The sequence below is a fragment of the Streptomyces sp. HD genome, assembly GCF_028369295.1.
Lineage (GTDB): Bacteria > Actinomycetota > Actinomycetes > Streptomycetales > Streptomycetaceae > Streptomyces.
The window spans coordinates 56130-113800 of sequence record NZ_JAQMYP010000021.1 but is presented as its reverse complement, the minus strand read 5'-3'; the positions used below and the strand labels follow the sequence as shown (position 1 = coordinate 113800).

The following is a 57671-nucleotide window of genomic DNA, read 5'->3' as shown; positions in this document are numbered from 1 at the left end:
GCCTCGCCCCGACAGGAGCCCCGTGTCCCGCCCCGCCCGTACCGCCGTCCTCCGACCGCACCTCCCGCCCTGGCTCGCCCACACCCTCCGCACCCAGCGCGGCCCGGTCCCCTGGAGCGCGGTCACGCGCGGGGCGTTGGCCGCCGGGCCGCTTCTGGTCGTCGCTGTCCTTGCCGACCGCACGTCCCTCGGTGTCGTGGCCGCCATCGCCGCCATGCTCGCCGGTATCAACGACCGCCCCGGCAGCCGCCGTGCCTCCGTCAAGCGGCTCGGGGTGCCCGCGCTGGCGGGCGCCGGCGGGCTGTTGACCGGGACGTATGCCGGGGACCAGGTCGGGGCCGTTCCACTGACCCTGCTGCTCACCGGTCTCGGGCTCGTCGCCGGCGGTATCAGTGCCGTCGGACCGGTGGCCTCCGGTGCTGGTACGCAGGTTCTCGTCGCCGCTGCCATCGGGGCCGGGATGCCGTTGCCGGAGAGCGGGTGGCAGCGGGCGATCGCCTATCTCGCCGGGGCCGTCTGGCTGCTGGCGTTGCGGCTGGCGCTTCCCACGCCCGGTTCCCTCGCCGGGGACTTCCGGTTCGACGGGGAGCGGGACGCGGTGGCGGAGGTGTACGACGCCATCGCCGAGTTGCTCGACGCCGTGGGGACCGACGGCGCCACCGCCCGCCGCGCCGCGCTCACCGCAGCCCTCGACCATGCCCAGGACGCGCTCACCGGGCCCCGGCTGCGGCGCTACGCCTCCTCGTCCGCCGAGCGGCGGTTGCACGCGCAGTACGCCGCCGCTCTTCCCCTCGGCGAGGCCGCCACCGCGCTCGCCTGGGCGGCGGAACCCGTGCCGGGCCGGGCCGCCGAAGGGCCGCGCCGCCTCGCCGCCGCCGTTCGCGACAACACGCACACCGGCCCGCTGCCCGCGCCCTCCCGTTCCGCACCCGCCCTGCGCGCCCTCGACGACGCCCTGCTGCATGCCGCCGAGGCCTTCGACCGGGGCAGGGGTGCCGGCGACCTGCACACCCGGCGTCGTACGGCGAAGGATCTCGCCCGGTCCGTGGTCGGGGCCGGCGGGCGGGAGTACGGCCTGCGCGTCGCCCTCTGCTTCGGGGCCAGCGCCGGTATCGCCCAGGCGCTGCACCACACCCAGTGGTACGGGCAGCACGAGCACTGGTACTGGCTCCCGGCCACCGCCGTCTTCCTCGTCAAGCCCGATCTCGGGCCGCTCGCCTCCCGGGTGCTGTGCCGGGCCGCGGGCACCGTACTGGGCGCCCTCCTCTTCGCCGGGTTCGCGGCTGTGCTGCCCCGGCCGGAAGGGCTCATCGCGCTCGTGGCGCTCAGCGGCGCCCTCATTCCCGTGGCCACCAGGCACTTCGCCGCCCAGACCGCCGTGGTGACCGTCCTCGTGCTCGCCCTGGTGATGGTGGGCGGCGAACCGCAGGCCTCCCTCAGCCGGATCGGGGAAACGCTGCTGGCCTGCGCGATCGTGCTCGTCGTGGGGCATCTGCCGATGCCGGGCCAGCGGGGCGGGGGCGTACGGGCCCGGCTGGCCGCCGCCAACCGGGCCGCACACGCCTATCTCGCCCATGTGCTGAACGAGTCCGGCGCCCGTCACCTCGGCCTCGCCGACGCCGACGCCGACGCCGACGCCAGAGCATGGGCCGCCCCCGACGCCGGTGCAGGTGCCGATGCCGGCGCCGGTCAACATGTCGATACGGCTGCCGACCAGGCCCCTCCCGTCCACCTGTCCCGCTCCGCCGACCGCTCCCTCCGCGTCGACGCCGGTACACGTGCCCATACGGCTGCCGACCACGCCTCCCACGTCCCCCCGCCCCGCTCCGCCGACCCCGCCCCCCACGAGCACCCGCCCCGCCCCACCGACCGCACCCTCCGCTGGACCCTCCGCCGTGAGGCCTACCGCGCTCTGGCCGAGGCGCGTACCGCCATCGCCCTCGCCTCCGCCGAACTGCCCGCGCTCGCCCGGCACGTGGAGGGGGCGGACGAGCTCGCCGACGCCCTGGAACGGCTCGTGGACACCACCACCGCGTGCGCAGTCCACCTGGACGACACCGGTCGGCTCACGCCCCGCCACACCCGCCGCCTCGCCGAGCTCCTGGACGAACTGGCGACGGGACGACGCCGATTGGGCCTGCGCGAACCCGGGATGCCCCTCGCGGTGTGAGGCACCGACCGCCACCTCGGCGGCCCGCGGTCACCCTCCCCACCACCCTCTCCGTCACCCCGACCAACCGGCCCGTCAGGCGCTCCGGGAGCGGCGTCACGGCTCGGCTCTCTCAGTCCCCGACCCGTACCCAGACAGGCGCGTGGTCCGACCCCGCCGCGCCCCGCCGTTCCTGGGGATCGGCCCCCACCGACGGCAGTTCCGGCGAACCGGCCCCCGGCCGCCCCGTCCCCGCCCCGGTCGCCCGGTGGACCAGGCGGTGGCTGCACAGGATGTGGTCGATCAGCTCACGCCGCCCGGAGTTCACCCGCGAGAAGCGCTGCTCGGCGGGTATCAGCGGCGCCACGTTCCACAGGCGGCGCGCGTCGCCCCTGTCGTTCACCTGGAAGCCGGGGGTGCCGATCTCCGAGCCGGGCGGGCCCAGCAGGATCTGGGTGGTCGCCGCCTGGACCTCGTCGTTCAGGTCGCCGACGACCGCCACGTCGTGGTCGCGTCCGTCACCGGCCAGCAGCATGTCCGCCAGTGCGCGCAGCGCCGTGGCCTCCGCGGCCCGCCGGTAGAGGGCGTAGGCGCCGTAGCGGGCCCGTTCGCCCTCGTCCCGCGGGTTGAAACGGTCGCCGGGGTACGACAGCAGCTTCGACTTGAGGTGGGCGACCGCCACCCGCAGCGGCCCGGCCGCCGTGTCCGTCTCCACCGCCAGGAAACCCCGGCCGCTCTTGGACGCGGTGCCGCCCTCGTCGTCCGACTGCACCGCGGCCAGCTCGGCCGGGAACGCGTTCGTGTCGTGCAGCACCCGTAGTTCCGTACGGCTGAGGAAGCCGACCCGGATGCCCCGGCCGTCCCTGTGCTCGGAGAGCGCGACATGCCAGTCGCCGGGCAGCATCCCCACCAGATCCCGCAGGGCCTCCGGCTCCCCGACCTCCTGCACGCCGAGCAGCGTCGGGTCGAGCTCGGTGACCACCCCGGCCAGCGCGGCGAGCTTCGTCTCGTACGCGGCCTTGTCCCTGGGGCCGAACTTGCCGCCGGGCCGGTAGAGGTTCTCCAGGTTCCAGGTGCCGAGGAGCATGCCGGGGTCCCTTCCGCGAGCCGTGGTGGTGAGGCCAGGGTGCTCGTCCGGCCCGTCTCGCGACAGGGCGGTGACGGGATGCGCGGTTCGGCTCACGCGGCGCGACTACATCGTCGTACGTTGGCGTGATGAGTGACTCCCGCGCCGATCTCATCATCACCGGATGCACCGTCCTCCTGCACGACGATCAGGAACGCGTCGGCTTCCAGGAGAACGCCACGATCGTCGTACGAGACGGAGTCATCGAGTCCGTCACCACCGCCCCGGCGGAAGCCGAAGCCCATGCCCAAGCCCAGGTTCGGGCCGGAGCCGGGCAACTCATTGATGCGCGCGGGCAAGTGGCCCTCCCGGGGCTCGTCAACTGCCACACCCACGCGCCCATGGTCGCCCTGCGCGGTGTCGCCGAGGACCTGCCCATCGAGGAGTGGTTCAACGACGTCGTGTGGCCGATCGAGTCCAACCTCACGGAGGAGGACGTGGCGTTGGGGGCGCGGCTGGCCTGTGCCGAGATGATCCGCGGCGGCGTCACCTGCTTCGCCGACCACTACTTCTTGATGGACGCCGTCGCCGCCGTGGTCGAGGAGTGCGGGATCCGGGCGCATCTCGGCGAGACCTACTTCTCCTCCCAGGGACCCCAAGGGCGGGAGCGGTCACTGGAGTTCGCGCTGCGGCAGCGCGGCGCCGCCGACGGACGTATCACCACCGCCCTTGCCCCGCACGCTCCCTACACCGTGGACGACGCCGATCTGGCCGCCACCGCCGAACTCGCCCGTGAGCACGGCCTCCCCGTCCACCTGCACGCCTCCGAGAACCGCGACCAGGCCGACACCAGCCTCGCCCGCCACGGCGTCACCCCCGTCGAGGTCCTCAGGCGCACCGGAATCCTCGACACCGACGTCCTCATCGCCCACGGCACCGGCATCCTCGACCGCGACCTGCCGGCCCTGCGGGACGCCTCCGGCCGCATCGCCGTCGCCACCGCGCCCCGCGGCTACCTCAGGTTCGCCTGGCCCACCACCACACCGGTACGCGCCCTGCGCGACATCGGCATCCCCGTCGGCCTCGCCACGGACGGCGCCGCCTCCAACAACTCCCTGGACGTCTGGGAGGCGATGACCCTCACCGCCCTCATCCAGAAGTCGACCACCGGCGACCCCCGCTGGCTGACGTCCCGCCAAGCCCTGCACCACGCCACCCTGCAGAGCGCCCGCGCCGTCGGACTGGAGGACTCCATCGGCGCCATCGCGCCCGGCCGCCGCGCCGACATCATCCTGGTCGACCTCACCGGCCCGCACACCCAGCCCGTCCACGACCTCGCCGCCACCCTCGTGCACAGCGCCCGCTCCTCCGACGTCCGCACGACGATCGTCGACGGCCGGGTCCTGATGCGCGACCGGGAGCTGCTGACGATCGATGTGCCCGACGTCGTCAGGGAGTTGGGGGAGCGGCTGCCCGCGCTCATGGACCGCAGTCACGGCAAGCGCATCCAGGACTACGACGCCCAGGACAGGTCCTAGGCTCATCCGCATGGATCTTGCCGACGGCCTCATCGACCACCCGTACGACGTGTACAGGCGCCTGCGCGACACCGCGCCGGTCCACCGCATCGCCGGTCCCGACGGCAGCCCCGCCTGGCTCGTCACGCGGTACGACGACGTACGGGAGGCCCTCGCGGACCCGAGGCTGTCCCTGGACAAACGGCACGCGGCGCCCGGCACCTACCGAGGCCTCGCGCTGCCGCCCGCGCTCGACGCCAACCTCCTCAACATGGACCCGCCCGACCACACCCGCATCCGCCGCCTGGTCGGCCGAGCCTTCACCCCGCGCCGCGTCGACCGACTCCGCGCTCCCGTACGGCGGACCGCCGACCGTCTCCTCGACGCCATCGGCCCGCACGGCACCACCGACCTGATCGCCTCCTACGCCGCGCCCCTCCCCATCACCGTCATCTGCGACCTCCTCGGCGTCCCGGACGAGCACCGGCGCGACTTCCGGGAGTGGACCGACACTCTGGTCGCCCCCGACCCGGCGCGACCGCAGGCCGCGAAGGAGGCGGTCGGGGCGATGCTCGGGTTCTTCAGGCAACTGCTCGCGGACAAGCGCGGGGAACCCGCCGACGATCTGCTCTCCGACCTCATCGCGGTACGCGACACGGACGGCGACGGCGACGGCGACCGGCTCAGCGAGGACGAGCTGATGTCCCTCGCCTTCCTCATCCTGTTCGCCGGGTACGAGAACACCGTGCAGCTCATCGGCAACGCCGTGCTCGCCCTGCTCCGGCATCCGGAGCAACTCGCCGCCCTGCGCGCGGACCCGTCGCGGATCCCGGCGGCCGTGGAGGAGCTGGCGCGCTACGACGGCCCCGCCCTGCTCGCCATCCGCCGCTTCCCGACCGAGGACGTGACCATCGGCGACGTCACCGTCCCGGCCGGCGACACCGTCCTGCTCTCCCTCTCCGCCGCCGACCGCGACCCCGCCCGCTTCCCCGACCCCGACCGCCTCGACCTCGGCCGCGACGCCTCCGGCCATCTCGCCCTCGGCCACGGCATCCACTACTGCCTCGGCGCGCCCCTGGCCCGCGCCGAGACCGAGATTGCCCTCGCCGCGCTACTGGAGCGGTACCCGGAAGTCACCCTGGCCGACGACACCGGTCCGCGGTGGCGCCGCTCACTACGCGCGCGCGGCCTGGTCTCGCTGCCGGTGGCGTACTCCGCGGCCGAAAAGAACTCCTGAAATTCCCCCGCCCGGCGATGAGTTCCGCCCCTGCCGCCGGTCACCACTCGGAACGGACCGTCGGACCGCCGTACAGGAGGGGCGTCCCATGTCGCTTCCGGAGATCGTCTCGCGCGAACAGTGGCGCGCGGCACGCGAGAAACTGCTGGTCAAGGAGAAGGCGGCCACGCGGGCGCGGGACGCGCTGGGCGCCGAGCGGCGCGGGCTGCCGATGGTCGAGGTCGGGGAGGAGTACGTCTTCGAGGGCGGCGACGGCAAGGCCACGCTGCTCGACCTCTTCGAGGGACGGCACCAACTCGTCGTCTACCACTTCATGTTCGCCCCCGAGTGGGACGCCGGCTGCCGCAGCTGCTCGGCGTTCCTCGACCAGATCGGTCACCTGGCCCACCTGAAGGCACGCGGCACGACATTCGTCGCCGTCTCCCGGGCGCCGTACCCGAGGATCCTGCCGTTCAAGGCGCGCATGGGCTGGACGGTGCCCTGGTACTCGTCGTACGGCAGCGACTTCAACCTCGACTTCGAGGTGACCCTGGAACATGAGGGCGAGCTGGTGGAACGGCCCGGCGTCAGCTGTTTCCTGCGGGACCGGGAGCGTGTCTTCCACACCTACTCGACATACGAGCGCGGCCTCGACGGGCTGGGCTCGACGACCAGCTTCCTGGACCTCACCGCGCTGGGCCGGCAGGAGGAGTGGGAGGAGCCCAAGGGGCGCGCGTCGACTCTTGGGGCGCCTGCCGGGAGTGAGCGCATCCGTTATCACGACGAGTACGAGGACTGACACGAAGCGTGGCCGTCGGCGATCGAGAGTGATCGGTCTTTCACACAGCGCGGTGAACGAGTGTCAACTACGTCTCAGTCCCGTCACCGGACGAGGCGATTCACCTCCGGCAGGCGTTAACTCCTACAAGTACGACGCTTATCGGAGGTCAGGATGGTGAACGGGCGAACAGTGCTCGAATGCTTTCCCGCGGGCGGGCCGCGAGGGTCGTGGCCGGCGGAGGAGTTCGCACACGCGCGGCGCATGGAAGGTCTGCCCGCGGAGGTCGTCATGGATCTGGCGACGGACGCGTTCCTGGTGATCGTCCGCGGTGACGGCGCGGTTGACGCCGCCGCGTGAGCCCTCGGCGGGGGAGGGCTCGGCGGGAGAGGACTTGGCGGGAGAGGACTTGGCGGTCAGCCCGCCTTCGGTGCGGGCACCCGTGCGGTGAACTGCTCGGCCTGGAGCGAGTACAGCTCGGCGTAGACACCGCCGGTGGCCAGTAGTTCGTCCGGTGTGCCGGACTCCACGAGCCGGCCCTGGTCGAGGACGTGCACCAGATCGGCGTGGCGTACGGACGCCAGCCGGTGGGTGATGAGGACGACCGTCTGGCCGGCCTTGGCGAGCGCGCGGATCTTTTCGAAGACCTCCAGCTCGGCCCGTGCGTCCAGGGCCGCCGTCGGCTCGTCCACGATGAGGATGCGGCCGCGCCGGTAGGCGGCCCGGGCGATGCCGAGCCGCTGCCACTGCCCGCCGGACAGCTCGTGGCCGCCGTTGAACTGGCGGGCCAGCAGGGTGTCCAGACCGCGCGGCAGATCGGCGACCACCTCCTCGGCTCCGGCCTCGGTGACCGAGGTGGCCAGGCGTTCCTCGGTGAGGGGCGCGGAGGAGCGGCCGACGGCGACATTGACCCGGGCGGTGAACGGCCAGCGCTTGAAGTCCTGGGCCAGCATCGCGACGCGCTCGGCGAGCTGGTGCCGGTCGGCGGTGGCCGCGTCGACGTCGTCCCAGAGGATGCGGCCCCGGTCCGGCGTGTAGAGGCCCGCCAGCAGCTTCACCAAGGTGGTCTTCCCGGAGCCGTTCTCGCCGACCAGGGCGACGATCCGGCCGAGGGGGAGGGCGAGCGTGACGTCGTCCAGGGCCGGACGGGAGGATTCGCCGGGGTAGGAGAAGGTGACGTTCTCGAACCGGATCTCCTGCGGATCCTCGGGCAACGGGGCTCCGCCGACCGGAATGGCCCGCTCGGCCGCCTCGACGTACAGCCGTTGCAGATCGCCCACGAAGAGGGCCTCCTCGTGGAGCGCGTTGACCTCCAGGACGAGGGTGTCGAGGCTCGACGAACCGGTGCGGATCGCGATGACGGCCGTACCGGCGACGGAGAGCGCCATGGCCCCGGCGAGCAGCAACCCCCCGAGCGTGGCGTACGTCGCGACGGTCGCGAGCCCCGTCCAGGCCGCCGCGATGAGCCCCGTCCGGGCGGCGAGCCTGGCCAGCCGTGCCTGCTCGGCCTCCGCCGTCTCCGACATCGCCCGGTAGTGGCGCAGGAGGAAGGGCCCCACGCCATGGACCCGGATCTCGGGCGCGGCGGCGGGCTCGGTGAGCAGCCCGCTGATCAGATGGCCGGCGCGGGCGTGCTGCACCCAGGTGTGGAAGGACTCGTAGCGCCGCCGCGCGTTGGTCAGCGCGCTCCAGGCGCTGGGCAGGGTCATGGTGGCGAGGAGGGGGAGCAGGGCGGGGTGCAGCACGGTGAGCACGCCGGCCGCGGCGATCAGCGAGATGGCCGCGTTCACGACGCGCGCGCTGTACGAGATCATGCGGCGGGCCGAGGCGGCGCCGTACTGCGCCGTGTCCAGCAGCTTGTGGAAGGCGTGGTCCTCGATGGCGGACAGCTCCACGGCGGCCGCCCGCTCCAGATACAGCTCGGTGGCCACGCGCTCCACCTTGGGCTCCAGTCGCCCGGTGGCGTACGTGGAGGCGGCCCGCAGCAGAGTCGACACGACCATGACGGCGGCCATGGCGACCAGCGCGGGAACGGCCCCACGCAACCGCTCCTCGATGGCCCCTCCCGCCATCAGCCGCCCCAGCACACTGTTGACGGCGAGGAGTGCGACCGCCTGAGCCAGCCCCCGCCCCACCTCGGCCACCTGCACGGTCCGCGCGGCCACCCGGTCCCCCTGCCAGGCAAGCCGGAAACTGGACCCGAGCAGGGACGGCAACCGCGTCACCATCGCCCGGAAACTCAGCTCCATAAAGGCGTCGTGGTGCTGGTTCCACCCCATGTCGTAACGCAGAGGCCCCCCGAACAGCAGCCGCTCCGACTCGGACACCTTGGCCTCACCGGACCCGGCCTTCTTCCCCACCACGCACCCTCCCCCGACGGTCCCTCGTGACGGAGGGCCACTATGACGGGGCGGGGGCGTCCGGGGGAGGGCGCGAGCGGGGGCGGGCCGTGCACGCGGGGCGCACGCCGCTTTCCGCCTTTCAGCCCGCCCGATTTCGGTTTCAGCCCGCCCGGCTTCAGGTATTCACCCCGTCCGGTGTCCGCTTTTCAGCCCGTCCGGCGTTTGAGGACAAGGCCCTCAGAGGCCGAAGCGGGGTCTGGGGCGGCAGCCCCAGCGGGGTCGAAGGGGCGGAGCCCCTGGTGATGGGACGGGTAGGGGCGGCGGGGGCGAGAAAAGCGCCCCGGGCGGAGCCTCAGGCGGTGAGCCGCCGGGACCAGGCAGGCGTGATCCCCATGACCCGGCACAGCGCCAGATACAACGGAATCGGCGGCGTATACGGCACCGTCCCGTCCGGCCGATGAATCAACTGAGGCGTGTCCAGAACAACCGCCCCCGTCGTATACCGCACAGACGCCGGCCACTCCAACGCGTAGTCGGAATCGGCCGGCACGATCCACCACCAGTGCGCCTCATCGGCGTAGACACACCCCACCCGAGGCAACCGAGGCAGAACAAGAGGCCCGAAGCGGGCCGGAACCGCGACCGCGTCGCAGCCAAGAGGAGCCGTCATCCCTTCAGGGACATGCAGCCGCCGAGGAACGGCAACGGTACGCCGGCCACGACGGAGCCGGACCAGCGTGTCCAGGTTCAGCACCTGACCCCCGCCGGACGCACCGCTCACAGCCATCCGGCCCCCGTCCCACCGCCGCCGTACCGGGCCTGGGCCTCGTCCTCGTCGCCCGACCCCCCGGCCGGCCCCGGCTTGGGCCGGGACCCCCAGCCGAGATCGCCACACGGCTCGATGCCCCTGCGGGAGTCACCGGGAGAGGTGCTGAGGGAGGCGACCGGGGCGGCACCCGGAAAGCCGACCCGGCGAGCCAGATCCGCCCAGACCACCAGCCCGGCCCCCTGTTCGTTGGCCCCCCACGCATGGCAGAGCGCGTCGACGAGAAGCAGTCCCCTCCCGTGCTCCTCCTCGGGCCGCGCCGCCAACGGATGCGGCTCACCCGGCGCACAACCCTCGTCACGCACGGCTATTCGCACCAGCTCGGCACCATCGTGCAGCTCGCACACGATGTGCTCGCTGGCGGTGTGCACGATCGCGTTGGTGACCAGCTCGGACACGACGAGCGCCGCCGTGTCGCAGGTGTCCTCGCACACCGCCCAGCCATTGAGCCGGGCCCTGGTCAGGCGTCTGGCCTGCGCGGGAGAACCCGGATGCGCGGCCAGTTCGAAACGGAACCGGCGCTCGGCGGCGGCACCCCGCTGGGGCCCGGCGACCGTGTCGACGCCGAGGCCGTGGGGGGCTGTGGCGGCGTCTGTTCCTAAGGGCGGGGACGGAATCACGCTTGCCACTATCGCCCCGCCGTGAACACTTGGCAAGTGTCACTCTGGAAATTGCAGAGTGCTGTGTGACTCTCTGGAAGGCCGTGGCACACTGCTCGCAACAGCATGTCGAACGGCGCCAGTTGGGATCACCGAAGATCCGTCGCGATCTTCGAATAGGTCTTCGAATGGCGCCGTCGGCCTGTCGAGATTGAGTCGGTCTGTAAGAATTTGTTCGCCCTGTAATTATTCAGGCGATCTGTCAGGATGCAGTCGGTCCATCGGAGTTGAGCCGGTTTCAGTCGGTCCCAGCGGATTCAGGGGATCCCAGGGATTCATTCGTGGAGGTGGAGCGTGAGCGAGCCGCGGTCCGCACCGACGGTCGGTCAGGTCGTTCTCGGGCGGCGCCTGCTGGACCTACGAGAACGCGCCGGACTCAAGCGCGAGGAGGCCGCCCGCATCCTCCGCGTCGCCCCCGCCACGGTCCGCCGTATGGAGATGGCCGAGGTCGCGCTCAAGATCCCGTACCTCCAGCTGCTCCTGAAGGCGTACGGCGTCTCCGAGGACGAGGCCGACGGCTTTGTGCAACTCGCCGAGGACGCCAACAAGCCGGGCTGGTGGCAGCGGTTCCACGACATCCTGCCCGGCTGGTTCTCGATGTACGTGAGCCTGGAGGGCGCGGCCAGTCTCATCCGGTCGTACGAGCCCCATTTCGTGCCCGGTCTGCTGCAGACCGAGGGCTATGCGCGCGGCGTGCTGAGGTCGGGCGCCATCGGCCAGACCAGGCCCGACGAGATCGAGCGCCATGTCGCCCTGCGCATGCAACGCCAGCAACTGCTCACCCGTGAGGACGCGCCCCGACTGTGGGTCGTGATGGACGAGACCGTGCTGCGCCGCCCCGTCGGCGGCCCGGAGGTGATGCGTGCCCAGATCGACAGACTGCTGGAGGTGACGAAGCTGCCCAACGTGACGTTGCAGGTGGCCCCGTTCGAGAACGGGCCGCACCCCGGCACGTACGGGCCCTTCGCGCTGTTCCGATTTGCCGTGTCAGAACTGCCGGACATGGTCTACAGCGAGTACCTGACCGGCGCCGTCTATCTCGACGCGCGCACCGAGGTGGCCACCCATCTTGAGGTCATGGACCGCATGGCGGCGCAGGCCGCTACGGCACATCGCACGAAGGGGATCCTCCGGGATCTCCGCAAGGAGCTGTGAATGGATCGCATCAAACCGCGCATACGCGTCTACAACGGCATGCCCGCGCGGGACTTGGGCAGCGAGGGCTGGCACAAGCCGTGGAGCGGCGGCAACGGCGGCAGCTGTCTGGAGGCGATGAAGCTCGCCGACGGCCGGGTCGCCGTCCGTCAGTCGACCGACCCGGACGGGCCGGCGCTGATCTACACGACGGACGAGATTACGGCGTTCATCGAGGGCGCCAAGGCGGGGGAGGCGGACTTTCTGCTGTCGTGACGTGATGGTCCGGCACTCGCTCAACTCCCCTGTACTGATACTGACTTGATTCTGGCGCTGACTTGATGGGTACTCGATTAATGGTTGAGATCGACACGAGCAAGCCGCATCCCGCGCGGATGTACGACTGGTATCTCGGCGGTAAGGACAACTACCCCGTCGACGAGGCCATGGGGCAGCAGATGCTCGCCCTCGACCCCCGCGTCCCGGTGATGGCGCGGGTCAACCGCGCGTTCATGCACCGCACCACCCGCTGGCTCGCCCAGCAGGGCGTACGCCAGTTCCTGGACATCGGCACGGGAATCCCGACCGAGCCGAACCTGCACCAGGTCGCCCAGCGGATCGCCCCCGACGCGCGCGTCGTCTACTGCGACAACGACCCCATCGTGCTGGCCCACGCGGCGGCCCTGCTGCGCGGCACGGACGAAGGCACCACCGAATACCTGCAGGCCGATGTGCGCAACCCCGACGCCATCGTCGAAGGCGCCCGGAAGGTCCTGGACTTCGACCGGCCGGTGGCCCTCTCCCTCATCGCCCTGCTGCACTTCGTCCCCGACGAGGACGGCGCGCACGAACTGGTCCGCCGGCTGCTGTCCGAACTCCCCTCCGGCAGCTACCTGGTGATCACGCACGCGACCGCCGACTTCACCCCCGAGGAGTCCAGGGCGGCCACCGAGAAGCTCAAGGCGGCCGGCGTCACCCTGGCCCTGCGCTCCAGCGAGGACTTCACCCGCTTCTTTGACGGCCTCGAACTCGTCGACCCCGGCGTGGCAGTACCCCACCACTGGCACCCCGAGCTGGGGGAGCCCGTACCCGGACAGGACGACGGGGTCATCCCCGGGTACGGGGCGGTGGGGCGAAAGCCGTAGCGGTGGTGCTGTGCCAGTGGCCCTGGCCGGCTCAGAAGTACGACATGGGCCGGCTCAGAAAATGGACCATGAACCGGATCAGAAGTAGGACATGATGCGCCGCGGCGCGTCCACCAGGCGGCTGAGGACCACCACCGGCAGCGGGGGCTGCTCCGCCTTGGCCGGGCTGAGGTTCAGCCCGTAGTAGATCTGCTCGATCGACGGCGGTCCGACCGCGAGGTTGCGCCGGACCGCTGTCGACGGCGACTCCTCACCGGTCTTCACGAGATACGCGGCGACCACCGCGCCCGTACGGCCGACGCCGGCGCCACAGTGCACGAACACCGGGCCGGACGACGACGAGACGACGTCGAGGAAGCGCTGCACCTGCTTGGGCGCCGGCGTCTGACCGTCACGGATCGGCAGGCGTACGACGTTCAGCCCGGCCTTGCCCGGTTCGGCCAGTTGGGCCGCGCTCATGTGCTCGGCGCGCAGGTCGACGACGGTGGTGATGCCCATGCCGGCCAGCGCCCGGTACCCGGCGGGGGACGGCGCGGAACCGCGCCACAGCCGGCCGTTGCCGTCCACGGACTGGAAGTGGTTCACGCCCTGGACGGTGCGGGTTCCGGCGGGCGCCGGGGTCTCCTCGCGGGCCCAGTAGGACAGGCCCAGGATGCTGCCGGCTCCGGCTGCCCACAGAACGAGGTAGCTGATGAGAAGGCCGATGAGGATCCGCAGGGCGCGCCGGGAAAGGGGGCGCTTGCGGAAGGCAGGGTAGGGCAGGGTTGCGGAGAGGACAGCCATGAGCGACCCGGGGGACTAGGGGACGAAGGGCGCCTTGGAAGAGTACCCCTGGGTCTGCGATCAATGGGTGATAAGTCCGTTTTTGTGCTAAACGTCTCACTTGTCATGCTCTGGCGTCCGTGGCGGGCCGTCGCGGTCAGTCGTCGCCCGACTCCGCGTCGCCGACGGCGACCACCGTCAGATGGGCGCGCTCCAGGGTCGCGTCCTCCAGGCAGCCGCGCAGTCGCATGAGGTCGTGGTCGGTGAGCGCGGGCCGTACGACCCCGGCGAACATGCCGTCCCCCAGGTCACCCAGCGTGGCATGTCGCAGCGGTGCGGACGTGGAGTGCCGGCAGCTCTCCCAGATCTGCTGTGCGGCCAGGGCCTTCCCCTCGGACGACACGTTCGCGCCCCGCAGATCGAGCTGGACGAGGACCGAGGTCGCCCGGTTCTCGTTCGCCTCCTCCCCCCGGGTCTGGGTCAGCTCCGCGAGCCCCACGATCAGCGCGCCGACCAGCGTGGCGCCGACGAGGGTGACGGCGGTCAGGCGTGCGGTACGGCCCCGGGAGGCCACGGCGCCCAACGGTGGCAGGTCGTCCAGGTCGCCGGGTGCCGCCGGATCTGGCGCGGCGAGCACGGCCAGCCGTCCGGCCAGCCGCCGCTCGGCGGGCCCGGCCGTGGCCGACGCGATCTTCTGCACCACCCAGGCCAGCCCCGACAGCACCACCCCGGCGACCATCAGGACCGGCACGAAGACATACGTCCGGTCAGCCGGGTCCTCCAGCCACCGGAACCGCCGCTCCTCCTGCGCCACGGCCGGCTCCCGCAGCCGCGTCAGTACGTCCTCCTGGCGGGCGTCCAGTTCCCGCTGCCGCCGGTCGGTGTCACGCAGCCGCTCCTCGATCCGGTTCAGCCGTCCCAGCGTCACCAGGCCGAACAGCATCACCTCTACCACCAGCAGCAACACCCCGCAGATCATCGCCCGTTGCCACTGCCACCGGTACAGATAGATGACGAGGTAGGTCCCCGCACCGGCCGCGGCCAGCGCTCCGAAGACGTACGCGATCCTTCTCATGGCGCGTCCCCCAGTCGTACGTCACCGGCGGTCCCGTCGACGGTGAGCCGGGAGCCGGGCGGGAAGCGGCGTACGGCATCGGTGGCGCCGACGACCGCGGGGAGCCCGAACTCCCGTGCCAGGACGGCCAGATGGGACAACGGGCTGCCGGTCTGGGCGACCAGGCCGGTGAGGCCGGGCAGCAGCGGGGCGAGCGCGGGGTCCAGGGTGCGCACCACCAGGACGGCGTCCGTGGGCCGGGGCCCCGTTCCGTCCCATACGGTCCCGACGACGCGCCCCGCGGACACGCCCCGCACGCCGTCGCCCCGGCGCGCGGCGCGCTCGGCGACGACGACCTGGCCGTCCGCCAGCCGGAAGGCGTCCGGCAGCGGGGGCGACTCGGGCTGCGGCACGCGCGCGTGGAGGTCGCCGGGCAGGGCACCGCCGTTCAGCACGGCGGCCAGCTCCGCCCACCGCAACAGGCCCACGCGCTCCACGTCGATCCCGAGCCGCCGCGCCACGTCCCGCACGAGGCGCACCTGCAGTTCCTGCACCCAGCGGATGCGGAGGCGGAGGGCTTCGCGGGGTGGGAGGGGGGTGAGGAGGGCGGGTCTGGGTGATGTGGCCGGAGGGCGCGAGGTGGTCTGTGCGAGGGCCGTTGCGTTCGGGGTTGAGGTGATTGGGGGAGCTGGAAGTGGTTGGAGTGTTTGGAGTGCCGGGGGTGCCGACAGTGTCGGGGGTGTCGGGGGTGTCGGGGGTGCCGACAGTGTCGAGAGTGCTGGGGGTGCCGGGGGTGCCGAGGGTGCCGAGGGTGCCGGGGGTGCTTGAGAGGTGGTTTTTGTGGAGGACGTGGCTTGAGTGGTCCCGGTGAGCTGGGTGGCGTGGACGGAGAAGGCCGCGCTGGTCGGGGTGCCTTGCCTGGCCGGTTCCAGGGCGGGGGGACGCGGTGCGGGCGGGAGGCTGTCGTTGGCCTTCCGAAGGCCGTCGGCTTGAAGCCCGGCGGTGTGAACCGCGTCGGCTTGAAGCCCGGCGGTGTGAACCGCGTCGGCTTGAAGCCCGGCGGTGTGAACCGCGTCGGCCTGAAGCCCGGCGGCTTGAATCGCGTCGACTTGAACTCCGTCGGCCTGGTCCGGTGCGGTCCGGTTCGGCGCGGCCGGGGCGTTCGGCAGTTCTCCGCGTCGGCGCAGGCTCGGGGCGGTGAGAGCCAGGACCACGGGGTCGGTCGCGATCACCTGGTCGTCGGGTATGCCCTGGGCGCGGGCCTCGGCCAGGGCGGCGAGTGCCGTGCCGGCCGCGGTGCGGGCCTTGGGCGGCTCGCTGAGGAGGGCGCCCGCGAGGGCCTCCTGGGAGTGCAGGGAGACCAGGACCCGGCGGGTCCAGCGCAGCTCGGCGGCCAGGGAGGAGCCGGAGAGGCCGCTGGGCGGCGGGATCTCGGCGAGGCGGCGGTCGACGTCGGCGGTGAGATCGGTCGCCAGCCCGGGCAGGGAGGACGCGAGGCGGCCCACCCGCCATGCCGCGGTGAGCCGGCGCGCTCCGGGAGCCGGGTTGAGCAGTGCGAGCCAGCGGTGCCGCGGGGGCACGGTGCCGAGCAGGCGCAGATCGGCGGCGGCGCGTCCGGCGACCGTCGTGACCACGGGCACCGACTTCAGCAGTCGGCGCGGCGCGGTGCCGCCGATGTCGAGCGCGGCGGCGAGCCCACGGGCCATCGGCGCCACCCACAGGTCCTCCTCCAGCGGCGCCAGCTGCCCCGGCAGCGTCTCCGCCACCGGACCGGGCCCGAGCAGCCGGGCTCCGCGCGCCGGCCGCGCCGCCATCGCCGTGATCGGACGGCTCTGGAACAGCCACAGCCGTCCGTCCGCGTCGAACCCGAACTCGACGTCCTGCGGCCCGCCGAAGACCCGCCGGACCTGCCGTGCGAGCCGCGCCAGCCGGAACAACTCGGCACGGGTGAGCGGCGAGCCGTGCCCCGTGGGCGTGGCTCGCGGGTTCGCCGAGGGCGCGTTCGCCAAGGGCGCGGGATCGGCTTGCGAATCCTTTGAGGGCCTCCTCCGCGGGCCCTGCGAGGACTCCGGCTGCCACGGCTTCTCCGGGGACGTCGGCCATGGCTTCTCCGAGGACGTTGGCCATGGCTTCTCCGAGGGCGTCGGCCGTGGCTTCGCCGAGGATGCGGACGCCGGGTCCCCCGGAGCTTCGGTCCGAGGGTCTCCTGGGGCCTCCGTCCGCAGCAGCCGTCCGCGTCCGCTCAGCCAGTAGTCCGTGCCGGCCCGCGCCCCGCTCACCAGGCTGTCCGGCCCGCCTCGGACCGCGCTGACCAGCATCCGATCGACCCGCCCCTCGACCGGGTCGGCGCCGAACATCACCCCGCCGACCCGCGCCGTGATCATGGGTTGCACCAGAACCGCCATCGGAGCCGCGGACCCGTCCGGCCGGTGCGCCGAGTCGAGCACGGTCTGTACGGCCGTACGGAAGGCCCGCCAGCCGCGCACGTCGAGTACTGAGGCGAACTGGCCCGCGAGGGAGGAGTCCTCGGTGTCCTCCTGCGGCGAGGAGGACCGGACGACGAGTGGGCGGGTGCCGCCGGCCGAGAGCTCGTCCCAGGCGCGCCGCAGGGCCACCATGTCGCCGCTCGCCCTGTGCGGGATCACGAAGCCGGGCAGCACGGGCAGCCCGGCGCGCGCCGCGCGGGCGAGGTTCGCGGCCTTGGACCCGATCAGCCGGGGGAGGGAATCGTCGGGCAGGTCCAGCGGGACGACGGCCGGGCCGCACTCCTCGACGACCTCGCCGAGGGCGACGCCGCCCCGGTGCTCTTCCCCGTCGCGGGCACCTTCTCCATGCCGTTCATCGAGCGTCGTCATCGAACACCCTCCAGGACCGACCGCCAACAGGGGGGACGCGCGGGGGTGGCCCTGCGCCTGACGACGGAACGAAGGATGGGGGCGAGCTGCTACCGGCCCGGTCGGGTGCGACTACAGCACGCCTCCTGCTCCGATGATCCCACTCCTGTTCGACTCCATGTAGCCCAGAAGCCACTTTTCGGACAGATAGGAGAACAAATCGAGACGCGGCAGTATGCCGGGCCGGGACGACTCCTCCAGCGGCGGGCCGGGCTCGCGCCTCAGACCGGCGGCAGCATCCCGCGCCTCGCCCCTCAGGCCGGCGGCAGCACCCCGCACAGCGCCTCCAGCGCTGCCCCGTACGCATGCTCCGAGGGCGTCGCACAGCCCACGACGAGCCCGTCACGGACCGGCATGTCCGCCACGGTCGCTTCCGGGTGCCGGAACTCGGCGAGGCCGTCCAGGGCGATGCCCTGCCAGGTGGCCGCCTTGACGGTGGAGCGCTCGGTGCCGGGCGGCAGCCGCAGCACCGCGTGCAGTCCGGCGGCGACACCGGTGACCTCGATGTGCGGCGCGTGCTCGGCGAGCGCCGTGACGAGACGGTCGCGGCGGTTCCGGTACCGCTGCCGCATACGCCGCACATGACGGTCGTACGCCCCGGAGGCGATGAAGTCGGCGAGGCTCAGCTGATCCAGGACGCTCGCCCATGCCTCGCGCTCGCCCTTGGCCGCGAGTACGTCGTCGACGTACCGCTCCGGCAGCACCATCCACCCCAGCCGCACCGCCGGCGACAGACTCTTGCTGACCGAGCCGATGAAGATCACCCGCTCGGGATCGAGGCCCTGGACGGCGCCGACGGGCTTGCGGTCGTAGCGGAACTCGCCGTCGTAGTCGTCCTCCAGCACCACGCCGCCACGCGCGCGTGCCCAGTCGATCACGGCGGCGCGGCGCTCGGGGTGCAACGGGCCGCCGGTCGGGAACTGGTGCGCGGGGGTGAGCAGCACGGCCCGCTCGCGCCCCAGCCGGTCCAGGCGCGCGCCGTCGTCGTCGAGGGGGAGCGGTACGGTCCGTACGCCAGCGGCGGCGAGGAGTTCCCGGTGGAAGCCGAGCCCGTACGCCTCCACGGCCAGCGGGCCGCGCAGCACACCGCCGCCTCTGTGCTGCGTGTTCTGCGAGAACAGCAGTCGCAGGGCATGCGCGAACCCGGAGCAGATCACTATCCGGCCCGGCTCGGTGCGCACGCCACGCGCGCGTGCCAGGTACTCGGTGAGTGCCTCCCGCAGTTCCAGGCGTCCGGCGGGATCACCGGGTCCGAAGGCCTCGTTCGGCGCCTGCTGGAGGGCCCGCCGATAGGAGGCCAGCCAGGCCGCGCGCGGGAACGCCGAGGCGTCCGGGGTGCCCTGCCGCAGGTCGTGCCGAGGCCCACGCGCGCGTGGCGGCGCCTTACGGGGTGCCCGCTCGACGCGCCCGAGGGGCTGGGCCCGGTCGGCCACCCTCGTCCCCGATCCCTGGCGGGCGGTTAGCCAGCCCTCCGCGACCAATTCGGCGTACGCGTCCGCCACCGTGTTGCGGGCGACGCCTAGGTCGGCGGCGAGCGAACGGTACGGCGGCAGCCGGGTGCCGGGCGCCAGCCGCCCACTGCGCACGGCCTCGCGCAACGCATGCGTCAGCGCGGCACGCCGCCCGCCGGCGCCCGACGACTCGGAGAGGTCCAGGTGCAGGTCGGCGCCGACCCGTTCCCCGTAATTGACCCATGATTTAGCCACAGAAATGCACCCTACAGTCGGTCTTTCAGGCCCGTAGGTTGATGCACATGACGACGAACATGACGGCGAACACGACGACGAACAAGACGGCGAACACGACGATGAACACGACGACGAGCACGGTCGCCACCGCCACCGCCACCGCCACCGACATCGCCGAGGCCATCACCGGGGCCGAGGCGGCCCGTACCCGCCTGGACTTCGCGAAGTCCACCCCGAAGGTCTTCCGGGCGATCGTCGGCTTCGACGCGGCCGCCCGTGAGGGCCTGGACCCGACCCTGGTCGAACTGATCCAGATCCGCGCCTCGCATCTGAACCACTGCGCCTACTGCCTGCACATGCACACCAACGACGCCCGCAAGGCCGGCGAGAGCGAGGACCGGCTGCACATGGTCGCCGTCTGGCGCGAGGCCCGCCACTTCTTCACCGAGCGTGAACAGGCGGCTCTGGCCCTCACGGAGGCGCTGACGCTGGTGGCCGACGGCGGGGTCCCCGACGAGGTCTACGCCCAGGCGGCGAGCCACTTCGACGACGGCGAACTGGCCCACGTACTGGCCCTGATCATGACGATCAACACCTGGAACAGGGTGGCGTTGGCTACGGGGAAGGTGGCGGGGACGGACGAGCGCCGCTAGGGCAGCACGCTTGCCACGACAGCACGTTTGCCAGGACAGCCGGCTCGGCCAGGACAGCCGGCTCGGCCAGGACAGCCGGCTCGGCCAGGACAGCCGGCTCGGCCAGGACAGTCGGCTCGGCCAGGGCGGCCCGCCCCCGCCGACCGGCAACCACCGCTCCGTCAGACGGTCATGGGCCGGTCGTACGGCGAGATCGGTGTCGGCAGCCGTGAACTCCCCGTCAGATGACGGTCGACGGCCGCCGCCACCGCCCGCCCCTCGGCGATCGCCCACACGATGAGCGACTGCCCCCGGGCGGCATCCCCGGCGACGAACACGCCCGGCACATTCGTCGCGAACCCGGCATCCCGCGTGAGGGTGCCGCGCGGCTCCATCTCCAGCCCCAGTTGCTCGATCAGCCCGTCCGTCCGGTCGGGCCCGGAGAAGCCGAGGGCGAGCAGGACGAGGTCGGCCGGCAGCGTCCGACCGGTGGCCGGCAGCGGGCGGCGCTGTGCGTCGACCTCGACCAGGTGCAGCGACCGTACGTGCCCGTCCGCGTCACCCTCGAAGCGGAGCGTGGACGCCGCGAACAGCCTGGCGTCCGCGTCCGCCGCGGGCGCGGTCTCCAGGTCGCGCGCCTCCTCGTGCGCGGCCGACAGCCGGTAGATCTTCGGGTACGTCGGCCAGGGCTCGGCGTCCTCGTCGCGCTCGGCACCGGGCTGTGCGTAGATGTCCAGCTGGGTCACGGACGCGGCACCCTGCCGTACGGCCGTCCCCAGGCAGTCGGCCCCGGTGTCCCCACCGCCGACGATGACGACGTGCTTCCCGGCGGCGGACATGGGGGAGCTCTCCAGATCTCCCTCGCACACCCGGTTGGCCAGCGGCAGATACTCCATCGCCTGCCGGATCCCGCTCAACTCCCGCCCGGGAACGTCCAGTTCACGCCAGGCCGTGGCCCCGGTCGCGATCACCACGGCGTCGTACCGAGACCGCAGCTCGGCCGCCCCGATGTCCCGCCCGACCGCCGTCGACGTACGGAACTTGGTCCCCTCGGCCCGCATCTGCTCGATCCGCCGTTCCAGATGGTGCTTCTCCATCTTGAACTCGGGGATCCCGTACCGCATCAGCCCGCCGATCCGGTCGTCCTTCTCGTACACGGCGACCGTGTGCCCCGCCCGCGTCAGCTGCTGCGCCGCGGCGAGCCCCGTGGGCCCCGACCCGATCACCGCGATCGTGCGCCCCGACAGCCGGTCCGGCGGCCGCGGCGGCGCGAATCCGTCCTCCCAGGCCCGGTCGGCGATGGCGCACTCGACGTTCTTGATGGTGACGGCCGGCTGATTGATCGCCAGCACGCACCCCGCCTCGCACGGTGCCGGGCACAACCGCCCGGTGAACTCGGGGAAGTTGTTGGTCGCGTGCAGCCGATCCGCCGCTGCCCGCCAGTCCTCCCGCGACACCAGGTCGTTCCACTCGGGGATCAGATTGCCCAGCGGACAGGCGTCGTGGCAGAACGGTATGCCGCAGTCCATACAGCGATCGGCCTGCTTGCTGATGATCGGCAGCAGTGCCCCGGGGACGTACACCTCGTCCCAGTCCTTCGCCCGCTCCTCGACGGGCCGCCGCGGCCAGTCCTGGCGGGGGGTGGTCATGAAACCCTTGGGATCGGCCATGGCCGTCTTCCTTGCGTGCGCGTGTGACGTGTTGGAGCCGTGCGTCATCGGGCGGCACTCTTCCCGCAACGATACGTCCCACCGGCCACGCGCGCAGAGTCTGGGGACAGCGCTTTCTCCCCGGTTTCCGCAGCCCCTCTCCCGCCACTGCTTGCCTGTGCGTGGCTGTGCGCGCCTGTGCGTGCCCCCGGCCCGGACCGGCCGGCCCGGCTCAGGCTCACACCCGGCTCACGCCCGGCCGGTCAGGTGAGCGCCAGGACGTACGCCATCGTCGCGGCGCCCGAGGCCACCATGCGCACGTGATTCCACGCCGTCCACTCGCGCACGTACGTCGGCCAGTAGGCGGCCGCCTCCGCAGTGCCCGGGTCGAGCTTGAGCAGCGCGTCATTGCGGGGCACGTTCGCCACCATGGTCACCCCGAACGAGCCGAACAGATACAGCCCGCTGCCCAGCAGCAGCTCCACCGTCCCCTCGTCCGGCCAGAGCACGAACGTCACCACGGCGATCACCGAGCACAGCACCGCCGAGCCCATGAACACCAACATGAACGCCGGCGTCAACGCCGTCACATTGATCGCCTGCATCGCAGCGACCCCCTGCGCCGGCGGCAGCGCGGCGAGCCCACGCATCACGAAGGTCGAGAAGGCGCAGAAAACCCCGGCCACCAGCCCGGTCCCGACCACGCCGATCACGACCAGCACGAAGTACGGCCCATCAATCATGAACGTCAACTCCCGCATCCAGCCGAGATCCTTCCCGGCCCGGCCCCATCCATCACCTCAAGTGAAAACCCGGGCAAAAACGGCCACCATCGCTGAACGACGCGGGCGCATACGCGAGCGTCCAGCTTGGGCTTGGGCTTGGGCTTGGGCTTGGGCTGGAGCAGGGAGCAGGGAGCAGGGAGCAGGGAGCAGGGAGCAGGGGACAGGGGGCAGGCTCCGCTCGGCGTGACGGCTCCGCTCGCCTCGACGGGGCCGTTCTCTCGACGGGGCCGGTTGGCGGGACGGGGCCGGTTGGCGCGACGGTGCCGGCCGTTGCCGCGCCGGCCCGGGCCGCCCGGGGCCTGGCTGCTGGGCGCCCCCGCGCCAAGCCATCTCAGCCGACCCCCGACGCCTCCGCCCGCCACGCCCGCAACGTCGACTCCACCACCGCCGTGATCCGGCGCCGAGCCTCGTGCCGTGCCACCCCGCTCATCAGCAACTGGTCGTACGGTGTGTCCAGATGCCGCACGGACGCCACGACCGCCGACGTCACCGCCCCCTCGGACAACGCCCTCCCCGCCGCACTCCGCCCCACCCGTCCACTTCCCCGCGCCGACGCATGCGCGGCGATGTCCCGCGCCCGGTCCTCCGGACACCCCGGGAACAGCCGCCGTATCTCCGCCGCGAACGCCTCCGCGAACCGCGCATCCTCCCGTTCCCTCCGCCGTGCGTCCCGTACCCGGCGCCGCCGCCGAGCCTCGGCGTCCACCAGACACCGCTGCTCGGCCCGGGCAAGTCCCGCCTCCTCGACGAGAACGCCCTGCCGCTCATAACGGCTCTGGCGCCGGTTGAACCGCACGACCACCGCCGACAGCGCGCTCTCCTCCCGCGACCGACGGGTCAACGCCGTATCGCCGCGCGGCAGGAACACCAGATGCCCGAGATCGGCACAGTCGAGACACCGCGGCGCCCCGTCCTCCAGCACGAGCATCTGCAACGGCCCCGCGCAACACTCCGCACAGCGCCGCCGCTTGAGAGGCTGGATCACCAGAAGGTCGGTACGGGGCGGGGGATTTGCGAGAGGTGCCATACCGGGTTCATTCCCCTGGTGGCGGGGCCGGGGAACAACTGGCGGCGGGTCCGGGGAACAACCCGGCCGGGTTCGCGAACCGCCTGATCGGGGGCGGGCGGTGAGCGGCTCGTTCGATCCAGTGAACGGAGCACTTCGAGCGGCCGCCAAACAATCCGGTCGAGCTCGAAGCCCCCCTCCCTACTCTTGACCGCTGACCGCTGACCGCTGACCGCTGACCGCTGACCGCTGACCGCTGACCGCTGACCGCTGACCGCTGACCGCTGACCGCTGACCGCGTCCGGGACCGCCCCCATCCCGGACGCGCCGCCGCACGGACGACCGCGACCAGAGCCCCCACCCCAACCACCCTTGTCGCATCATGGCCCTGTGCGACTCGAAGCGATCACCTGGGACCGGCTCGGCGACCTCCTCGCCGAGCGGCTGCTCGACGTGAAACCGGCCGATGGCAGCCCCTGGCCACGCATCGCCTTCGACGGCGCCCCGGCTGCCCGCCCGGGAGACCTCGCCGAGCGGGTGGGCGAGGCCCTGCGCATACGCGGCCGACCCTCGCTCACGGTAGGCACGGATGGCTTCCTGCGCCCCGCCTCCGTCCGACTGGAGTACGGCCACCAGGACGTGGACGCCTATTACGACGGCTGGTTCGACACCCGCGCCCTGTGGCGCGAGGTCTTCGGCCCTCTCGAACCCGGTGGCGACGGCCGTGTCCTGCCCGATCTGTGGGACCCGGTCACCGACCGGGCCACCCGTAGCCCCCGCGTCCAACTCCCGCCCGGCGGCTTCCTGTTGCTGCACGGCCCCCTCCTGCTGCGCCACTGGTTCCCGTTCGACCTGACCGTCCATGTCCTCCTCTCACCCGGTGCCCTGCGCCGCCGCACCCCCGAGGCCGACCTCTGGACCCTCCCCGCCTTCGAGCGCTACGACCGTGAGACCGACCCGGCCGGCGCCGCCGATGTCCTGGTGCGCGCCGACGACCCACGGCATCCGGCGTGGAGCGGTTGATCCTGATCCCGCAAACCGCTTTTATATGCGCGTGCATTTAATTACTCTGGTGCCATGACGACCTCCACGAGTGATCCGATCTCCTTCGACGACTCCGTCCGCTCCCTGCTGGACGGCAAGAACTTCGCCAGCGTGGCCACCCTCGGCCCCGACGGCGCCCCACAGAACTCGGTGGTCTGGATCAAACGCGAGGGCGACACAGTGCTCTTCTCCTCGGTCGACGCCCGCCAGAAGGTGCGCAACCTCCGCCGCGACCCCCGCATCAGCGTCTCCGTCTACGACCTCGCCAACCCCTACAGCTCGGTGGAGATCCGCGGCACCGCCGAGATACTCCCCGACGACGCGAAGCGGCTCCCGTTCGAGCTCGCGCACAAGTACCTCGGCATCGACCCGCCCGCCGAGAAGGACGACGAGACCCGCGTGATCATCCGTGTCGTCCCGCGGAAGATCGTGAGTTTCGCGGCCTGATACCCGCCCGTCGCCGGTGGCCCTTACCGCTCGGTTCCGGGTGCATCCGCCGGGTGGCACGGCGAGAATGAGGGCGCCGGGACTAGCGGTGCGTCCCCGCGCCGCGCCGGCCGTCCGGCATCGGGAGGTACTCCAATGACCACTGCCGGAGACATCATGCACCGTGGCGCCCAGTGGATCCCCGCCCACGAGACCCTGGACCGCGCCGCCCAGCTCATGCGTGAACTGGGTGTCGGAGCTCTGCCCATCAGCGACCAGAACGAGAGGCTCTGCGGCATCCTCACCGACCGCGACATCGTCATCGGCTGCGTGGCCATGGGCCACGACCCGAGCAAGGTCACCGCCGGCGAGCTGGCCCAGGGCACCCCGCGCTGGATCGACGCGAACGCCGACATCAGTGACGTGCTCCGGGAGATGAAGGAGCACCAGATCCGCCGGCTGCCGGTCATCGACAACAAGCGTCTGGTCGGCATGATCAGCGAGGCCGATCTGGCCCGGCACCTGTCCGAGGGCCAGATCGCCCACTGGGCCGAGAGCGTCTACGCCAGGACCGGGACGCCGATGACGCACTGACCCGCTGGACGCCCCACCCTCATCCGCTGTGCCGTCCTCGTCCGGCCGACCGTGCCGGGCGGGGACGTACCTGAGGCGGCAGCGGGAAGCGTCAGAGCCATCCGCTGCGTCGGAAACCGCGGTACAGCACCACGCACGCGACGGATATCACGGCCAGGACCAGCGGATAACCGAAGGTCCAACCCAACTCCGGCATGTACTTGAAGTTCATTCCGTACACCCCGCACACCATCGTCGGCACGGCGATGATCGCGGCCCAGGCCGTGATCTTCCGCATGTCCTCGTTCTGTGCGACGGTGACCTGCGCCAGGTGCGCCTGCAGGATCGAGTTCAGGAGCTCGTCGAAGGCGTAGATCTGCTCCTTGGCCCGCAGGAGATGGTCGGACACATCGCGGAAGTACGCCTGTATCTCCGGCTCGACCACCCGGATGGGCAGCGTGGCCAGGTTCTCCAGCGGGCGGCTGAGCGGAACCACGGCTCGCTTCAGCTCCAGCAGTTCCCGCTTGAGCTGGTAGATCCGCCCCGGGTCGGCCCGCGCGCCGTTCTCCGCGAACACGTCCGTCTCGACCTCGTCGATGTCCTCCTGCACCGAGTCGGTGACGCTCAGATAGTCGTCGACCACATGGTCCGCGATCGCGTGCAGCACCGCCGCCGGCCCCTTGGCGAGCTGCTCGGGGTCGGCCTCCAGCTCCTCGCGCAACGGTCCCAGCGAACCGTGCCGCCCGTGTCGCACCGTGATCACGAAGTCCCGGCCGACGAACACCATGATCTCGCCGGTGTTCACGACCTCGCTCGTTGCCGTGAGCTTCTCGTGCTCGACGTAGCAGACCGTCTTGAACACCGCGAACAGCGTCTCGTCGTAGTGCTCCAGTTTCGGCCGCTGATGTGCCTCGACCGCGTCCTCGACCGCCAGCGGATGCAGGGCGAACAACTCGGCGATGCCCGCGAACTCCTGGTCCGTCGGCTCATGGAGACCGAGCCAGACGAACCCGGCTCCGCGCTTGCGCACCCGCTGCACGACATCGACCAGATCACCGCTCTCCGGGACCCGCACCCCGTCCCGGTACGTCACGCAGTTCACCACCGAGGAGCCCAGCGGAGACCGGGCGGGGTGGCTGAGGTCGACTCTGGGGCGCCGTCGAGCCAGCCGTGCCACCTTGCGGAGGCCGCCGACCTTGTCGAGGCCCGTGACCTTCCGCAGATTCCCTGCCATGGACATCTGGAACTCCTTGCGTGGCTCCTCGCGCCGCATCCTCTGCGCCCTGGCCCGCCAGTTTGCCAGGCGGGAGTGAGCTGCGGGTAAGCCTGTGGGAACAGTGGATTCCGCTTTGTTCCCGCCTGTGGATGAAGGGACTTCGTCCATGCGGCTGTCCGGGACGGGGGTGAATATGCGCAGCAGAAGTGGGGTGTTTGGAATTCGAGGGCGTCCTGTCGAGCGTCATCCACTCCCGGCAAACCGGGTGAATGGGATGATCTCGACATGATGCGAACCGACGGGTATCTCTTCGACAACCGACGGGCCGAGGCGGGCGAGCATGGCGACGTCCTGGGCTCTGTCTTCGACCCCACGACCTTCCGTTACCTCGAAGAGTTCGGCATCGGACCCGGCTGGCGCTGCTGGGAGGTGGGCGCGGGTGGCACCTCGGTGGTCTCCTGGCTGGGCAAGAAGGTCGGCCCGACCGGAAAGGTGGTCGCGACCGCCCCCGACGCCTCACCGCTCGCCCCCACCGCGCGCCCACCGGTCGACGTCCGCGTCCACGATGTGGGTGCCGAGGAGCCGCCGGGGGAGGAGTTCGACATGGTGCACGCCCGGATGGTCCTCTCTCAAGTGCCGGACCGCGAACGGGCGTTGCGGTCGATGATCAAGGCCCTGCGCCCTGGCGGCCGACTTCTGGTCGAGGAAGCCGACCCCGCCCTGCAGCCTCTGCTCTGCCCCGACGAGTACGGCCCCGACCAGCAACTGGCGAATCGCCTCCGTCACGGCGTCCGCACCCTCCTCACCGACCGCGGCGCCGATCTTTCCTTCGGCCGCAGACTCCCGCGCCTGCTCCGCGAGGCCGGACTACGCCGGGTGGTCGCCGACGTGCACTTCCCGGTCGCCTCACCCGCGTGCGCCGCCCTGGAGTCCGCCACCATCCATGAGCTCCGCGACCAGCTCGTCACCGCGGGCCATGCCACCGATCAGGACATCGACCGCCACCTCGCCAACATCACCACCGGCGGCATGGACCTGGCCGCGACTCCGATGATCTCGGCGTGGGGGCGTAAGGCGTAGGCAAGGGCACGCGATTCAGGTTGGGAAGCGTGAGGCGGTTGCGTCGACCCGCCGTACGAGGCCCACCCGCCATACGAACCCACCGCCGTGTGAAGCCCACCCGCCATGCGAACCCACCGCCGTGTGAAGCCCACCCGCCATGCGAACCCACCGCCGTGTGAAGCCCGCCGCCGTGTGAAGCCTGCTGCCGTACGCAGCCCACTGCCGTATGAATGAGCCGTCACCCCGGCCGCGGCGGTCTCCCGCCCACCCGCTCCACCGCCAGCGCCCCCGCCCGGCACCCCTCGCGAGCCGCGTCCTCCGGTCCGGCGCCCGTCAGCAATGCAGCGAGGAAGGCACCGGTGAAGGCGTCGCCCGCACCTGTGGTGTCCCTCGCTGCCGCCGGCACGGCCTTGACGTGGGCGCTCACGCTGCCCGACCGGGCAACCAGTGCGCCGTCCGAGCCCTGCTTGGCGACCACCAGCGGGACATGTCGGCTCAACTTGGCCGCCGCGTCCGTCGCATCGGGCAGCCCCGTGAGCAGACACGCCTCGTCTCGGCTCGGCAGCAGCACGTCCAAGCCCTCCACCAGTGCCAGGAAACGGTCGACGCCCAGCTTCGCGAGGAAGCCCGCCGACGCCGGATCCAGACTCGTCGGCACGCCACGCGCGCGTGCCGCCTCCAGAGCCACTCGCACGAACGCCCGGCCCGGCTCGGAGAACAGCAGGTAGCCCGACAGATGCAGCCGGGCGACACCGTCGAGCAGCGCGTCCGACCAGTCGGCGGGCTCCAGCCGGAGAGACGCGCCGCTGTCGGTGAGAAACGTCCGCTCGGCCGCGTCGCCCGTGTCGACCAGACAGATCACCGTCCCGGTCGGCGCCTGCGGATCCACGACGAGAGTGGGCCGCACTCCGCTCGCGGTCAGCTCCTGCTCGTGCCACGCGGCCGTGTCCGCGCCCACTCGCCCCAGCAACCGCACGTCCGCACAGCCCCAACGCGCTGCCCAGCAGGCCACGTTGGCGCCCGCGCCGCCCGGAACCGTCCGGATGGCCGCGGCCGTGTCCGTGCCCGAGGCGAGCGCCCCCCGGTGCCGGGCGATGACGTCGGTCACCACGTCCCCGACGACCAGCAGCGCGCCGTCGGAGGCGCCGCTGCCGGACGGTCCCCGCACTGAACCGCCAGACACTGCCTCGCCGCTGCCGGGCTCGCGCGCCGCTGCCGCGCTCACCGGTCCGCGACCGCCCGTCTCGCTCCCGGCTCCGCGTGCCCCCGTCCCGGTCATGTCCGGCTCACGCCCCGGCCCACGCCGCCGCGATCCGCCCAGCGAGCCGTACGTTGCCGCGCACCGCCGCGAGATTGGCGCTCAGCGAGGCCCCGTCCGTGTGCCGTACCAAGTAGCCCAACAGGAACGGCGTGACCGCCTGGCCGGTTATGCCCTGCTCCTCGCACGCGTGCAGCGCTTCGGCGAGCACACGCGTGTGCAGTTCGGGATCGAGCTGCTCCTCCTCCGGCACCGGATTGGCGACGATCAGCGCCGACTCGGGCCCGTGGAGCGCGTCCTGAGCGCGCATCACCTCGGCCACTTCCCCCGGCGACTGGAGCGTCCAGTCCACCGGGTGCCCCGAGTCGGAGAGATAGAAGCCGGGGAAGTGCTCCGTGCGGTAACCGGCCACCGCGACGCCCAGCGTCTCCAGGCGCTGCAGAGTCGCCGGGACATCCAGGATCGACTTCACCCCGGCGCACACCACCGTGATCCGCGTACGCGCCAGGAGCCCCAGATCGGCCGACTCGTCCTGCGTCACCGTCCACTCCCGGTGCACACCGCCGAGCCCACCCGTCGCGAACACCCGGACGCCCGCGAGGGCCGCCAGCAGCGCAGTCGCCGACACCGTGGTCGCCCCACTCGCCCCGGAGGCCACCGCGAGCGGCAGATCACGGTGGCCCAGCTTGCGGATCCCGTCCTCGTTGGCGATCCGCTCCAGCTGCTCCTTGTCGAGTCCGACGTGGGGCCGCCCGTCCAGCACGGCGATCGTCGCGGGGACGGCACCCTCCTGCCGTACGACGTTTTCCAGCTCCAGTGCCACCTGCAGATTGCGTGGGCGAGGCAGCCCGTGCGCGATGATCGTGGACTCCAGGGCCACCACGGGTCGACGCGCGTCAATCGCCTCCCGTACCTCTTCGGACACCACCAGCACCACGCGCCTGCCTCCTGTCTGTCGGTACTCCCTCATCTCTGGCGGGTGCCGCGCCCGATCAAACCCCTTGCAGCCTGTGGCGGACGACACCAGCCTTGGCTGCATGATGGACAACACCGCACGTCTCGACCATGTCGTCCTTTGGGTCCGTGACCCGATGGCGTCGGCCGACTTCTTCGAGAAGGCGGTCGGCATGGAGCCGATCAGGCTCTCGGAGTTCTCCGCGGGGGCCGTTTCGTTCCCCTCGGTACGTCTCAACGAGGAGACCATCCTCGACCTCATGCCGCTCACCATGGCGGAGCGCATGACGATGCTGCCGGGCGCCGCCGAGAGCTCCGGCCACCCGGTCAACCATGTCTGCCTGGCGCTGCCCGGCCACGACTTCGACGCCCTGCGCGCCCGTCTGGAGGAGCGCGCCACACCCGTGACGGACATGTCCCACGGCTCCTTCGGCGCCCGCGGCAACGCCAAGCGCAGCTTCTACTTCCGCGACCCCGACGGCAACGTCTTCGAGGCCCGGCACTACGACTAGCGTGCCGAGAGGGGGCCACGCACGCGTGGCCCCCTGAGACATCGGCCCGGAGGCGGACGCCGGCCCTGGCCGGAGACCTAGGGCCTGCTGGTGCGGCGAGTTGAGGACCGTGGCGGGCCCCTCCTGGGCGTTCGGACCATGGGCCCGCGTCTGGCCGCCGTTCGACGGCCTCTCCGGTGATCTCGTGTCCGAGGACCAGCCCGTACGGTGCCGGCGGCTGTGCGCACGGCGGAGTCCGCTACCGGTGCTCTGATCCGGCCGGCCATCGTGTGGCAACCGGAGAGCACACACGGCCTCCGGCTTCCCTGGCAGAACAGGGCATAACGTCAGCCACGCCCTGGAGCGTCAGCCGCTCGCCGGAACGTCCTTCGCCCGCGTTCCCGGCCTTCCCCGCGTGAACAGTGCCAGCGCCGCCAACGGCAGCAGCAGACACGCGGCGGCGAGGTTCAGCCAGCCGTAGCTCGCCTGGGCGACCACGAGCCCTGCGGCCGCCCCGCCGATGCCCGCGGAGGCGTTCATGATCAGGTCCGACAGCCCCTGAGCGGCGGCCCGCGCGGGCTGCGGCACGGAGTCCGTGAGCAGCGCGGAGCCGGAGACGAGCGCCGCGGACCACCCGAGCCCCAGCACGAAGAGTCCGAGGGCCGTCTGCCCGTGACTGCCGCCCGCCGTACCGGCGAGGAACACCGCGCATGCCAGCAGCCCCACGGCGAGCCCGATCCCGGACAGCCGCCCCAGCCGGTCCGACAGTCGCCCCATGAGGGGCGCGAACGCGTACATGCCGGCGATGTGCCCGCTGATGACCAGCCCGATCAGATCGATACCCGCACCGTGGTGCGCGAGGTCGACCGGGGTCATCGACATCACCGAGACCATCGCCGTGTGCGCCACGGCAACCGTCACCACCGCGAGCCGCGCCCGCGGCGAGGCGGCCACGGCCGTCAGCCCGGCGCGCAGCGAACGTGCCGCCGGTGACTGCTCCCCGGCCGGTTCGAGCGCACGCGCCGTCAGCAGTGGGTCCGGCCGCAGCAGTACGGCCACCACGACCGCGGATATCAGGAAGATCCCCGCCGCCCACAGGAACGGACCGGCCGCCGCGGGTATCCCGAGGCCGGTGACACTGCGACCGGCGGGCGCGGCGATGTTCGGGCCGAGGACCGCGCCGATGGTCGTCGCCCACACGACCAGGGAGATCGCCCGGGCCCGCCGCTCCGGTTCGGCCAGATCGGCGGCCGCGAACCGCGCCTGCAGATTCGCCGACGAGGCCGCGCCGAACGCCGCCATCCCGCACAGCAGCAGCGGAAAGCTGCCGATCCGGGCCGCGATCACCGCGACACCGGCGCCCACCGCCCCGATGAGATAGGCCAGCACGAGCCCGGGACGCCGCCCGCGGGCGTTCATCAGCGCGGCCAGCGGCATCGACAGCACCGCTGTGCCGGTGACGGTCGCGGTGGGTGCGAGGCCGGACAGCGACTCGGTGCCGCTGACCTCCGTGGCCAGCACGGCCGCGAGCGCGATGCCGGTGGCCACGCCCAGCCCGCCCAGTATCTGCGTCGCGATCAGCACGGCCGTTGTACGGCGCCGCAGGGCCGAGAGCCGGTCGGGCGTGACGGGCGCGACGACCTGCCGCTCGACGGCCGTCACGAAGTACACCCGGCCGTGCCGCGGGCCGCACCGGCCGACCGAGGACAGCGCACCGGACCGGCCGCGTACACATGGGTGAAAAGTGTCATCACAGGCGCAGTCTCCCCCTCTTCTCTCGCCTGCCCAACGGTGAAGGGCTGGGCCCAGCCGGTGAGAGACCGGGCCCAACCCGATGAAGTGCCGTGCTTCACCCTGTGAAGGTCCACACCAACCGGGTGAATGGGTACGAAGCCCTCAGAACAGCGGCTCCGGCAGCACTCCCTCCAGCGCGAGCAGCTTCCGCTTGGTCTCCAGCCCGCCCCCGAACCCACCGATGCCGCCGTCACTCTCCACGACCCGGTGACAGGGCACCACGACAGGCAGCGGATTGGCGCCCATCGCCATCCCCACCGCTTGGGCGGCGCCCGGCTGCCCGACCCGACCAGCCAGATCGCCGTACCCGACGACCGCGCCGTACGGGACACCGGCGGCCAGTTCCCGCAGCACCTCCCGGTTGAAGCCGGAGATCAGCGACCAGTCCAGCGGCAGCTCGAAGTCGTGTCGAGAGCCCGCGAAGTACTCCTCCATCTGACGTATCGCCTCGGCCAGCAGCGGGGAGTCGGGCGCCTCGACCGGCTCGGTGCCCAGTCGCGACGCCAGCCCGTCGAGCGCCTTCTCACGCACCTTCCCGGTGGCGTGGAACACGACGCTGACCAGGCCTTCGCGGGTCGCGGCCAGCATCAGAGGACCGATGTCGGTACCGACGACGGCCCACACGACCTGCTGCTCGTACTGCCCTTGGCTGTCCATGTGCTCACCGTACGACCCGCCACTGACAACGCCCCGGGAGCGGGCGTCGCCGACTCGTGGCCGGGCCTCAGGCCCGTGGGCAGGGCGTCCCGCACCACGTCGGGCTTGTTGGAGATGATGCCGTCCACGCCGTACCCCGCGACCAGTCGGGCGGTGTCCGAGTCGTTCACCGTCCAGGTGAAGACCTCCATCGGCCTGCCGTGGGGTCCCGTGAGGGCGTGGACGGAGGCGACGTAGCCCCTGGAGATGGAGCTGTACGACGGGTTGATCTGGTCGGCGAAGGCCGCGTACCCGGCCAGGTCCGCCTCGGGTGGCGTCCCGAGGAAGCCGGTCTTGACGGCGGGCCTCAGATCGTGGACGGTCCGGATGCTGTCGGCGCCGAAGCTCTGCACGATCAGCCGGCTCGCGAGGTGGTGCGGATCAAGCCATCCCTCGTCGTCCAGCACTTTGAGGGTCTGCCGCTCGATGCCCGGGTACAGCTCGGGGTTCTTGATCTCCAGGAGCAGCTTCTGATGGTGCAGCTCCAGACGGTCCATGAACCGTTCCAGCGTCGGCACGCGCGTGCCCGCGTACTTGGGGCTGAACCAGCTGCCCGCGTCCAGACGGGCGATCTCGGCGGCGGTGAAGTCCTTCACCTTCCAGGGCGCCCGGTCGGGGAAGACCTGTTCCACGTCGGTCGTGCGCTTGAGGTTGTCGTCGTGGAGGACGACCAGTTCGCCGTCCTTGGTGCGCTGTACGTCGTTCTCTACCCAGCTGATGCCCAGTTCGGCGGCCTTGTCCACGGCGGCCAGTGTGTTCTCGGGGGCGTATGCGGAGGCCCCCCGGTGGGCGATGACCGTGGGATGCGCGGCGCCGGCCCGGGCGTCGGAGGCGGGAAGGAGGAGAGCGGCGGTTCCCAGGAGCGCGGTCGTCGTGGCGGCTACTGCGCGCGCGTACATGCGTACTCCTCGCGTCGAACGATCACGGACAGCTCAACTGTGACAGCAGACGGTCAACGGCGAAGGAGTACAGAATGGCCACAGATTGAATGGAGTTGCCCGGGCCCGCTCACCCGTGCCGCACAACTGGGGCAAGGACGTGTTTCTTTGCCGGAAAATCGTTCGACCATTCCGGTGGGAGTTACCCTCTGCCTCAACCCTGACCGCTCGGGCGGTGCTGGGAGGGGGCGCATTTCACGGAGTACCGGGACGTAAGAGGGCGGGAAGGGCAGCTGCGTATGCAGGGCACGATCGACGGTTTCAGCTATGGACTCGTCACACCGCTGGTCGCCTACCTCATGGCCTGCCTCGGCGGTGCCCTCGGCCTGCGCTGCACCACCAGATCGATGCTCGTCTCCCAGTCCTGGCGCCCTGGCTGGCTCGCCCTGGGATCGGCGGCCATCGGCTCCGGCATATGGACCATGCACTTCGTCGCGATGATGGGGTTCACGGTCCAGGAGACACCGATCCACTACGACAAACTGATGACGTTCGCGAGCCTGGCCGTCGCCATCGTCATGGTGGGCATCGGGACCTTCATCGTCGGATACAAGGGCGCCAGCGGAACGGCCCTGTTCACCGGCGGCACCATCACCGGCCTCGGCATAGCCTCGATGCACTACATGGGCATGGCCGGAATGCGGCTCAACGGGAAGCTGGAGTACAACACGTTCACCGTCGGCGTCTCCGTGGTGATAGCGATGGGGGCGGCCACCGCAGCCCTGTGGGCCGCCGGGCAGGTCAGAGGGTTCCTGTGGAGCGTCGGCGCGAGCCTCGTCATGGGCCTCGCCGTCAGCGGCATGCACTACACCGGAATGGCCGCTCTCAGCGTTCATCTCCACGGCACGGAGCCCCCCTCGTCGGGTCACTCGCCCGCCGCCCTGCTCGCGCCGATGCTGGTCGGCCCCCTCGCCTTCCTGCTCCTCGCCGGCGCCGTCGTACTGTTCGACCCGAAGATGGTCATGGGGAGGCCCACCGGGGCTCCCGCCGAGCACAAGCCGGGCGTTCCGGCCCACACCACCGTCCCGCACCAGGCCCGCCGCCCCCAGCTGCGTGTGCGCCGCAACCAGGACCACCGAGCCTCGCGGGCCCCGCAGAACCACTGATCGTGCCGCGTTGTCAGTGGCGGGTCGTACGGTGGATTCCATGCGGCCCGTTTCCAGCATCGAACGCACGGTGGCGCCCTTCGAGGTCGTCAGCCCCTACCAGCCCAGCGGCGACCAGCCGCAGGCCATCGCCGAGCTCGCCCGGCGAATCGAGTCCGGCGAGAAGGACGTCGTCCTGCTCGGCGCGACCGGCACAGGCAAGTCCGCCACCACTGCGTGGATGATCGAGAAGCTCCAGCGCCCCACCCTGGTGATGGCGCCGAACAAGACGCTGGCCGCTCAGCTGGCGAACGAATTCCGCGAGCTCCTGCCGAACAACGCCGTCGAGTACTTCGTCTCGTACTACGACTACTACCAGCCCGAGGCCTACGTCCCGCAGTCGGACACCTACATCGAGAAGGACTCCTCGATCAACGAGGAGGTCGAGCGACTGCGCCATTCCGCGACCAACTCGCTGCTCACCCGCCGCGACGTCGTCGTGGTCGCCTCGGTCTCCTGCATCTACGGCCTCGGCACTCCCCAGGAGTACGTGGACCGCATGGTCCCCCTCAAGGTCGGCGACGAGATCGACCGGGACCAACTGCTGCGCCGTTTCGTGGACATCCAGTACACCCGCAACGACCTCGCCTTCTCCCGCGGCACCTTCCGGGTGCGTGGCGACACCATCGAGATCTTCCCGGTCTACGAGGAGCTCGCCGTCCGCATCGAGATGTTCGGCGACGAGATCGAGGCACTGTCCACACTGCACCCGCTGACCGGCGAGATCATCAGTGACGACGAGCAGCTGTACGTGTTCCCGGCCTCCCACTACGTGGCGGGCCCGGAGCGCATGGAGCGGGCCGTCAACGACATCGAGAAGGAGCTGGGGGAGCGCCTCGCCGAACTGGAGAAGCAGGGCAAGCTCCTGGAGGCCCAGCGCCTGCGCATGCGTACGACGTACGACCTGGAGATGCTCCGCCAGATCGGCTCCTGCTCCGGCGTCGAGAACTACTCGATGCACTTCGACGGCCGCTCGCCCGGCTCCGCGCCGAACACCCTGCTGGACTACTTCCCGGAGGACTTCCTGCTCGTCATCGACGAGTCGCATGTGACGGTGCCGCAGATCGGGGCCATGTACGAGGGTGACGCCTCCCGCAAGCGCACCCTGGTCGACCACGGCTTCCGCCTGCCCTCCGCCCTCGACAACCGCCCCCTGAAGTGGGAAGAGTTCCAGGGACGCATCGGGCAGACCGTCTACCTGTCCGCCACCCCCGGCAACTACGAGCTCTCCCGCGGGGACGGCCAGGTCGAGCAGATCATCCGCCCCACCGGCCTCGTCGACCCGGAGGTCGTCGTCAAGCCCACCGAGGGCCAGATCGACGACCTGGTGCACGAGATCCGGGAGCGCGTGGAGAAGGACGAGCGCGTCCTGGTCACCACCCTCACCAAGAAGATGGCCGAGGACCTCACGGACTACTTCCTGGAGCTCGGCATCCACGTGCGCTATCTCCACAGCGACGTCGACACCCTCCGCCGTGTCGAGCTGCTGCGCGAGCTGCGCGCCGGCGAGTTCGACGTCCTCGTCGGCATCAACCTCCTCCGTGAGGGCCTCGACCTCCCCGAGGTGTCCCTGGTGGCGATCCTGGACGCCGACAAGGAGGGCTTCCTGCGCTCGGGCACGTCCCTCATCCAGACCATCGGCCGTGCGGCACGTAACGTCTCCGGCCAGGTCCATATGTACGCCGACAAGATCACCCCGGCGATGGAGAAGGCCATCGACGAGACCAACCGCCGCCGGGAGAAGCAGGTCGCGTACAACAAGGCGAAAGGCATCGACCCGCAGCCGCTGCGCAAGAAGATCAACGACATCGTCGCGCAGATCGCCCGCGAGGACGTCGACACCGAGCAGCTGCTCGGCACGGGCTACCGCGCCAAGAAGGACGGCCGCGGCACCAAGGCGCCCGTGCCCTCCCTCGGCGACAAGGCGGCCAAGTCCGCCAAGGGCAAGGCGAAGGAGACGGTACCGACCGACCGGCCGGCGGCCGATCTCGCCGAGCAGATCGAGGAGTTGACGGAGCGTATGCGCGCCGCCGCCGCGGATCTGCAGTTCGAGATCGCGGCCCGGCTGCGCGACGAGGTGGCCGAAATGAAGAAGGAACTTCGCCAGATGAAGGAGGCGGGCCTGGCCTGACAGGCCATGGGCGCCGGTCCACTCCCAGGAACCGGCGCCCCCGCACGGCTTCGAAGCCCGTCCGAGCACGCGCTGTGTTGCAAGACCGACACAAAGTGCGGACCGGGGTACGGCACTGTCAGTGCCCCTGCGTAGGGTTTTGGTCATCCGCGGAGCCCGCGGCCAACAGGGGACAGTTCGAGAGGGGAATCAGCACGTGACCGTCAACATGACCAAGGGTCAGGCCATCAGTCTGCAGAAGAACGACGGGGGCAGCCTGACCGCGGTGCGCATGGGTCTCGGCTGGCAGGCGGCTCCCCGGCGCGGCCTGTTCGGCTCGCGTACGCGGGAGGTCGACCTCGACGCCTCCGCCGTCCTCTTCGCGGACAAGCAGCCGGTCGACGTCGTCTTCTTCCGCCACCTGGTGAGCGACGACGGCTCGGTGCGCCACACCGGTGACAACCTCGTCGGCGGTGTCGGCCAGGGCGGCGACGACGAGGCGATCCTCGTCGACCTCGCGCGCATCCCGGTCCACATCGACCAGATCGTCTTCACCGTGAACTCCTTCACGGGCCAGACCTTCCAGGAGGTGGAGAACGCCTTCTGCCGCCTGGTCGACGAGACCAACGGCCAGGAGCTCGCGCGCTACACCCTCGCCGGTGGCGGCGCCTACACGGCCCAGATCATGGCGAAGGTGCACCGCTCGGGCCCGGGCTGGACGATGACGGCCCTCGGTACCCCGGCCAACGGCCGCACCTTCCAGGACCTGATGCCGTCGATCCTGCCGCACCTGTAGGACCTGCCAGGCCGCCCGGCGAGCGGCACACGACACGACAAGCGACAACAGGGGGACGAAGGCATGACGGCCGAGCTGGTGCGGGGGCAGAACCACCCGCTCTCCCAGGTCCGTCTGGAGATCAGGGTCTCGGCCGGCATACCGATCGTGGCTGCGGCCACGCTCGGCGACGAGCAGGGGAAGATCCACGGCGTCGAATGGGTGGCCCACCCCGGCGCCCCCACCCTGCCCGGCCTTGAGGTCTCCCGGCAGGCGGCCGCCGACCATCGCCTCGCGGTGGACCTGGACGCCATGCCGGAAGCCGTCCACCGCGTCAGTGTGCTGCTCGCCCTGCCGACCGGCGTCGGCGGCCCGACCCGTTTCGGCGCCGTCCCGACCCCCTTCGTCGCGGTCACCGGCCTCGACGGCGCCGAGATCGCGAGCTACAGCGTCACCGGCCTGGAGGCCGAGTCCGCCGTGGTCGCCCTGGAGCTCTACCGCCGCCAGGGCGCCTGGAAGGTGCGCGCGATCGGTCAGGGCTACGCCGGTGGCCTCGCCGACCTCTTCACCGACCAGGGCCTGTCCCAGGCCCACCAACTCGCGGACGGCATCAACGACGCGGTGGCCCAGGGCGTGGCCCGCTCCGTGCCGGCACCTCCGCCACGGGCGGACGGCGACCGCTCCCGACAGGCGGCCGCACCCGCGCTCGGCCCGGACCAGGGCGGCCCCGCATCCCAGAGCGTCCCCGACCCGGCTCCGCCCCAGCCGACGTCGCCCTACGGCACCCAGCCGCCCGGCCTGGCCGGGCAGCCGACGCCGCCGAATTCCCCGTACGGCGCCCAGGCGCCGGGCACACCGGGTCAGCCCGCGCCGCAGTCGCCGTACCAGGGCGGAACCGGAGCCGGAGACCCCGCCCAGGCGTCCCCCTCCACGTCCGGCGGCCCGATCGACTACAGCCACCCGCGCCGTCAGAGCGCTGCTCCGCCGCCGCCCCCGCCGACCGCGCCCCCGGCCGAGCCCGGACAGCCTGCGCAGCCCGTCGCGGGCGATGCCACCGGCTGGTCCATGGACGAGCGGCTCTACAACCAGGTGTGGGGCATGTTCGAGGACCTGGCCCGTACGACCGCCGCCTACCGCAGCGCGGTCGACTTCGCCGACTCGCGCATGGAGAAGGAGCTCGACCAGGTTCTGTCGGACCCGCGCAGCCGGATCGGCGGACAGGGCGACGCCGCACGCGAGGCGGCCCAGGCCAAGCACTCCCAGCTCGTCAATCAGGCCAGGGCCGCGCTCGACCGGGACATCGCTCAGCTCACCGCGGAGTCCGACGTCGTCGAACCGGCGCTGCCGCCCGCGTACGCGCGCTGGGACAACCCGGCCTGGCACGGTTACCGCGTACCGATGGAGATCCCCATGGCCCTGCGCCTGGGCGATCTCCATCTGCCCGAGAGCGCTGATCTGCGCATCCCGATGCTGGTCCGGCTGCCTCTGGAACGCGGCCTGTGGATCGACAGCGGACGCGGCGGGTCGCTAGACGGCTCCTTCACGGATGCCCATGACCTGCGGCGTCTCGCCATGGATACGGCGGTGGCGCACGCGGCAAGGCTGCTTGCGGTCTACCCGGCGGGCGAGTTCACCGTGCACGTCATAGATCCGGCCGGTTCGGGCGCACAGGCCCTCGCACCCCTGGTGCAGACCGGTGTGCTCGCCGCCCCGCCCGCGGCGGGCGCGGCCGGTGTCGCGGACGTTCTCGCGCGGCTCACCCAGCGCGTCGATCTGGTGCAGATGGCGGTGCGCGCCGGTGCACCCGACTCCCTGCCGCCCGGGTTCGACACCTCCCAGCAACTGCTGATCGTCAACGACTTCCCGCACGGCTTCGACGACCGCGCCGTGAACCAGCTGCGCTACCTGGCGGACGAGGGACCCGTCGTCGGCGTCCACCTGATGATGGTCGCGGACCGCGAGGAGGCCGCCGGCTACGGCCCGTTGCTCGACCCGCTGTGGCGTTCGCTGATGCGACTGACACCTGTGCCGGACGACCATCTCGCCGACCCGTGGGTGGGGCACGCCTGGACCTACGAGCCGCCGCTCGTGCCGGCCGGCAGCCAGGTGCTCCAGCAGGTGCTCGCGCAGGTCGCCGAAGCTCGGGCCAAGTTCCGGTAAAGAGCCCCTGACCAGCACACTTGGCGTTTCTTTTGCCAAGCACTTTACCTTTCCTTGGTGATTGGGTAGTCTTCTTCCCACGGAGGGGAGTACTCCCTGTCTGCTGCGACGTACCCGTCAATACGGATCAGGCCAGATCCCGGGGCGTCGGCCCATCGTGGGTGGAAGAGACCTCCGGCGCGCGACGACGCTGACATTTGCCGTTACGACTGCCGGAGGCGCAGTGGAAGTTTCGACGACCCTATGGGTCCTGACCATCGTGGGCCTTGCCGCCCTGATCGCCGTTGACTTCTTCATCGGCCGCAAGCCGCATGACGTGTCGATCAAGGAAGCCGGAATCTGGACGGTCGTCTGGATCGCCCTGGCCGCCCTCTTCGGGTTCGGCCTGTTGATCTTCGGCGGCGGACAGCCCGCCGGCGAGTTCTTCGCGGGCTTCATCACCGAGAAGTCACTGAGCGTCGACAACCTCTTCGTCTTCGTCCTGATCATGGCGAAGTTCGCGGTGCCGACCCAGTACCAGCAGCGAGTGCTGCTGGTGGGTGTCCTCATAGCCCTGGTGCTGCGAGCCATCTTCATCGCCGCGGGTGCCGCGATCCTCGCCAGCTTCTCGTGGGTGTTCTACCTCTTCGGCGCCTTCCTCATCTGGACCGCCTGGAAGCTCATTCAGGAGGCCCGGGCCGACGAGGACGACGAGGAGTTCGAGGAGAACAAGCTGCTGAAGGCAGCCGAGCGCAGGTTCGGTGTGGCCGACCGCTACCACGGCACCAAGCTGTGGATCCAGGAGAACGGCAAGCGGGTCATGACCCCGATGCTGGTCGTGATGCTCGCGATCGGCACGACGGACGTGCTCTTCGCCCTGGACTCCATCCCGGCGATCTTTGGCCTGACGCAGGACCCGTACATCGTGTTCACGGCCAACGCCTTCGCGCTGATGGGTCTGCGGCAGCTGTACTTCCTGATCGGCGGTCTGCTGAAGAAGCTGGTCCACCTCAGCTACGGCCTGTCGATCATCCTCGGATTCATCGGCGTGAAGCTGGTGCTGCACGCGCTGCACGAGTCCGGCGTCCACGTCCCCGAGATCAGCATTCCGGTCTCGCTCGGCGTGATCTGCTCGGTCCTGATCGTCACCACGATCACCAGCCTGCGGGCCTCCAAGAAGCAGGCGGCGGCCGAGGCGGCGCAGGAGGGCAGCGAAAGCGCTCCGAAGGACAGCATCGACGTCTGACCACGTCGGGCGTAGGAAGAACCAACACCGGGGGTGGTGCCCAGCCGATTGCCGAGCACCACCCCCGGTGCTTCGTTGGGTGCTGGGTGTCCCCGGCCGGGGACACCACGGCCGGGGGTGGAGGCACCTGTGGACGCACCCATGAAATTCGTGCAGATCATCGACTTCGAGACCGAGCGCATCGACGAGATGCGGGAACTGGCCCACGAGACCGAACAGAGCCTGGCGGGCCGCAGCGGCGGCCCCACACGCCGTCTCGTCCTCAAGGACCGGAGCGAGGCCAACCGCTACCTCGTAGTGATCGAGTTCGACTCCTACGAGGACGCCATGCGCAACAGCGACGACCCCGAGACGACGAAGTTCGCGGAGCAGATGGCCGCGCTGTGCACCAGGCCGCCGTCCTTCACGGACTGCGACGTACAGGAGATGACCGATTTCGCGTAGCGACATACGACCCACAGGGGCCCCGCATCCGGAGGGCGCGGGGCCGCCTGACAACCGCGCTGACCACCCCAAGGGCCGGAATGCGAACCCGCAGGGCCTCTGCGACGATCGCTCCATGATCGATCGGCTCAGGTCGCTCACAACCGGGTGGACGTACCTCGTGCCGGTGCTCGCGGTCGTCCTGCTGGCCTTCACCTGGGGACGGGACCTGCCCGGCGTGCTTGTCGCGCTGGTGACGCTGATCCTCGCCGGTGCCGTCCTGGCCGCCGTGCACCACGCCGAAGTGGTCGCGCACCGGGTCGGCGAGCCCTTCGGCTCACTCGTCCTCGCCATCGCCGTCACGATCATCGAGGTCGCCCTGATCGTGACCCTGATGGTCGACGGCGGCGACAAGAGCTCCACCCTCGCCCGGGACACCGTCTTCGCGGCGGTGATGATCACCTGCAACGGCATCGTCGGCCTGTGCCTGCTGGTCGCCTCGCTGCGGCACCGCACCGCGGTCTTCAACCCCGAGGGCACCGGAGCCGCGCTCGCGACCGTCGCGACCCTCGCCACCCTCAGCCTGGTGCTGCCGACGTTCACCACGAGCAAGCCCGGCCCGGAGTTCTCCAGCGTGCAGCTGACGTTCGCCGCGCTCTCCTCGCTGATCCTGTACGGCCTGTTCGTGGCGACGCAGACCGTACGCCACCGTGACTACTTCCTCCCCATCACCCGGCAGGGCGAGGTGATCACCGCGGACGACCACGCCGACGCACCCTCCGCCCGTACCGCATGGATCAGCCTGGGACTGCTGAGCCTGGCCCTGATCGGCGTGGTCGGTCTGGCCAAGGGGGTGTCGCCCACCATCGAGTCCGGTGTCGAGGCCGCCGGCCTGCATCAGGCCGTCGTCGGCGTGGTCATCGCCCTGCTGGTGCTGCTCCCCGAGACGATCGCCGCCCTGCGCTCCGCCCGCCGTGACCGCGTGCAGACCAGCCTGAACCTCGCGCTCGGCTCGGCGATGGCCAGCATCGGCCTGACCATCCCCGCCGTCGCCCTGGCCTCGATCTGGCTCTCGGGACCGCTCGTCCTCGGCCTCGGCCCCACCCACATGGTGCTGCTCGCCCTGACGGTGGTGGTGAGCTCGCTGACGGTGGTGCCGGGGCGGGCGACGCCGCTGCAGGGCGGCGTCCATCTGGTGTTGTTCGCGGCGTATCTGGAGCTCGCGATCAACCCGTAGCCCGCCGTGTCCCGTGGTCGAAGGTTCTTCGCGCCGCCGTGTCCCGGAGCCCGTCACCCGGTGGCGGGCTCCGCCGCCACCGCGGGCGCCGGACGCGTCTCGGGCAGCAGCGCGAAACACCCCAGGCTGAGCAGCGCGACCCCTGTCATGTACGCCCCCACGCCCCAGGGCACCCGACCGCCCTGCTCGGCGAGTGCCGTCGCCGCGATCGGCGTAACCGCGCCCCCGAGAACGCCGCCGAGGTTGTAGCCCACCGCGGCACCCGTGCAACGCACCCGGGGCTCGTACAGCTCCGGCAAATACGCGGCGATGACGGCGAACATCGTGATGAACGAGATCATCGCCCCCACGAAGCCCAGGAACATCGGCAGCGGCGCGCCCGTCGCGAGAAGCGCGACCATCGGGAACATCCACAGCGCTGAGGCAGCGCATCCGATCAGGCACAGGGGCCGCCTCCCGTACCGGTCGCCGAGCATCGCCACCGGCGGGGTGAGCGCGCCCTTCACCACCACCGCGCCCATGATGCAGATCAGCATGACGTCGCGGCTCACACCGAGCCGTTCGGTGCCGTACGCGAGCGACCAGGTCGTCACGGCGTAGAAGATCGCGTATCCGATCGACAGCGCCCCGGCCGTCAACAGCACGAGCCGCCAGTGGTCGCGGACGACCTCGGCGAGCGGCACGCGCGCGTGGTCGTCGATTTCGAGGAACCGGGGGCTCTCGGCGAGTGACGACCGCAACCACAGCCCCACCGCGGCCAGCACTCCCGCCGCCCAGAACGGCACGCGCCAGCCCCACGCGGCGAACTGCGCCTCGGACAGCGTCGCCGACAGCCCAAGCACCACCCCGTTGGCGAGCAGAAAGCCGAGTGCGGGCCCGACCTGCGGAAAGCTCGACCACAGACCGCGGCGCTCGACCGGCGCATGCTCCACGGTCAGCAGCACGGCCCCGCCCCACTCACCGCCGAGGCCGAGCCCCTGCAGAAAGCGCAGCAGGAGCAGCAGCAGGGGAGCGAGCACACCGATGGTGTCGTACGTCGGGACGCAGCCGACCGCGACCGTGGAGGCGCCGGTCAGCAGGAGCGAGGCGACGAGGACCGGACGGCGTCCATGCCGGTCTCCGATGTGCCCGAACAGCACCGACCCCAGTGGCCGCGCCACAAAACCCACGCCGAACGTGGCGAAGGCGGCCAGGGTTCCCGCCACCGGTGAGAACGTGGGGAAGAACAGCGGCCCCAGGACCAGCGCCGCAGCGGTCCCGTAGACGAAGAAGTCGTAGAACTCGATGGCCGTGCCGGCGAGCGAGGCGGCCGCGAGCCGCAGCATGGAAGGCGCCCTTACGGTGCGTACGTCGTGCATGCTGCGTCAACTACCCACGGTGATCGCGAGTTACGGGGGCGTACGGGCGCGCCGGGGCCTCGTCAGTACGTGACCGTGATGCGCCGGGCCGGGCCCTCGACGCACCGTGATAAACCGGGGTCTGAGCAGCGGTCTCTGACGGACCGCCCCCCGAACGGACCGGAGGAACCGTGCCCCGCACCCTGGCCAACGCCCCGATCATGATCCTCAACGGCCCCAACCTGAACCTGCTCGGTCAGCGCCAGCCGGAGATCTACGGCTCCGAGACCCTGGCCGACGTCGAGGCCCTGTGTGCCAAGGCGGCGGCCGTGCACGGCGGCACGATCGACTTCCGGCAGTCCAACCACGAGGGCGAGCTGGTCGACTGGATCCACGAGGCACGGCTGAACCACTGCGGGATCGTGATCAACCCCGGCGCCTACTCGCACACCTCCGTGGCGATCCTGGATGCGCTCAACACCTGTGACGGCCTTCCGGTGTTGGAGGTCCACATCTCCAACATTCACAAGCGCGAGTCCTTCCGGCACCACTCGTACGTCTCCCTGCGCGCCGACGGCGTGATCGCGGGATGCGGTGTACAGGGGTACGTGTTCGGGGTGGAGCGGGTCGCGGCGCTGGCGGGGGCGGGACGGGCGGACACGTGACCCTGACGGGTGAGGCGGGTGGTTTGTAAGGACCGTCGGCCATGGCGGGCGGTCCTTACAAACCACCCGCCTCCACCATCCGAAGACCTGCAGAACCTGGTCGGGCCACGGTTGATCGCCGGGGCCGCCGGTCGAGGGCGGGGTTGAAAGACCGGCGGCCCTTACCGCTCAGGAGCCGTCATCCTGTGCGGGGCTGCTTCCAGTTGACTGCGCAACAACGCGCGCCGGGAGCGCGTGCATGGCACCAGCGCGTGTGAAAGGTTCACACGGGGCGCGTGCGCGAGGAGTACGCGGTGCGGGTTGGACGTGCGCGCCCGGCATTCGCCCACCGACAGCCTGCGCTCACCGAGCCCCGCCCCGCGCTCACCGCCCCCGCGCTCACCAGCCCCGCGCGTGCCACTCAGGCAGCTGGGGCCGTTCCGCGCCCAGCGTCGTGTCGTTGCCGTGTCCCGGGTAGACCCAGGTCTCGTCCGGCAGCACGTCGAAGATCTTCGTCTCGACGTCATGGATCAGGCTGGCGAACGCCTTCGGATCCTTACGGGTGTTGCCCACGCCGCCCGGGAACAGGCAGTCCCCGGTGAACACATGAGGATGCCCGTGCGGGTCGTCGTAGACGAGGGCGATCGAACCAGGCGTGTGCCCGACCAGATGGCGCGCGGTGAGCTCCACGCGCCCGACTCGGATGGTGTCGCCGTCGTCGACCAGTACGTCAGTCGGCACCGGGATGCCGTCGGCGTCGTCCCGGCCGGCGTAGGTGCGCGCGCCGGTGGCGGCGACGACCGCGGCGAGCGCCTGCCAGTGGTCGCCGTGCTGGTGCGTGGTGACGACGGACGCGATGCCGTCGTCACCGATCATGCCGAGCAGCGCGTCCGCGTCGTTGGCGGCGTCGATCAGCAGCTGCTCGTCCGTGGCCCGGCAGCGCAGCAGATAGGCGTTGTTGTCCATCGGGCCGACCGCGATCTTGGTGATCATCAGGTCCTTGAGCTCGTGCACGTCGGCGGGGCCACCGACCGTCACCTGTCCGCTGTACGTCATGGCGGCAGCCTATAGCGGCAGGGCGGTCGACGGCCCGACCCGGCGCTACAGCGGGGGAAGCGACGGGAGCGTGCCGCCCGACACGGCCAGCCCGGCCCCGTCGCGGCGTCCGGCGAGCCAGCCGAGCAGGTCGGGTGCGGAGCCCGTGACGGTGACCTCGGGCGCGTCCGCCTCCCGGCCCGTGCTCCACGCGCGCGTGCCGTCCGTGAGACGGGTCGGCGGCACCTCCGGGTGCCCGGCGAACCGCTCCGCGAGGAAGTCGATCTCCCGCTGCACGAACTCGGCCGGCAGATCCTCCAGCTCGTACCCGATCCCGAGATCCACGTGGTGCAGTTCCACCTCGACCCACCGCCGGAACGGCACCCGGGCCGCGGCATCGGTGACCCCGTTGCGCAGCTCGACCGTGCGCGACCAGTCCGCGGGTACCGCTCCTGTCTCCTGGAAGCGGACGCCGCTCTCGCGTACGTCGGTGAGCTGGACGTCGAGAGGGCGCGGGGCATCCCGCTCGATGTCGGCGTCCCGGGCGGTGGCGGAGACGTACATGGGGCGCCCTTCGAGGACGTTCACGAGGGCGTCCGCGTTGCGGGCGATGTGCGCGAGGACATGACCGCGGCTCCAGCCGGGGAGCCGTGACGGCTCGGGCACCGACGCGTTGTCCAGCTTGGCCGCTGCGGTGAGCAGCCGTTCGGTCGCTTCACGTACAGACACCAGGTCACGAGCGTGATCAATCATGGTGCTGACACTATCCCCGCCACACCTTTGGGTGAAGGTGGTGAACGGGTGCCGTAAATCGAATGCGCGTGCTATAGGGTCGGTCGTGACGTCGGGCATGCTGGATGCCCCGGGATTGTTGTCGCATCCGGGAATCCGACCGGCGTTGTCAGTGGCTCCCCCTAGTCTGAGGAAGCACGGGGGCCTCGAAGCCGAGAACACACGGGGGCCTCGCCCCCTGTCACTTCTCTCAAGAAAGGTGCGGACCGGCGTGGCCGACCGTCTCATCGTCCGTGGCGCGCGCGAGCACAATCTGAAGAATGTCTCGCTCGACCTGCCGCGCGACTCGCTCATCGTCTTCACGGGCCTGTCGGGGTCGGGCAAGTCCTCGCTGGCCTTCGACACCATCTTCGCCGAAGGGCAGCGGCGCTACGTGGAGTCGCTGTCGTCGTACGCCCGGCAGTTCCTCGGCCAGATGGACAAGCCGGACGTCGACTTCATCGAGGGCCTGTCCCCGGCGGTCTCCATCGACCAGAAGTCGACCTCGCGCAACCCGCGCTCGACGGTCGGCACCATCACCGAGGTCTACGACTATCTGCGTCTGCTCTTCGCGCGCATCGGCAAGCCGCACTGCCCCGAGTGCGGCCGCCCGATCTCGCGCCAGTCGCCGCAGGCCATCGTCGACAAGGTCCTGGAGCTGCCGGAGGGGAGCCGCTTCCAGGTGCTGTCGCCGCTGGTGCGGGAGCGCAAGGGCGAGTTCGTCGACCTGTTCGCCGATCTCCAGACCAAGGGTTACAGCCGCGCGCGCGTGGACGGCGAGACCATCCAGCTGTCCAACCCGCCCACGCTGAAGAAGCAGGAGAAGCACACCATCGAGGTGGTCATCGACCGCCTCACGGTGAAGGACTCCGCCAAGCGCCGGCTCACCGACTCCGTGGAGACGGCCCTCGGCCTGTCCGGCGGCATGGTCGTGCTCGACTTCGTCGACCTCCCCGAGGACGACCCCGAGCGCGAGCGCATGTACTCGGAGCACCTTTACTGCCCGTACGACGACCTCTCCTTCGAGGAGCTGGAGCCGCGCTCCTTCTCCTTCAACTCGCCGTTCGGTGCCTGCCCCGAGTGCACCGGTATCGGCACGCGCATGGAGGTCGACCCCGAGCTGATCGTCCCGGACGAGGACAAGTCCCTCGACGAGGGCGCCATCCACCCCTGGTCGCACGGCCACACCAAGGACTACTTCGGCCGCCTGATCGGCGCCCTCGCGGACGCCCTGGGCTTCCGGACGGACATCCCCTTCGCGGGCCTGCCGCAGCGGGCCAGGAAGGCGCTCCTGCACGGCCACAAGACGCAGATCGAGGTCCGTTACCGGAACCGCTACGGCCGCGAGCGTGTCTACACGACGCCGTTCGAAGGGGCGGTCCCCTTCGTCAAGCGCCGGCACAGCGAGGCCGAGAGCGACGCCAGCCGCGAGCGCTTCGAGGGCTATATGCGCGAGGTGCCCTGCCCCACCTGTGAGGGCACGCGTCTGAAGCCGATCGTCCTCGCGGTCACGATCATGGGGAAGTCGATCGCCGAGGTCTCCGCGATGTCCATCAGCGACTGCGCGGAGTTCCTGGGCGAGCTGAAGCTCAACGCCCGCGACAAGAAGATCGCCGAGCGGGTGCTGAAGGAGGTAAACGAGCGGCTGCGGTTCCTGGTCGACGTCGGCCTGGACTATCTCTCGCTCAACCGCGCCGCCGGCACGCTCTCCGGTGGCGAGGCCCAGCGCATCCGCCTGGCCACCCAGATCGGCTCCGGACTGGTGGGCGTGCTCTACGTCCTGGACGAGCCGTCGATCGGCCTGCACCAGCGTGACAACCACCGGCTCATCGAGACCCTCGTCCGGCTGCGCGACATGGGCAACACGCTCATCGTCGTCGAGCACGACGAGGACACCATCAAGACCGCCGACTGGGTCGTCGACATCGGCCCCGGCGCCGGTGAGCACGGCGGCAAGGTCGTGCACAGCGGCTCCCTGAAGGAACTGCTCGCCAACAGCGAGTCGCAGACCGGTCAGTACCTGGCCGGCAAGAAGTCGATCCCGCTGCCCGACATCCGGCGCCCGCACGACCCGTCCCGGCAGCTCACGGTCCACGGCGCCCGTGAGAACAACCTCCAGGACATCGACGTCTCGTTCCCGCTGGGCGTGTTCACCGCCGTCACGGGCGTGTCCGGCTCCGGGAAGTCGACGCTGGTCAACGACATCCTGTACACGCACCTGGCCCGCGAGCTCAACGGCGCCCGTAACGTCCCCGGGCGGCACACGCGCGTGGACGGCGACGACCTCGTCGACAAGGTCGTGCACGTCGACCAGTCGCCCATCGGCCGCACCCCGCGCTCGAACCCGGCGACCTACACCGGCGTCTTCGACCACATCCGCAAGCTCTTCGCCGAGACCACCGAGGCGAAGGTCCGCGGCTACATGCCGGGCCGCTTCTCCTTCAACGTCAAGGGCGGCCGCTGCGAGAACTGCGCGGGCGACGGCACGATCAAGATCGAGATGAACTTCCTCCCGGACGTCTACGTCCCGTGCGAGGTCTGCCACGGCGCCCGGTACAACCGGGAGACCCTGGAGGTCCACTACAAGGGCAAGTCCATCTCCGAGGTCCTGAACATGCCGATCGAGGAAGCCATGGACTTCTTCGAGGCCGTCCCGGCGATCAACCGCCACCTCAGGACGCTGAACGACGTCGGTCTCGGTTACGTCCGGCTCGGCCAGTCCGCGACCACCCTGTCCGGCGGTGAGGCCCAGCGCGTCAAGCTCGCCAGCGAGCTGCAGAAGCGCTCCACCGGCCGCACGGTCTACGTCCTCGACGAGCCGACCACCGGTCTGCACTTCGAGGACATCAGCAAGCTGCTGAAGGTCCTCGCCGGCCTGGTCGACAAGGGCAACACGGTCATCGTCATCGAGCACAACCTCGACGTGATCAAGACGGCCGACTGGATCGTGGACATGGGACCCGAGGGCGGCGCCGGCGGCGGCCTCGTCATCGCCGAGGGCACGCCCGAGGCGGTCGCCGCGGTGCCGGCCAGCCACACCGGCAAGTTCCTGCGCGAGATCCTCGACGCCGACCGGATCAGCGACGCGGCCTCGGTGAAGGCCCCGCGCAAGGCGGCGGCCAGGAAGACGGTCGCCTCGGCGACGACGGCGAAGAGGACAGCGACGGCCAGGACCACGAAGACGGTCAACAACGAGGCCACCGACAAGGCGGCCGGGGCCACGAAGAAGGCGGCGATCGCGAAGACGACAGCAGCGAAGAAGACCTCGGCCGCGAAGAAGACGACGGCCGCCAAGAAGGCGACGAAGCCCCGCAAGGCCTGAGGCCCGGCGGACGCCAGGTCCGAACAAATCCTGAAACATGCGGCGCCCCACGGGAACTCCCCGTGGGGCGCCGCACGTTGGATCATCAGCAGCCCGATCCAGATGGCTCTGACGGACCTTGACTCCTCAACAGTGGAAATGGAAAGGCAACGCCTCCTAGAAATCCCCCAGTTCGGAGGCGTACGGCGGCTCCGCGCCCGCCCGGGAGCAGGTGATCGCGGCAGCCCGCGCCGCGAACCGCAGCAGCCGTGTCCAGCCCTCGGCGCCGAGTCCCACGAGCGCCTCGGCGGACAGGGCGTCCTGGGCTGCCAGACCGTGCAGCAGGGCCGCGTTCACGGTGTCGCCCGCACCGATCGTGTCCACGACGTCGACCTCCTCGCCTGGGACGACATGGACCGCACCGTCCTGCGTGAAGGCGGTCAGCCCGTCACCGCCCTGAGTGATCACGACGGCCGCAGGTCCCGCGGCCAGCCACTCGCGCGGCGTGCCGCCCAGCCACAGGGCGTCCTCCTCGGACAGCTTCAGCAGCGACACCGACGGGAGCCAGCTCTTGAACCGCGCCCGGTAGCCGTCCGGGTCGGGGATCAGGCCGGCCCGGATGTTCGGGTCGAGTGCGGTGAACACGCCTTGCGCGGCCGCGCTCCGCATCAGCTCCTCGTAGGCGCTCGCCCCCGGTTCCAGGACGAGCGAGCAGGTGCCGAAGGACACCGCGCGGGCCGCCGCCGGCAGCTCCGGGGGTGCCGTGAAGAGCCGGTCGGCGGTGCCGTCGACGTAGAAGGAGTAGGCGGCCGAGCCGCTCTGGTCGATGGTGGCGACCGCGAGCGTGGTCGGCTCCATGCCACGCTGCACGGCCGATAGGTCCACCTTGGCCTCCCGCAGCCCGTCGAGCAGGGCCTCACCGAAGGCGTCGTAGGAGATGCGGGAGCAGAAGGCGGCCGGGGAGCCGAGCCGGCCGAGGGCCACGGCCGTGTTGTAGGGGCCGCCGCCGAGCGCCGGCTTCAGGTCCGCAAGGGCACCCGTGCCCTGCGGTACCAGGTCGATCAGGGCCTCACCGGCGACGACGATCACGAGACGGTTCCTTTCACGGAGGACAGGGGCTGTTCGGGGCTGTCGGATGGCAGCGGCTTCGTGGTGTCTTCGGCCTTCTCGGACGTCGCGAGTGTCTCCGGGCTCGCGGGTGTCCGGAGGTTCTCGGATCTCCCCGACGGTCGCGGCTGTTCCGCTGTCCCATGACGCGGCTGTTCCGCCGCCCCATGCCGTGGCTCTTCCGGGCAGCCGCACGACGTGCGATGGACGAAGGCGCAGGGGAGACGTACGGTCCGGGCGGGCCGGTCAGGCGTGGCGAGGCGGTCCAGCAGCACACGGACCGCCTGAGCACCGATGTCCCTGCTGGGCTGGGCTATCGCGGTGAGCCGAGGGGAGAACAGATCGGCCCAGGCGAAGTCGTCGAAGCAACACAGCGCGATGTCGTCGGGCACCGACATACCGCGGTCCCGCAGGGCGCGCAGGGTTCCGATCGTCATCGTGTTGTTGGCGGTGACGAGGGCGGTGGGCGGTGCGGCGAGTGCCAGCAGAGCGGCGGTGGCCTGTTCGGCGCCGGCCGACTCGGAGTCACCGTGCACCACGAGGTGATCGTCGTGGGCGAGCCCGGCGGCAGCCAGACCGTCCCGGTATCCCGCAAGCCGCTCGCTGGTGGTGCTGAGTCCGGGCAGGCCCGCGACCAGGGCGATCCGCCTGTGGCCGAGTCCGGCGAGATGGGTGACCAACCGGGCCACGGGTTCGGCACTGTCGGCGCAGACCTGGTCGAAGCGTGGCGAGCCGTCCGTCGAGGTGTCGACCACGCGATCGAGGAGGACGGTCGGTACGTCGTGGCGCCCGAGGTAGGCGATCAGTTCGCGCGGGTCGGCGGAGGGCGCGACGATCATGCCGTCCACCCGGCGTTCGTGCAGCAGCTGGACGACCTTGCGTTCATGCGCCGGATCGTCGTGCGGGTCGGCGATGAGCAGGCTGTAGCCGTGTTCCAGGGCGGCGGCCTCGACGCCCTGGAGGATCTCCGTGAAGTACGGGTTGCTGATCGCCGACACCGCGAGCCCTATCGATCGGGTACGCGAGGTCACCAGGGAACGGGCGAGCGTGTTGGGCGTGTAGCCGAGCTCGTCCACGGCGTCCAGCACAGCCTGGCGGGTGTGAGGCAGCACCGGCCGGGTGCCGTTCAGCACATGCGAGACGGTCGCCACGGACACGCCGGCACTCCGCGCGACGTCGGCCATGGTCGCCATCGGGATCCCCTCCCTGCTCCGCCTCCGCCGCGTCCCTCCCTGGGGCGCGGCGGGTCTTCCGGCCGGGAACGTATCTCATTCGGAGTCGGACGTAAACGTTTGCGCAAGCGTTTACGCGCTGCCACGGCTCGCCACCGGGTGCGTCAGTGCGACCTGTCACGGGGTGCGTGACCCCGCCGAGGGGCACGTCAAGCCGTAACGGGATCAGAACGTGGTGGCCGGCAGGGCCGAGGCCTGATCGAAGGGGCCCCTCACTCCCACTCCCACCCGATGCCCACGATCCCCGTCCGCACCCGTGGCTCGACGAGGTGGACCGAGCGGTGCAGCCCGCTGAGGGCCAGCCCCTGCCGTCCGCTGCGGGGCGCTGCCGCCGAGTGCTGGGCGAACCGATGGCAGCGGACCGGGAGGGCGTTCTCGGCGAAGTGGACCTGGAGGGCGTACTGACCGCCCGCGAGAGGGAAGCCCCGGGCGTACTCGCGGGACACTTCGGCCGTGCCGTCCTCGACGCCGTACCGGAAGAGGTAGGTGTCGCCGGCCCGCAGGCGTGTGCCGAAGAGCAGCTCGGCCACGAGGACACCGGAGCCCTGGTGCCAACGGACCCGTCCCGTGCGGCAGTTCTCCAGGGCCTGCACCGTCATGCGCTCCGGTGCGCACCCCGGGTCGCCGTGATGGACGGCCACGAAACGGTCCACGCCGTCCTTGTGCGCACGCACGATGTGGTGCGACTCGCGTCCCGCCAGCTCACGGCGCGCCCCGATCCGCACCCGTTCGTGGTGGGCCAGGGTGTGCACGCCGCCGTCGACCGGACAGCCCAGCTCGGCCAGCAGCTGATCCAGGACGCCCGAGGCCTCGACCAGGGAACGGTAGGAGCGGGCCGCGGGCCGCTGGAGGGCGGAGTGGCCGTCGGCCTCGGCGAGCAGCCGGATCAGGGACTCCTCCGGCAGCTGGAGTATCTCCTCCAGCGCCCGTACCGCACGCAGCGACTCGGGGCGCTGCGGCCGGCGCGCTCCCTGCTGCCAGTAGCTCAGGCTGGTGACTCCGACCTTCACGCCACGACGGGACAAATGGTGCTGCACGCGCTGCAGCGGCAGTCCCCGGGCGGCTATCGCGGCGCGCAGGGCGACGTGGAAGGGGCCGCCTCGCAGGGCCGTGTCCAGTTCCGCGGTGGCGACGGCAGGGATGTCCGCGTGCTGAGTGGCGTGCGGCATGCAGGGGCCTTTCTGTGGTTGTTCACAACGGTTGGTCGGACCGTTCGCGCGGCTCGTCGGGGCCACCCCGTCGGCAGGGCAGGGGTCGTCACATCCGTACGCCGTCGTTCACGGCCCCGAGTTCCCCCGCATTGAAGCGTGTTGACCAAGTCCCGACAACACCTGATGTCCAACAGCGGCGCGGCCTGGCCGAGTCGCGATGCGTCGAACGCCGGGCTGCCTCAAGCCACCGTGCCCACCCCCGGTGTTGCCGCTGAGGCACAGCACTGCCCTGGTGGCCCGCGTTGATCAAGGCCGGTGCCATGACGACGCCGGGGCTCACCCGGCCCGGCTCGTGATCTACGCGGAGGCCGGAATGATCACCGGCGAGGAAGGGCGAATGAGCCCGACGGGGGGAGCCGGGCCCGCTCACGCTGACGGCCGACACCCCGGTGCGCGGGACCGGCCTCGCAGCCCGGCCGAACGCCGACTCCCGGAGCGGTGGCCAAGCGATCACCGCCGTGTCCTGGCCGTTCTCGGATTCCGGGAGGCATGCTGACAGTGGACGCGCGTTGTCCACAGCCTCGCCGGACTGTCAGCGGGCGCCAGTAGGGTGTGAGACATGGCCGACCCCTCCAGCTACCGCCCCCAGCCGGGACAGATCCCGGACTCTCCCGGGGTGTACAGGTTCCGTGACGAGCACCGCAGGGTGATCTACGTCGGAAAGGCGAAGAGCCTGCGCCAGCGCCTGGCGAACTACTTCCAGGACCTGGCGGGCCTCCATCCGCGCACCCGCACGATGGTCACCACGGCCGCGTCCGTGGAGTGGACCGTGGTGTCCACAGAGGTCGAGGCCCTGCAGCTGGAGTACTCCTGGATCAAGGAGTACGACCCCCGGTTCAACGTCAAATACCGCGACGACAAGAGCTACCCGTACCTCGCGGTGACGATGAACGAGGAGTACCCGCGCGTACAGGTGATGCGCGGTCACAAGAAGAAGGGCGTCAGGTATTTCGGGCCGTACGCGCACGCGTGGGCCATCCGTGACACCGTCGACCTCCTCCTGCGCGTCTTCCCCGTCCGCACCTGCTCGGCCGGCGTCTTCAAGAACGCCTCCCGCACCGGCCGCCCCTGCCTGCTCGGCTACATCGGCAAGTGCTCCGCCCCCTGCGTGGACCGCGTCTCCGCCGAGGAGCACCGTGAACTGGCCGAGGAGTTCTGCGACTTCATGACCGGCCGCACGGGCACCTATCTGCGCCGCCTGGAGAAGCAGATGATGGAGTCGGCCGAGGAGATGGAGTACGAGCGGGCCGCTCGCCTGCGCGACGACATCGAGGCCCTGAAGAAGGCCATGGAGAAGAACGCGGTCGTGCTGGCCGACGCCACCGACGCCGATCTCGTCGCGGTCGCCGAGGACGAGCTGGAGGCGGCCGTGCAGATCTTCCACGTCCGCGGCGGCCGGGTGCGCGGCCAGCGCGGCTGGGTCACCGACAAGGTCGAGGAGATCACCACCGGCGCCCTCGTCGAGCACGCCCTGCAGCAGCTCTACGGCGAGGAGACCGGGGACGCCGTGCCCAAGGAGGTCCTCGTCCCGGCCCTGCCCGACCCGCTGGAGCCCGTGCAGGAGTGGCTGTCGGGGCGCCGTGGCTCCAATGTCTCGCTGCGCATCCCCCAGCGCGGTGACAAGCGCGCCCTCATGGAGACCGTGGAGCGCAACGCCCAGCAGGCGCTCGTCCTGCACAAGACCAAGCGCGCCTCCGACCTGACCACGCGCTCGCGTGCCCTGGAGGAGATCGCCGACGCCCTCGACCTGGACAGCGCCCCGCTCCGGATCGAGTGCTACGACATCTCGCACCTCCAGGGCGACGACGTCGTGGCCTCCATGGTCGTCTTCGAGGACGGGCTGCAGCGCAAGAGCGAGTACCGCCGCTTCCAGATCAAGGGCTTCGAGGGCCAGGACGACGTCCGCTCCATGCACGAGGTGATCACCCGTCGCTTCAGGCGCTACCTCGCCGAGAAGGAGAAGACGGGTGAGTGGGCCGACGGCGAGAACAGCCTTGAGCCCTCCGGCGACGACAGCGCCCTCACCTCCGCCGACCCCCTGACCGACACCTCCTCCGCCCCCCTCGCGAACGGCCTCAAGGACGACGAGGGCCGCCCCAAGCGCTTCGCCTACCCCCCGCAGCTCGTCGTCGTCGACGGCGGACAGCCGCAGGTCGCGGCCGCCCAGCGGGCCCTGGACGAGCTCGGCATCGACGACATCGCCGTCTGCGGCCTGGCCAAGCGTCTGGAAGAGGTCTGGCTGCCCGGTGAGGACGACCCGGTCGTCCTGCCCCGCACCAGCGAGGGCCTCTACCTCCTCCAGCGCGTGCGGGACGAGGCCCACCGCTTCGCGATCACCTACCAGCGCACCAAGCGCGCCAAGCGTTTCCGGTCGAGCCCGTTGGACGACGTCCCCGGCCTCGGTGAGACTCGCAAGCAGGCGCTGATCAAGCACTTCGGTTCGGTGAAGAAGCTGCGATCGGCGACCATCGACCAGATCTGCGAGGTGCCCGGCATAGGTCGCAAGACGGCCGAGACGATCGCCGCGGCCTTCGCCCAGGCGGCCCCGGCCGCACCCGCCGTGAACACGGCGACTGGAGAGATCATGGAAGACGAGGAATCCGAGACGACGGCGGAGACCTCGGGGGAGCCCGTGTCCGCGGGCGCCCCGGACGAACGACGGGGGCAGGAGAGATGAGCGAGCACGAGACAGAGCCCACAGCCGAGCGAGATCAGCAAGCCCAGGAAACGCACAAGAACAACGGCGAGGATCTCACCCAGCAGGACGAACTCCAGAAAGACGGAGAACAGGTGAGTACGGGTATCGAGACAGCCGGGGTCCCCGACGCGGCCATCCCCGAGCTGGTGATCATCTCCGGCATGTCCGGGGCCGGCCGCTCCACGGCGGCCAAGTGTCTGGAGGACCTCGGCTGGTTCGTGGTCGACAATCTGCCGCCCGCGCTGATCCCCACCATGGTGGAGCTCGGCGCCCGCTCCCAGGGCAATGTGGCGCGGATCGCGGTGGTCGTGGACGTCCGCGGCCGGCGCTTCTTCGACAACCTCCGCGAGTCCCTCTCCGACCTCGACACCCGGGGCGTGACCCGCAGGGTCGTGTTCCTGGAGTCCTCCGACGACGCCCTGGTGCGCCGCTTCGAGTCGGTGCGCCGCCCGCACCCCCTCCAGGGCGACGGCCGTATCGTCGACGGCATCGCGGCCGAGCGCGAGCTGCTGCGTGAGCTGCGCGGGGACGCCGACCTGGTGATCGACACCTCCAGCCTGAACGTGCACGAGCTGCGGGCCAAGATGGACGCCCAGTTCGCCGGCGAGGAGGAGCCCGAGCTGCGGGCCACCGTCATGTCCTTCGGCTTCAAGTACGGCCTCCCGGTCGACGCCGACCTGGTCGTGGACATGCGCTTCCTGCCCAACCCGCACTGGGTCCCGGAGCTGCGCCCCTTCACCGGCCTGAACGAAGAGGTCTCGGCGTACGTCTTCAACCAGCCCGGCGCGAAGGAGTTCATCGACCGCTACTCCGAGCTGCTCCAGCTGATCGCGGCCGGATACCGTCGGGAGGGCAAGCGATATGTGACGATCGCGGTCGGCTGCACCGGCGGCAAGCACCGCTCGGTCGCCACATCCGAGAAGCTCGCAGCGCGCCTTGCCTCCCAGGGCGTGGAGACGGTGGTCGTGCACCGGGACATGGGACGGGAATGACGGGACGTACTCCGCGGCTGGGCAGGCTGCGCCGCGCGGTGCCCGAGTCGCGCGCCGCCCGGCCCACCGAGGCCCGCGGCGCCAGACCGCGCCGCCGGGGCACCCAGCCCAAGGTCGTCGCCCTCGGCGGCGGCATGGGTCTGTCCGCCTCGCTCGCCGCGCTGCGCCGGATCACCGGCGACCTCACTGCCGTCGTCACCGTGGCCGACGACGGCGGCTCCAGCGGGCGCCTGCGTGACGAGCTGGGCGTGCTGCCGCCCGGCGACCTGCGCAAGGCGCTGGCCGCGCTGTGCGGCGACGACGACTGGGGCCAGACCTGGTCCCGCGTCATCCAGCACCGCTTCCACTCCAAGGGCGACCTGCACGACCACGCGGTCGGCAACCTGCTGATCGTCGCCCTGTGGGAGCAGCTAGGCGACCACGTCCAGGCCCTCGACCTGGTCGGCAAGCTCCTCGGCGCGCACGGACGGGTGCTGCCCATGTCCGCCGTACCGCTGGAGCTGCAGGCCCTGGT

The 57671-nt window shown here is 70.9% G+C and carries 48 protein-coding genes and 1 pseudogene (1 of these 49 only partly in view); 26 read left to right on the top strand and 23 right to left on the bottom strand.

The window, feature by feature from the left end:
- Positions 1-22: 22 nt before the first annotated feature.
- On the top strand, positions 23-2170 hold the full coding sequence (locus POF73_RS21495) for an FUSC family protein (protein WP_272117844.1): 2148 nt from the start codon (positions 23-25) through the stop codon (positions 2168-2170).
- Between the two features lie 112 nt (positions 2171-2282).
- Here POF73_RS21495 and POF73_RS21490 read toward each other — a convergent pair whose 3' ends face one another.
- Positions 2283-3236: an endonuclease/exonuclease/phosphatase family protein gene (locus POF73_RS21490; protein WP_272117922.1), complete on the bottom strand. Its 954-nt coding sequence runs from the start codon at positions 3234-3236 to the stop codon at positions 2283-2285.
- A 128-nt stretch (positions 3237-3364) separates the two neighbouring features.
- Between POF73_RS21490 and POF73_RS21485 the strand changes: the two genes are divergently transcribed.
- The 4 genes from POF73_RS21485 to POF73_RS21470 all read left to right on the top strand — a co-directional run bounded on the left by POF73_RS21485 (position 3365) and on the right by POF73_RS21470 (position 7086).
- Positions 3365-4753: an amidohydrolase gene (locus tag POF73_RS21485; protein ID WP_272117843.1), complete on the top strand. Its 1389-nt coding sequence runs from the start codon at positions 3365-3367 to the stop codon at positions 4751-4753.
- Between the two features lie 10 nt (positions 4754-4763).
- Positions 4764-5969 (top strand): cytochrome P450 family protein, encoded by a 1206-nt coding sequence (locus tag POF73_RS21480; protein WP_272117841.1) that lies wholly within the window; start codon positions 4764-4766, stop codon positions 5967-5969.
- A gap of 88 nt (positions 5970-6057) precedes the next feature.
- A complete protein-coding gene (locus POF73_RS21475; protein WP_272117839.1) occupies positions 6058-6747 on the top strand; it encodes a DUF899 domain-containing protein in 690 nt (229 codons plus the stop codon).
- Positions 6748-6900: 153 nt separating this feature from the next.
- A complete protein-coding gene (locus POF73_RS21470; protein ID WP_272117837.1) occupies positions 6901-7086 on the top strand; it encodes a hypothetical protein in 186 nt (61 codons plus the stop codon).
- A 56-nt stretch (positions 7087-7142) separates the two neighbouring features.
- Here POF73_RS21470 and POF73_RS21465 read toward each other — a convergent pair whose 3' ends face one another.
- The 3 genes from POF73_RS21465 to POF73_RS21455 form a co-directional block, all read right to left on the bottom strand.
- A complete protein-coding gene (locus POF73_RS21465; RefSeq protein WP_443049584.1) occupies positions 7143-9005 on the bottom strand; it encodes an ABC transporter ATP-binding protein in 1863 nt (620 codons plus the stop codon).
- A 415-nt stretch (positions 9006-9420) separates the two neighbouring features.
- A complete protein-coding gene (locus POF73_RS21460; protein ID WP_272117835.1) occupies positions 9421-9855 on the bottom strand; it encodes a hypothetical protein in 435 nt (144 codons plus the stop codon).
- On the bottom strand, positions 9846-10514 hold the full coding sequence (locus POF73_RS21455; protein ID WP_443049581.1) for an ATP-binding protein: 669 nt from the start codon (positions 10512-10514) through the stop codon (positions 9846-9848). The genes POF73_RS21460 and POF73_RS21455 overlap by 10 nt, the downstream gene beginning before the upstream one ends.
- A gap of 333 nt (positions 10515-10847) precedes the next feature.
- Between POF73_RS21455 and POF73_RS21450 the strand changes: the two genes are divergently transcribed.
- The 3 genes from POF73_RS21450 (at position 10848) to POF73_RS21440 (ending at position 12832) form a co-directional block, all read left to right on the top strand.
- Entirely contained in the window at positions 10848-11708 is an 861-nt protein-coding gene (locus POF73_RS21450; protein ID WP_272117831.1) for a helix-turn-helix domain-containing protein, read from the top strand.
- Positions 11709-11963, top strand: a complete 255-nt coding sequence (locus POF73_RS21445; RefSeq protein ID WP_272117829.1) for a DUF397 domain-containing protein — start codon at positions 11709-11711, stop codon at positions 11961-11963.
- Positions 11964-12043: 80 nt separating this feature from the next.
- Positions 12044-12832 carry an SAM-dependent methyltransferase gene (locus POF73_RS21440; RefSeq protein WP_272117827.1) on the top strand — a complete coding sequence of 263 codons (789 nt, stop codon included), beginning with the start codon at positions 12044-12046 and terminating at the stop codon, positions 12830-12832.
- A gap of 78 nt (positions 12833-12910) precedes the next feature.
- On the opposite strand, the gene POF73_RS21435 is transcribed toward POF73_RS21440, so the two are convergent.
- The 4 genes from POF73_RS21435 to pdxR all read right to left on the bottom strand — a co-directional run bounded on the left by POF73_RS21435 (position 12911) and on the right by pdxR (position 19248).
- On the bottom strand, positions 12911-13615 hold the full coding sequence (locus POF73_RS21435) for a protein-tyrosine phosphatase family protein (RefSeq protein WP_272117825.1): 705 nt from the start codon (positions 13613-13615) through the stop codon (positions 12911-12913).
- A 136-nt stretch (positions 13616-13751) separates the two neighbouring features.
- Entirely contained in the window at positions 13752-14669 is a 918-nt protein-coding gene (locus POF73_RS21430; RefSeq protein ID WP_272117823.1) for a hypothetical protein, read from the bottom strand.
- On the bottom strand, positions 14666-17503 hold the full coding sequence (locus tag POF73_RS21425; RefSeq protein WP_272117821.1) for a PEP/pyruvate-binding domain-containing protein: 2838 nt from the start codon (positions 17501-17503) through the stop codon (positions 14666-14668). The genes POF73_RS21430 and POF73_RS21425 overlap by 4 nt, the downstream gene beginning before the upstream one ends.
- 293 nt (positions 17504-17796) lie before the next feature.
- Entirely contained in the window at positions 17797-19248 is a 1452-nt protein-coding gene (gene pdxR, locus POF73_RS21420; protein WP_272117819.1) for a MocR-like pyridoxine biosynthesis transcription factor PdxR, read from the bottom strand.
- A 101-nt stretch (positions 19249-19349) separates the two neighbouring features.
- On the opposite strand from pdxR, the gene POF73_RS21415 reads away from it, so the two are divergent.
- Positions 19350-19883: a carboxymuconolactone decarboxylase family protein gene (locus POF73_RS21415; RefSeq protein WP_272117920.1), complete on the top strand. Its 534-nt coding sequence runs from the start codon at positions 19350-19352 to the stop codon at positions 19881-19883.
- A gap of 161 nt (positions 19884-20044) precedes the next feature.
- On the opposite strand, the gene POF73_RS21410 is transcribed toward POF73_RS21415, so the two are convergent.
- The 3 genes from POF73_RS21410 to POF73_RS21400 form a co-directional block, all read right to left on the bottom strand.
- Entirely contained in the window at positions 20045-21532 is a 1488-nt protein-coding gene (locus tag POF73_RS21410; RefSeq protein WP_272117817.1) for a glutamate synthase subunit beta, read from the bottom strand.
- A gap of 242 nt (positions 21533-21774) precedes the next feature.
- Positions 21775-22254, bottom strand: a complete 480-nt coding sequence (locus POF73_RS21405) for an anthrone oxygenase family protein (RefSeq protein WP_272117918.1) — start codon at positions 22252-22254, stop codon at positions 21775-21777.
- Positions 22255-22627: 373 nt separating this feature from the next.
- Positions 22628-23323, bottom strand: coding sequence for a DUF2293 domain-containing protein (locus tag POF73_RS21400; protein WP_272117815.1), 696 nt, complete (start codon positions 23321-23323; stop codon positions 22628-22630).
- 369 nt (positions 23324-23692) lie between these two features.
- Here POF73_RS21400 and POF73_RS21395 point away from each other — a divergent pair, with 369 nt between their 5' ends.
- The 3 genes from POF73_RS21395 to POF73_RS21385 all read left to right on the top strand — a co-directional run bounded on the left by POF73_RS21395 (position 23693) and on the right by POF73_RS21385 (position 25366).
- Positions 23693-24325, top strand: coding sequence for a uridine kinase (locus POF73_RS21395; protein WP_272117813.1), 633 nt, complete (start codon positions 23693-23695; stop codon positions 24323-24325).
- Between the two features lie 54 nt (positions 24326-24379).
- Positions 24380-24793 (top strand): PPOX class F420-dependent oxidoreductase, encoded by a 414-nt coding sequence (locus tag POF73_RS21390; RefSeq protein WP_272117811.1) that lies wholly within the window; start codon positions 24380-24382, stop codon positions 24791-24793.
- 135 nt (positions 24794-24928) lie between these two features.
- Entirely contained in the window at positions 24929-25366 is a 438-nt protein-coding gene (locus POF73_RS21385; RefSeq protein WP_272117809.1) for a CBS domain-containing protein, read from the top strand.
- 91 nt (positions 25367-25457) lie between these two features.
- Here POF73_RS21385 and corA read toward each other — a convergent pair whose 3' ends face one another.
- A complete protein-coding gene (gene corA / locus POF73_RS21380; protein WP_272117806.1) occupies positions 25458-26585 on the bottom strand; it encodes a magnesium/cobalt transporter CorA in 1128 nt (375 codons plus the stop codon).
- Between the two features lie 261 nt (positions 26586-26846).
- On the opposite strand from corA, the gene POF73_RS21375 reads away from it, so the two are divergent.
- A complete protein-coding gene (locus tag POF73_RS21375) occupies positions 26847-27641 on the top strand; it encodes a methyltransferase domain-containing protein (RefSeq protein WP_272117804.1) in 795 nt (264 codons plus the stop codon).
- Between the two features lie 220 nt (positions 27642-27861).
- Here POF73_RS21375 and POF73_RS21370 read toward each other — a convergent pair whose 3' ends face one another.
- Positions 27862-28791 (bottom strand): carbohydrate kinase family protein, encoded by a 930-nt coding sequence (locus POF73_RS21370; protein ID WP_334313615.1) that lies wholly within the window; start codon positions 28789-28791, stop codon positions 27862-27864.
- 118 nt (positions 28792-28909) lie between these two features.
- Complete coding sequence (locus POF73_RS21365) at positions 28910-29818, bottom strand: pseudouridine-5'-phosphate glycosidase (RefSeq protein ID WP_272117801.1); 909 nt, start codon at positions 29816-29818, stop codon at positions 28910-28912.
- A 100-nt stretch (positions 29819-29918) separates the two neighbouring features.
- On the opposite strand from POF73_RS21365, the gene POF73_RS21360 reads away from it, so the two are divergent.
- Positions 29919-30347 carry a VOC family protein gene (locus POF73_RS21360; RefSeq protein WP_272117799.1) on the top strand — a complete coding sequence of 143 codons (429 nt, stop codon included), beginning with the start codon at positions 29919-29921 and terminating at the stop codon, positions 30345-30347.
- A gap of 345 nt (positions 30348-30692) precedes the next feature.
- On the opposite strand, the gene POF73_RS21355 is transcribed toward POF73_RS21360, so the two are convergent.
- From POF73_RS21355 to POF73_RS21345, 3 genes and pseudogenes are all read right to left on the bottom strand, one after another.
- Positions 30693-31988, bottom strand: coding sequence for an MFS transporter (locus POF73_RS21355; RefSeq protein ID WP_272117797.1), 1296 nt, complete (start codon positions 31986-31988; stop codon positions 30693-30695).
- A gap of 234 nt (positions 31989-32222) precedes the next feature.
- Positions 32223-32777 (bottom strand): methylated-DNA--[protein]-cysteine S-methyltransferase, encoded by a 555-nt coding sequence (locus tag POF73_RS21350; protein WP_272117795.1) that lies wholly within the window; start codon positions 32775-32777, stop codon positions 32223-32225.
- Positions 32778-32857: 80 nt separating this feature from the next.
- Positions 32858-33715: pseudogene (locus POF73_RS21345) on the bottom strand (glycerophosphodiester phosphodiesterase); the annotation flags it as partial.
- A 278-nt stretch (positions 33716-33993) separates the two neighbouring features.
- Between POF73_RS21345 and POF73_RS21340 the strand changes: the two are divergent.
- The 7 genes from POF73_RS21340 (at position 33994) to POF73_RS21310 (ending at position 42829) form a co-directional block, all read left to right on the top strand.
- On the top strand, positions 33994-34860 hold the full coding sequence (locus POF73_RS21340; RefSeq protein WP_272117792.1) for an MHYT domain-containing protein: 867 nt from the start codon (positions 33994-33996) through the stop codon (positions 34858-34860).
- A gap of 40 nt (positions 34861-34900) precedes the next feature.
- Complete coding sequence (uvrB, locus tag POF73_RS21335) at positions 34901-37030, top strand: excinuclease ABC subunit UvrB (RefSeq protein WP_272117790.1); 2130 nt, start codon at positions 34901-34903, stop codon at positions 37028-37030.
- A 196-nt stretch (positions 37031-37226) separates the two neighbouring features.
- Positions 37227-37805, top strand: a complete 579-nt coding sequence (locus POF73_RS21330; RefSeq protein WP_272117788.1) for a TerD family protein — start codon at positions 37227-37229, stop codon at positions 37803-37805.
- A 63-nt stretch (positions 37806-37868) separates the two neighbouring features.
- The gene (locus POF73_RS21325) at positions 37869-39944 is read left to right on the top strand and encodes a TerD family protein (RefSeq protein ID WP_272117786.1); all 2076 of its coding nucleotides are present in this window, start codon (positions 37869-37871) and stop codon (positions 39942-39944) included.
- A gap of 223 nt (positions 39945-40167) precedes the next feature.
- The gene (locus tag POF73_RS21320) at positions 40168-41169 is read left to right on the top strand and encodes a TerC/Alx family metal homeostasis membrane protein (protein ID WP_272117784.1); all 1002 of its coding nucleotides are present in this window, start codon (positions 40168-40170) and stop codon (positions 41167-41169) included.
- Positions 41170-41310: 141 nt separating this feature from the next.
- The gene (locus POF73_RS21315) at positions 41311-41613 is read left to right on the top strand and encodes a hypothetical protein (RefSeq protein ID WP_272117782.1); all 303 of its coding nucleotides are present in this window, start codon (positions 41311-41313) and stop codon (positions 41611-41613) included.
- Between the two features lie 115 nt (positions 41614-41728).
- Entirely contained in the window at positions 41729-42829 is a 1101-nt protein-coding gene (locus POF73_RS21310) for a calcium:proton antiporter (protein ID WP_272117780.1), read from the top strand.
- 53 nt (positions 42830-42882) lie between these two features.
- On the opposite strand, the gene POF73_RS21305 is transcribed toward POF73_RS21310, so the two are convergent.
- A complete protein-coding gene (locus POF73_RS21305) occupies positions 42883-44154 on the bottom strand; it encodes an MFS transporter (protein WP_272117778.1) in 1272 nt (423 codons plus the stop codon).
- Positions 44155-44357: 203 nt separating this feature from the next.
- On the opposite strand from POF73_RS21305, the gene aroQ reads away from it, so the two are divergent.
- Positions 44358-44831 carry a type II 3-dehydroquinate dehydratase gene (gene aroQ / locus POF73_RS21300; RefSeq protein WP_272117776.1) on the top strand — a complete coding sequence of 158 codons (474 nt, stop codon included), beginning with the start codon at positions 44358-44360 and terminating at the stop codon, positions 44829-44831.
- A 378-nt stretch (positions 44832-45209) separates the two neighbouring features.
- On the opposite strand, the gene POF73_RS21295 is transcribed toward aroQ, so the two are convergent.
- Both POF73_RS21295 and POF73_RS21290 read right to left on the bottom strand, forming a co-directional pair.
- Positions 45210-45866, bottom strand: coding sequence for an MBL fold metallo-hydrolase (locus tag POF73_RS21295; protein WP_272117774.1), 657 nt, complete (start codon positions 45864-45866; stop codon positions 45210-45212).
- A 45-nt stretch (positions 45867-45911) separates the two neighbouring features.
- Positions 45912-46598: a maleylpyruvate isomerase family mycothiol-dependent enzyme gene (locus tag POF73_RS21290; RefSeq protein WP_272117771.1), complete on the bottom strand. Its 687-nt coding sequence runs from the start codon at positions 46596-46598 to the stop codon at positions 45912-45914.
- A gap of 250 nt (positions 46599-46848) precedes the next feature.
- On the opposite strand from POF73_RS21290, the gene uvrA reads away from it, so the two are divergent.
- Positions 46849-49938: an excinuclease ABC subunit UvrA gene (uvrA, locus tag POF73_RS21285; protein WP_272117769.1), complete on the top strand. Its 3090-nt coding sequence runs from the start codon at positions 46849-46851 to the stop codon at positions 49936-49938.
- Between the two features lie 156 nt (positions 49939-50094).
- Here uvrA and POF73_RS21280 read toward each other — a convergent pair whose 3' ends face one another.
- The 3 genes from POF73_RS21280 to POF73_RS21270 form a co-directional block, all read right to left on the bottom strand.
- Positions 50095-51006 (bottom strand): carbohydrate kinase family protein, encoded by a 912-nt coding sequence (locus tag POF73_RS21280; protein WP_272117767.1) that lies wholly within the window; start codon positions 51004-51006, stop codon positions 50095-50097.
- Positions 51003-52217 (bottom strand): LacI family DNA-binding transcriptional regulator, encoded by a 1215-nt coding sequence (locus POF73_RS21275; protein WP_272117765.1) that lies wholly within the window; start codon positions 52215-52217, stop codon positions 51003-51005. The genes POF73_RS21280 and POF73_RS21275 overlap by 4 nt, the downstream gene beginning before the upstream one ends.
- 251 nt (positions 52218-52468) lie before the next feature.
- Entirely contained in the window at positions 52469-53425 is a 957-nt protein-coding gene (locus tag POF73_RS21270) for a hypothetical protein (protein WP_272117763.1), read from the bottom strand.
- A gap of 601 nt (positions 53426-54026) precedes the next feature.
- Between POF73_RS21270 and uvrC the strand changes: the two genes are divergently transcribed.
- The 3 genes in view from uvrC to POF73_RS21255 are tightly spaced (each overlapping or abutting the next) and all read left to right on the top strand, a layout consistent with a single transcriptional unit that may run on beyond the window.
- A complete protein-coding gene (gene uvrC / locus POF73_RS21265) occupies positions 54027-56144 on the top strand; it encodes an excinuclease ABC subunit UvrC (protein WP_272117761.1) in 2118 nt (705 codons plus the stop codon).
- Positions 56141-57157, top strand: a complete 1017-nt coding sequence (gene rapZ, locus POF73_RS21260; protein WP_272117759.1) for an RNase adapter RapZ — start codon at positions 56141-56143, stop codon at positions 57155-57157. Before uvrC ends, rapZ begins: the two co-directional genes overlap by 4 nt.
- Positions 57154-57671 carry the start of a gluconeogenesis factor YvcK family protein gene (locus tag POF73_RS21255; protein WP_272117757.1) on the top strand. It continues 550 nt past the right edge of the window, so the window shows 518 of its 1068 coding nt (coding positions 1-518); the start codon lies at positions 57154-57156; its stop codon lies beyond the right edge, outside the window. Before rapZ ends, POF73_RS21255 begins: the two co-directional genes overlap by 4 nt.

Excerpts from the sequence above, each read along its gene's own strand:
- POF73_RS21430 (WP_272117823.1), bottom strand. The coding sequence starts at position 14,669 with ATGAGAAGGATCGCGTACGTCTTCGGAGCGCTGGCCGCGGCCGGTGCG.
- POF73_RS21375 (WP_272117804.1), top strand. The coding sequence starts at position 26,847 with ATGATGCGAACCGACGGGTATCTCTTCGACAACCGACGGGCCGAGGCG.
- POF73_RS21315 (WP_272117782.1), top strand. The coding sequence starts at position 41,311 with ATGAAATTCGTGCAGATCATCGACTTCGAGACCGAGCGCATCGACGAG.
- POF73_RS21390 (WP_272117811.1), top strand. The coding sequence starts at position 24,380 with ATGACGACCTCCACGAGTGATCCGATCTCCTTCGACGACTCCGTCCGC.
- corA (WP_272117806.1), bottom strand. The coding sequence starts at position 26,585 with ATGTCCATGGCAGGGAATCTGCGGAAGGTCACGGGCCTCGACAAGGTC.
- POF73_RS21480 (WP_272117841.1), top strand. The coding sequence starts at position 4,764 with ATGGATCTTGCCGACGGCCTCATCGACCACCCGTACGACGTGTACAGG.
- POF73_RS21360 (WP_272117799.1), top strand. The coding sequence starts at position 29,919 with ATGATGGACAACACCGCACGTCTCGACCATGTCGTCCTTTGGGTCCGT.
- POF73_RS21415 (WP_272117920.1), top strand. The coding sequence starts at position 19,350 with ATGAACACGACGACGAGCACGGTCGCCACCGCCACCGCCACCGCCACC.
- uvrB (WP_272117790.1), top strand. The coding sequence starts at position 34,901 with ATGCGGCCCGTTTCCAGCATCGAACGCACGGTGGCGCCCTTCGAGGTC.
- POF73_RS21425 (WP_272117821.1), bottom strand. The coding sequence starts at position 17,503 with ATGACGACGCTCGATGAACGGCATGGAGAAGGTGCCCGCGACGGGGAA.
- POF73_RS21470 (WP_272117837.1), top strand. The coding sequence starts at position 6,901 with ATGGTGAACGGGCGAACAGTGCTCGAATGCTTTCCCGCGGGCGGGCCG.
- POF73_RS21400 (WP_272117815.1), bottom strand. The coding sequence starts at position 23,323 with ATGGCACCTCTCGCAAATCCCCCGCCCCGTACCGACCTTCTGGTGATC.
- rapZ (WP_272117759.1), top strand. The coding sequence starts at position 56,141 with ATGAGCGAGCACGAGACAGAGCCCACAGCCGAGCGAGATCAGCAAGCC.
- POF73_RS21490 (WP_272117922.1), bottom strand. The coding sequence starts at position 3,236 with ATGCTCCTCGGCACCTGGAACCTGGAGAACCTCTACCGGCCCGGCGGC.
- POF73_RS21350 (WP_272117795.1), bottom strand. The coding sequence starts at position 32,777 with ATGGACAGCCAAGGGCAGTACGAGCAGCAGGTCGTGTGGGCCGTCGTC.
- POF73_RS21405 (WP_272117918.1), bottom strand. The coding sequence starts at position 22,254 with ATGATTGATGGGCCGTACTTCGTGCTGGTCGTGATCGGCGTGGTCGGG.
- POF73_RS21485 (WP_272117843.1), top strand. The coding sequence starts at position 3,365 with ATGAGTGACTCCCGCGCCGATCTCATCATCACCGGATGCACCGTCCTC.
- POF73_RS21270 (WP_272117763.1), bottom strand. The coding sequence starts at position 53,425 with ATGCCGCACGCCACTCAGCACGCGGACATCCCTGCCGTCGCCACCGCG.
- POF73_RS21445 (WP_272117829.1), top strand. The coding sequence starts at position 11,709 with ATGGATCGCATCAAACCGCGCATACGCGTCTACAACGGCATGCCCGCG.
- POF73_RS21435 (WP_272117825.1), bottom strand. The coding sequence starts at position 13,615 with ATGGCTGTCCTCTCCGCAACCCTGCCCTACCCTGCCTTCCGCAAGCGC.
- POF73_RS21295 (WP_272117774.1), bottom strand. The coding sequence starts at position 45,866 with ATGACGTACAGCGGACAGGTGACGGTCGGTGGCCCCGCCGACGTGCAC.
- POF73_RS21325 (WP_272117786.1), top strand. The coding sequence starts at position 37,869 with ATGACGGCCGAGCTGGTGCGGGGGCAGAACCACCCGCTCTCCCAGGTC.
- POF73_RS21275 (WP_272117765.1), bottom strand. The coding sequence starts at position 52,217 with ATGGCGACCATGGCCGACGTCGCGCGGAGTGCCGGCGTGTCCGTGGCG.
- POF73_RS21305 (WP_272117778.1), bottom strand. The coding sequence starts at position 44,154 with ATGCTGCGGCTCGCGGCCGCCTCGCTCGCCGGCACGGCCATCGAGTTC.
- POF73_RS21440 (WP_272117827.1), top strand. The coding sequence starts at position 12,044 with ATGGTTGAGATCGACACGAGCAAGCCGCATCCCGCGCGGATGTACGAC.
- POF73_RS21385 (WP_272117809.1), top strand. The coding sequence starts at position 24,929 with ATGACCACTGCCGGAGACATCATGCACCGTGGCGCCCAGTGGATCCCC.
- POF73_RS21475 (WP_272117839.1), top strand. The coding sequence starts at position 6,058 with ATGTCGCTTCCGGAGATCGTCTCGCGCGAACAGTGGCGCGCGGCACGC.
- POF73_RS21460 (WP_272117835.1), bottom strand. The coding sequence starts at position 9,855 with ATGGCTGTGAGCGGTGCGTCCGGCGGGGGTCAGGTGCTGAACCTGGAC.
- POF73_RS21340 (WP_272117792.1), top strand. The coding sequence starts at position 33,994 with ATGCAGGGCACGATCGACGGTTTCAGCTATGGACTCGTCACACCGCTG.
- POF73_RS21410 (WP_272117817.1), bottom strand. The coding sequence starts at position 21,532 with ATGGCCGATCCCAAGGGTTTCATGACCACCCCCCGCCAGGACTGGCCG.
- POF73_RS21465 (WP_443049584.1), bottom strand. The coding sequence starts at position 9,005 with ATGGGGTGGAACCAGCACCACGACGCCTTTATGGAGCTGAGTTTCCGG.
- POF73_RS21290 (WP_272117771.1), bottom strand. The coding sequence starts at position 46,598 with ATGATTGATCACGCTCGTGACCTGGTGTCTGTACGTGAAGCGACCGAA.
- POF73_RS21310 (WP_272117780.1), top strand. The coding sequence starts at position 41,729 with ATGATCGATCGGCTCAGGTCGCTCACAACCGGGTGGACGTACCTCGTG.
- uvrC (WP_272117761.1), top strand. The coding sequence starts at position 54,027 with ATGGCCGACCCCTCCAGCTACCGCCCCCAGCCGGGACAGATCCCGGAC.